Annotated in this window: 48 protein-coding genes and 2 pseudogenes; 15 read left to right on the top strand and 35 right to left on the bottom strand. The window is 50.3% G+C overall.

Annotated features, from left to right (window positions below; translation table 11 throughout):
- The 4 genes and pseudogenes from H6F67_RS16915 to H6F67_RS16900 all read right to left on the bottom strand — a co-directional run.
- Positions 1-696: pseudogene (locus H6F67_RS16915) on the bottom strand (IS21 family transposase); the annotation flags it as partial.
- 46 nt (positions 697-742) lie between these two features.
- Positions 743-1,831: a hypothetical protein gene (locus H6F67_RS16910; RefSeq protein WP_190767792.1), complete on the bottom strand. Its 1,089-nt coding sequence runs from the start codon at positions 1,829-1,831 to the stop codon at positions 743-745.
- Between the two features lie 216 nt (positions 1,832-2,047).
- Positions 2,048-2,731: a hypothetical protein gene (locus H6F67_RS16905; RefSeq protein ID WP_190767791.1), complete on the bottom strand. Its 684-nt coding sequence runs from the start codon at positions 2,729-2,731 to the stop codon at positions 2,048-2,050.
- On the bottom strand, positions 2,724-3,845 hold the full coding sequence (locus tag H6F67_RS16900; protein WP_190767790.1) for a tyrosine-type recombinase/integrase: 1,122 nt from the start codon (positions 3,843-3,845) through the stop codon (positions 2,724-2,726). Before H6F67_RS16900 ends, H6F67_RS16905 begins: the two co-directional genes overlap by 8 nt.
- A gap of 438 nt (positions 3,846-4,283) precedes the next feature.
- On the opposite strand from H6F67_RS16900, the gene H6F67_RS16895 reads away from it, so the two are divergent.
- Entirely contained in the window at positions 4,284-4,613 is a 330-nt protein-coding gene (locus H6F67_RS16895; RefSeq protein ID WP_190767789.1) for a hypothetical protein, read from the top strand.
- A gap of 190 nt (positions 4,614-4,803) precedes the next feature.
- On the opposite strand, the gene H6F67_RS16890 is transcribed toward H6F67_RS16895, so the two are convergent.
- The 4 genes from H6F67_RS16890 to H6F67_RS28170 form a co-directional block, all read right to left on the bottom strand.
- Positions 4,804-5,196: a hypothetical protein gene (locus tag H6F67_RS16890; RefSeq protein WP_190767788.1), complete on the bottom strand. Its 393-nt coding sequence runs from the start codon at positions 5,194-5,196 to the stop codon at positions 4,804-4,806.
- Positions 5,197-5,444: 248 nt separating this feature from the next.
- Positions 5,445-5,987, bottom strand: coding sequence for a hypothetical protein (locus tag H6F67_RS16885; protein ID WP_190767787.1), 543 nt, complete (start codon positions 5,985-5,987; stop codon positions 5,445-5,447).
- Between the two features lie 145 nt (positions 5,988-6,132).
- Complete coding sequence (locus tag H6F67_RS16880; RefSeq protein ID WP_190767786.1) at positions 6,133-6,651, bottom strand: hypothetical protein; 519 nt, start codon at positions 6,649-6,651, stop codon at positions 6,133-6,135.
- A 23-nt stretch (positions 6,652-6,674) separates the two neighbouring features.
- On the bottom strand, positions 6,675-6,797 hold the full coding sequence (locus H6F67_RS28170; protein ID WP_277874603.1) for a hypothetical protein: 123 nt from the start codon (positions 6,795-6,797) through the stop codon (positions 6,675-6,677).
- Between the two features lie 507 nt (positions 6,798-7,304).
- Between H6F67_RS28170 and H6F67_RS16875 the strand changes: the two genes are divergently transcribed.
- The 5 genes from H6F67_RS16875 (at position 7,305) to H6F67_RS16855 (ending at position 11,509) form a co-directional block, all read left to right on the top strand.
- The gene (locus H6F67_RS16875) at positions 7,305-7,499 is read left to right on the top strand and encodes a heavy-metal-associated domain-containing protein (RefSeq protein ID WP_190767785.1); all 195 of its coding nucleotides are present in this window, start codon (positions 7,305-7,307) and stop codon (positions 7,497-7,499) included.
- A 15-nt stretch (positions 7,500-7,514) separates the two neighbouring features.
- A complete protein-coding gene (locus H6F67_RS16870) occupies positions 7,515-7,925 on the top strand; it encodes a heavy metal-responsive transcriptional regulator (RefSeq protein ID WP_190767784.1) in 411 nt (136 codons plus the stop codon).
- A gap of 179 nt (positions 7,926-8,104) precedes the next feature.
- Positions 8,105-10,411, top strand: coding sequence for a heavy metal translocating P-type ATPase (locus H6F67_RS16865; RefSeq protein WP_190767783.1), 2,307 nt, complete (start codon positions 8,105-8,107; stop codon positions 10,409-10,411).
- 85 nt (positions 10,412-10,496) lie between these two features.
- The gene (locus H6F67_RS16860) at positions 10,497-11,084 is read left to right on the top strand and encodes a cupredoxin domain-containing protein (protein ID WP_190767782.1); all 588 of its coding nucleotides are present in this window, start codon (positions 10,497-10,499) and stop codon (positions 11,082-11,084) included.
- 281 nt (positions 11,085-11,365) lie between these two features.
- Positions 11,366-11,509: a hypothetical protein gene (locus H6F67_RS16855; protein ID WP_190767797.1), complete on the top strand. Its 144-nt coding sequence runs from the start codon at positions 11,366-11,368 to the stop codon at positions 11,507-11,509.
- A gap of 92 nt (positions 11,510-11,601) precedes the next feature.
- Here H6F67_RS16855 and H6F67_RS16850 read toward each other — a convergent pair whose 3' ends face one another.
- The 8 genes from H6F67_RS16850 to H6F67_RS16815 all read right to left on the bottom strand — a co-directional run bounded on the left by H6F67_RS16850 (position 11,602) and on the right by H6F67_RS16815 (position 21,160).
- On the bottom strand, positions 11,602-12,588 hold the full coding sequence (locus H6F67_RS16850; RefSeq protein ID WP_242020677.1) for a phosphotransferase: 987 nt from the start codon (positions 12,586-12,588) through the stop codon (positions 11,602-11,604).
- 213 nt (positions 12,589-12,801) lie between these two features.
- Positions 12,802-14,628 carry an ABC transporter ATP-binding protein gene (locus tag H6F67_RS16845; RefSeq protein WP_190767780.1) on the bottom strand — a complete coding sequence of 609 codons (1,827 nt, stop codon included), beginning with the start codon at positions 14,626-14,628 and terminating at the stop codon, positions 12,802-12,804.
- Positions 14,625-15,791 (bottom strand): glycosyltransferase family 4 protein, encoded by a 1,167-nt coding sequence (locus tag H6F67_RS16840; RefSeq protein ID WP_190767779.1) that lies wholly within the window; start codon positions 15,789-15,791, stop codon positions 14,625-14,627. Before H6F67_RS16840 ends, H6F67_RS16845 begins: the two co-directional genes overlap by 4 nt.
- Positions 15,788-17,062: a glycosyltransferase gene (locus H6F67_RS16835; RefSeq protein ID WP_199304475.1), complete on the bottom strand. Its 1,275-nt coding sequence runs from the start codon at positions 17,060-17,062 to the stop codon at positions 15,788-15,790. Before H6F67_RS16835 ends, H6F67_RS16840 begins: the two co-directional genes overlap by 4 nt.
- Before the next feature lie 12 nt (positions 17,063-17,074).
- Positions 17,075-18,235: a glycosyltransferase family protein gene (locus tag H6F67_RS16830; protein ID WP_190767778.1), complete on the bottom strand. Its 1,161-nt coding sequence runs from the start codon at positions 18,233-18,235 to the stop codon at positions 17,075-17,077.
- Between the two features lie 216 nt (positions 18,236-18,451).
- The gene (locus H6F67_RS16825; protein ID WP_313926847.1) at positions 18,452-19,141 is read right to left on the bottom strand and encodes a response regulator transcription factor; all 690 of its coding nucleotides are present in this window, start codon (positions 19,139-19,141) and stop codon (positions 18,452-18,454) included.
- Positions 19,142-19,186: 45 nt separating this feature from the next.
- Positions 19,187-20,593 (bottom strand): cell wall metabolism sensor histidine kinase WalK, encoded by a 1,407-nt coding sequence (locus H6F67_RS16820; RefSeq protein WP_190767777.1) that lies wholly within the window; start codon positions 20,591-20,593, stop codon positions 19,187-19,189.
- 270 nt (positions 20,594-20,863) lie between these two features.
- Positions 20,864-21,160, bottom strand: a complete 297-nt coding sequence (locus tag H6F67_RS16815; RefSeq protein WP_199304473.1) for a hypothetical protein — start codon at positions 21,158-21,160, stop codon at positions 20,864-20,866.
- A gap of 71 nt (positions 21,161-21,231) precedes the next feature.
- Here H6F67_RS16815 and H6F67_RS16810 point away from each other — a divergent pair, with 71 nt between their 5' ends.
- The 3 genes from H6F67_RS16810 to H6F67_RS16800 are packed head-to-tail and all read left to right on the top strand — an operon-like array spanning position 21,232 to position 24,091.
- Positions 21,232-22,260 carry an iron ABC transporter permease gene (locus H6F67_RS16810; RefSeq protein WP_190767776.1) on the top strand — a complete coding sequence of 343 codons (1,029 nt, stop codon included), beginning with the start codon at positions 21,232-21,234 and terminating at the stop codon, positions 22,258-22,260.
- Entirely contained in the window at positions 22,257-23,288 is a 1,032-nt protein-coding gene (locus H6F67_RS16805) for an iron ABC transporter permease (RefSeq protein ID WP_190767775.1), read from the top strand. Before H6F67_RS16810 ends, H6F67_RS16805 begins: the two co-directional genes overlap by 4 nt.
- A gap of 5 nt (positions 23,289-23,293) precedes the next feature.
- The gene (locus H6F67_RS16800) at positions 23,294-24,091 is read left to right on the top strand and encodes an ABC transporter ATP-binding protein (RefSeq protein WP_190767774.1); all 798 of its coding nucleotides are present in this window, start codon (positions 23,294-23,296) and stop codon (positions 24,089-24,091) included.
- Here H6F67_RS16800 and H6F67_RS16795 read toward each other — a convergent pair.
- The 9 genes from H6F67_RS16795 to H6F67_RS16755 form a co-directional block, all read right to left on the bottom strand.
- Entirely contained in the window at positions 24,074-25,849 is a 1,776-nt protein-coding gene (locus H6F67_RS16795) for an ABC transporter ATP-binding protein (RefSeq protein WP_190767773.1), read from the bottom strand. The genes H6F67_RS16800 and H6F67_RS16795 overlap by 18 nt on opposite strands.
- 257 nt (positions 25,850-26,106) lie before the next feature.
- Positions 26,107-26,355, bottom strand: coding sequence for a DUF5615 family PIN-like protein (locus tag H6F67_RS27795; protein WP_348251977.1), 249 nt, complete (start codon positions 26,353-26,355; stop codon positions 26,107-26,109).
- A gap of 113 nt (positions 26,356-26,468) precedes the next feature.
- Complete coding sequence (locus H6F67_RS16785) at positions 26,469-26,771, bottom strand: DUF433 domain-containing protein (protein WP_190767772.1); 303 nt, start codon at positions 26,769-26,771, stop codon at positions 26,469-26,471.
- Positions 26,772-26,883: 112 nt separating this feature from the next.
- Positions 26,884-27,255: a DUF1636 domain-containing protein gene (locus H6F67_RS16780; protein WP_190767771.1), complete on the bottom strand. Its 372-nt coding sequence runs from the start codon at positions 27,253-27,255 to the stop codon at positions 26,884-26,886.
- A 3-nt stretch (positions 27,256-27,258) separates the two neighbouring features.
- Positions 27,259-28,080 carry an iron-siderophore ABC transporter substrate-binding protein gene (locus H6F67_RS16775; protein WP_199304472.1) on the bottom strand — a complete coding sequence of 274 codons (822 nt, stop codon included), beginning with the start codon at positions 28,078-28,080 and terminating at the stop codon, positions 27,259-27,261.
- A gap of 159 nt (positions 28,081-28,239) precedes the next feature.
- Positions 28,240-30,765: a TonB-dependent siderophore receptor gene (locus H6F67_RS16770; RefSeq protein WP_190767769.1), complete on the bottom strand. Its 2,526-nt coding sequence runs from the start codon at positions 30,763-30,765 to the stop codon at positions 28,240-28,242.
- Between the two features lie 102 nt (positions 30,766-30,867).
- Positions 30,868-31,857, bottom strand: a complete 990-nt coding sequence (locus H6F67_RS16765; RefSeq protein ID WP_190767768.1) for an AraC family transcriptional regulator — start codon at positions 31,855-31,857, stop codon at positions 30,868-30,870.
- Positions 31,858-31,909: 52 nt separating this feature from the next.
- The gene (locus H6F67_RS16760; protein ID WP_190767767.1) at positions 31,910-32,320 is read right to left on the bottom strand and encodes a biopolymer transporter ExbD; all 411 of its coding nucleotides are present in this window, start codon (positions 32,318-32,320) and stop codon (positions 31,910-31,912) included.
- A 32-nt stretch (positions 32,321-32,352) separates the two neighbouring features.
- Complete coding sequence (locus H6F67_RS16755; protein WP_190767766.1) at positions 32,353-33,012, bottom strand: MotA/TolQ/ExbB proton channel family protein; 660 nt, start codon at positions 33,010-33,012, stop codon at positions 32,353-32,355.
- 427 nt (positions 33,013-33,439) lie between these two features.
- Here H6F67_RS16755 and H6F67_RS16750 point away from each other — a divergent pair, with 427 nt between their 5' ends.
- Positions 33,440-35,245, top strand: a complete 1,806-nt coding sequence (locus H6F67_RS16750) for a TonB family protein (protein WP_190767765.1) — start codon at positions 33,440-33,442, stop codon at positions 35,243-35,245.
- A 71-nt stretch (positions 35,246-35,316) separates the two neighbouring features.
- Here the strand turns inward: H6F67_RS16750 and H6F67_RS16745 are convergent, their stop codons facing one another.
- Complete coding sequence (locus H6F67_RS16745) at positions 35,317-35,898, bottom strand: hypothetical protein (RefSeq protein WP_190767764.1); 582 nt, start codon at positions 35,896-35,898, stop codon at positions 35,317-35,319.
- A 222-nt stretch (positions 35,899-36,120) separates the two neighbouring features.
- Between H6F67_RS16745 and H6F67_RS16740 the strand changes: the two genes are divergently transcribed.
- Positions 36,121-36,822, top strand: coding sequence for a Uma2 family endonuclease (locus H6F67_RS16740; protein ID WP_190767763.1), 702 nt, complete (start codon positions 36,121-36,123; stop codon positions 36,820-36,822).
- A 59-nt stretch (positions 36,823-36,881) separates the two neighbouring features.
- Here the strand turns inward: H6F67_RS16740 and H6F67_RS16735 are convergent, their stop codons facing one another.
- The 9 genes from H6F67_RS16735 to H6F67_RS16695 form a co-directional block, all read right to left on the bottom strand.
- Entirely contained in the window at positions 36,882-38,693 is a 1,812-nt protein-coding gene (locus H6F67_RS16735) for an ABC transporter ATP-binding protein (protein ID WP_190767762.1), read from the bottom strand.
- Positions 38,694-38,708: 15 nt separating this feature from the next.
- Entirely contained in the window at positions 38,709-39,692 is a 984-nt protein-coding gene (locus H6F67_RS16730) for a sucrase ferredoxin (RefSeq protein ID WP_190767761.1), read from the bottom strand.
- A complete protein-coding gene (locus tag H6F67_RS16725; RefSeq protein ID WP_190767760.1) occupies positions 39,689-40,627 on the bottom strand; it encodes an ABC transporter substrate-binding protein in 939 nt (312 codons plus the stop codon). Before H6F67_RS16725 ends, H6F67_RS16730 begins: the two co-directional genes overlap by 4 nt.
- Before the next feature lie 134 nt (positions 40,628-40,761).
- Positions 40,762-43,254, bottom strand: a complete 2,493-nt coding sequence (locus H6F67_RS16720) for a TonB-dependent siderophore receptor (protein WP_190767759.1) — start codon at positions 43,252-43,254, stop codon at positions 40,762-40,764.
- A 98-nt stretch (positions 43,255-43,352) separates the two neighbouring features.
- Positions 43,353-44,339 carry a helix-turn-helix transcriptional regulator gene (locus H6F67_RS16715; protein ID WP_190767758.1) on the bottom strand — a complete coding sequence of 329 codons (987 nt, stop codon included), beginning with the start codon at positions 44,337-44,339 and terminating at the stop codon, positions 43,353-43,355.
- Between the two features lie 182 nt (positions 44,340-44,521).
- The gene (locus H6F67_RS16710; RefSeq protein WP_199304471.1) at positions 44,522-45,586 is read right to left on the bottom strand and encodes an ABC transporter substrate-binding protein; all 1,065 of its coding nucleotides are present in this window, start codon (positions 45,584-45,586) and stop codon (positions 44,522-44,524) included.
- 52 nt (positions 45,587-45,638) lie between these two features.
- Entirely contained in the window at positions 45,639-48,218 is a 2,580-nt protein-coding gene (locus H6F67_RS16705; RefSeq protein ID WP_190767757.1) for a TonB-dependent receptor domain-containing protein, read from the bottom strand.
- Positions 48,219-48,341: 123 nt separating this feature from the next.
- Positions 48,342-49,283: an AraC family transcriptional regulator gene (locus tag H6F67_RS28370; RefSeq protein ID WP_199304470.1), complete on the bottom strand. Its 942-nt coding sequence runs from the start codon at positions 49,281-49,283 to the stop codon at positions 48,342-48,344.
- Between the two features lie 44 nt (positions 49,284-49,327).
- Positions 49,328-51,103 (bottom strand): ABC transporter ATP-binding protein, encoded by a 1,776-nt coding sequence (locus H6F67_RS16695; RefSeq protein ID WP_190767756.1) that lies wholly within the window; start codon positions 51,101-51,103, stop codon positions 49,328-49,330.
- 167 nt (positions 51,104-51,270) lie between these two features.
- On the opposite strand from H6F67_RS16695, the pseudogene H6F67_RS16690 reads away from it, so the two are divergent.
- The 4 genes and pseudogenes from H6F67_RS16690 to H6F67_RS16675 form a co-directional block, all read left to right on the top strand.
- Positions 51,271-51,576 (top strand): annotated as a pseudogene (locus H6F67_RS16690) (Uma2 family endonuclease); the annotation flags it as partial.
- 87 nt (positions 51,577-51,663) lie between these two features.
- Positions 51,664-52,635: an AraC family transcriptional regulator gene (locus H6F67_RS16685; RefSeq protein WP_190767754.1), complete on the top strand. Its 972-nt coding sequence runs from the start codon at positions 51,664-51,666 to the stop codon at positions 52,633-52,635.
- Between the two features lie 147 nt (positions 52,636-52,782).
- On the top strand, positions 52,783-55,323 hold the full coding sequence (locus H6F67_RS16680) for a TonB-dependent siderophore receptor (RefSeq protein ID WP_190767753.1): 2,541 nt from the start codon (positions 52,783-52,785) through the stop codon (positions 55,321-55,323).
- Between the two features lie 74 nt (positions 55,324-55,397).
- Positions 55,398-56,339, top strand: a complete 942-nt coding sequence (locus H6F67_RS16675) for an ABC transporter substrate-binding protein (protein WP_190767752.1) — start codon at positions 55,398-55,400, stop codon at positions 56,337-56,339.
- Positions 56,340-56,530: the final 191 nt, after the last annotated feature.

The following is a 56,530-nucleotide window of genomic DNA, read 5'->3' as shown; positions in this document are numbered from 1 at the left end:
CCGGTAGTGGTCGCACAACTGCTCGTACAAGCGGGTGACAGGTTTATCACGTTTGCCGCCCAAGTTGCGGTAAGCGGCGCTCAAGCTGTCAGTGCGATGCTGCTCGGGCACACCGCCGCAGGCAAACAGGGCGTTTTGCAAGCCTTCGCACAAGGCGATAAAGCTTTCGCCGCCCTGAATAACTTGGGCGTACTGCCAGCCGCTGTAGGCGAGTCGGTAGTGGTAGAGCAAATGCTCGAATGGCTTACCGCCGATGGTGACGCTGACGCCCTTAAGTTGGGTGAAGTCGGACAAGCCCAGGCGTCCAGCCTCGTGCCGTAGCTCGAACATCACAGGCGGCGATTCCCCGTGCAACGCCTTCCATGCTTGGACGCGACGCTGCAACGTCCGCAACACTTGCCCATACTGACCGGGATAGCGATCTTGCAAATACTCGAACAAGGTCATGGGCTTGAGCTTCGGTTCACGCCGCAGCATTGGCTCTAGCTCGCTGTTCCATACCTGAGCAAGCGGGTCAGCGCTGGCAGGTCTATTGGGTGGCTGGCCGCGCCTCGGTTGGTGAGTGCCAGCGTCAATCCGTTGGGCACTGCGCTCGGAGAATTCGGCCACAGAAGCGGCGTCGGCTTGGGTCAAGCCGAGATTGCGTGCGTTCATATACACTCGAATTTGATACGCTTGAATTGTTTGACCAGGCACTGTTGAGCGGCTCCATTTCACACATGGACTGCCCAAGAGTGTCTTTTTATTGCGGCTTGAACTTCAAGCTTTGGCGCAACGATGGGTGATTTGATGGACTAATGCTCAACCCGCCAAGGCATTGGCGTTGCCCGTCATCTGCATTGTCGTCTGACACACGATTGAAGAACGCTCCAGAATATTCACCTAATTGCTCTAACAGAATGGAAGTGCGACGTATTCCAGGCTGATAGGTACTACGATGCAAACTACGGTAAAAGGCTAGTTTTAGCGCAAGCCTATGATGGTAAGAGTCAATCTCAAGTAAGTCCTTACTCAAAGAAAGTATATTGTTAGAAGAGTTGACCAAAGCCTGACGAAATTCTTTTTGAAATGGCTTAACCCAATGTCCAGGTTGCACTCGAATCACAATTTCTTGAATTTCTTCTCCCACCAGGTTTTCCGATGAGATTTTTTTGATGTCTACACCCCAAATCGGCTGATTTAGGCACCGGTAGGAAAAATTTGTGTCCCACGGGCTAATAAAATGGAGCCAACCCAGAAGCAAAGTGTACTTGGCTAGTTGGTTTAAAAGCTCTGAACGATTTCTCTCCTTGTTTTTAGTCCAGCCAAGCGTCTGTATGAGATCGCTTCCCTTAAGACAAAAGCTTGTGTTCGTCGCATTTCTCGACGTGTAGGCGCAAAAGATGAGATGAATCTTGGCAACTTCCACTCCCAAGTGTTTAGGCGCATGAAAAATTGTGTTTAGTATAGTTTGTGCATCCCAAGCTTGCCCGTACAGCGGCAGCATTTGGTAGGAGAGAGCGTACCGCTTTTGCACGGCTTTTGGAGTAAATTGGGTTAAAACAAAGCCTTCATCTCGATCCAGAGTTTCCCATTCGCCTGAGCGTATGAGTGGTCGTAAAATCGATTGCCAGAATCGTTCAAACAGAATTAGTCTAATGCCAAGACTTTTAGAATAGGGTGATACCAAAGATACATCAAGTGGGCTTAAAAGAACTGCGACCATCTCCATGATTAGTTGAGCGGCAAGAGATTGATTTTCTCCTAAGTCTTTTGTCTTCCACTTAGCAGGATCAAGTAAGGCAAGGACAATACTGGTTGGCAGCAAACCTGTAAAAACTGGTTCTGTCACTCCACTCTTGAAGAGAGGAGGCTCTACCGCCTTAAGCAAATTTTCAAGTTCAGCTTGTCTTTGATAAAGGCTTTCAGGTTGATTCTCAAAGCTGTTAAACCCACTTGTTCGCCGGAAGAGTGCTATGGCTTTATCGAAATTCTGAATCTGCTCCCCTAGAGTAAAACCAAGATCCTGAAGAATTTGCCTTAGACGACGATAGAGCCAAAGTTCTGATTAAAATCCTAAAAAGTATTCCAGTTCTTCTACAGAAAGCTTTTCTATCCCAATCTGCTCAAAGTTTTCATGTACTAGCCCTATAATATGATTCCCATACCATTCTTGTAACTGGTGTTTTATTTCCTGATGGTTAAAATATTGATTGAACAAGTTTTTGATTTGACCTGAAGACATACTCCCTATGAAATCCAATCCCTGAGCATCCTCCATGCTAGCCAGCGTTAAAGCAGCCATTATCTCCCCTACTTCTTGTTCTAAATCATTGTGCAACTGGATCTTCCAGACCCGACATAACTTGTCTAAGTGATTTGTTACTCGAACAACGAGTTTTGGTTTATCTCTCAGTGCAATTATGTGTTTATTGTCTTCAGAAATGAAGATTTCAAAGCACGTCCGTCTCTGAATCACTTTGTAGTCTAATTCCTGTAACTGAATTTTTGCTTGTATTTTTTCTAAATAAACCTCAAGTGCATAGTCGGCAATCTCAAGTAGAACCTGTTCAAAAATGGGTTGATACACATTACGTCTGAGTGCCTGAATCTGCTGATTGACGGCTTTTCTATCAATCAAACCCAGTAGGGTCAAATGAAGCTTTGCTCGTCGGCTGGCAGGTGTTGAGCAAGAGACGAAGCTGCTGGTTACAGCATTCGTATCATCTATATCAGTCCAGTCATCACTCATGATCAAGTTCCTCGCCTCGCATTTGTCGGAATGCCTTTTCTGCTTGCTTTTCGCGAGCTTTGTTGCTGTACCGCTTAAAAACCGATACGGATCGATGTCGAGTCAGTGCCATTGCAAGGTAAGCATCCATGCCGCCCGTCACCAAGTTTGAGGCAAAGGTATGGCGCAGTTGATGTGGATGGACTTCCGCTAAGGCAGCAATCTCCCAACCTACCAAATCCGCTACTGAATGTGCTTCGGGTTCATCTTGAATCTGTTCAAGTGCGAGGTCGATCGCCATTTTCCCCAGTTGCTTTATCACCAAATACACCCCATCGTAGCTAAGCCGCTTCCCCTTTACTCTGGGATCACGAGAGTAGTTCACAAACAGTGGAATATCTGCGATCAGTGATTCGCCCTGCGCTTTTCGCGCCTCCAAATAAACATTCAGTGCAGCACACGCAGCCGTGTCCAATGGTACTCGCCCAGTTGATCCCTGCTTCGCCTCCCGGATATGGAGCCGCCTGCCGTCATAATCTTCAACGTTTAAGTGACTTGTCTCCTCTGCTCGTAGCCCATGACTCAGGACCGCCAGCAGTGCAGTATCACGAAGCCGTGAATGCCCTCGTCGTTCCAAAGCAGCATAGAGTGTTTTAACCTGCATCTGGGTGAGTTCTTTGGATTCCGGTTCTGGTTCATTAGGCACGCTTACCGCTAGTGTCGGGTTCTCAGCAATGTAATGCGCCTGCTGCATCCAGCGGAAAAAGCTTTTGAGCGATCGTACTGTCAACGCTACAGAATTAGATGAAAGCTGCCGCTTCGGTGAATTTGTCTTTGAATCTTGAATCGCCGCTTTTTCTAAATGGTCTTTATAGCGTGTAACGTCCCAGGTAGTCACTTGATCCCAAGGCTTGTCTGTCCAGTTCCAAAACCGCTTTAATTCTTTGATGTAGGAGCGCTTGGTATTTGCTGATAAGGATTTGGCAGCCAGCCACTGTCCGACTCGCATCCATCGCAAATCATCAAGTGCAGGCTCTCTAAGATTAGGCGGATGCGGTTGGAGACGGTTCAGGGCAGGAGAAACTGAAGTAGGCAACTGGGGAGACTCAAAGAAGTTCAGTTTAGGGGTAGTCATGTTGCGGCTCCAGGGCTTCTGGATAAAGTTATGACCGATGTTAGTACAATTGCCCAGCTTCTTTAAGCTAAAGATAATCGCTTGGTATCTGTATCTAATTAAACTCTGACTAAATTAGCTGGAGTCTACCTACGAAAGTCAGTAAGCCAGAATACGTCGCCCCTCGGTCGCCTCAGATGCTCAGTTTGCATAGACTGTAGAGACGTACCTCGTTTTAATGGAAGCTAACAGTTAATGGCGCGACCCGCAAATCGCAATTGTATTGAATGTGCTCGGCTCTCTATTACAGAGGCGCGGCAGCGCCCATGCTGGACAGATGAACGAGAGCGGTGTCATAAACGCCGATCGCACTATTTGAAGCGGGGCGATCGCAACACTTCGCGTCGGGTTAAGTATCGATCAAGCCGAGCACTACAAGAAAGCTTTTCCCTGCCAACGATGCCTACTGCCAGCGTGATTTTGGTGATCTACAGCGAACAGCCTGATCACTTCAAATCCAACGAAACTCCTGTTCATGCACTTGGGGCTGAATTGTGGGTGGGCAGAGAATTCAAAGAGCAAATGATTCCTGAATTTTGCTACGGCAAGCGGGGTGACGAAGTGGCAGTACTTCCATCACTCATTCTCGAAGAGTTTTCTAAACGATTCGCCGAGTTGTACAACCAGGGCAAACGATTTCAAAGATTTGCGGCAAAAGTGCATCGCCATATTGAAGACTGTCCTGTTGCAAACCCGTTTCAGCCTACGACTAATAGTGCTGCAAAGTAGCAATGGCAATCCAGCAGATGGCAATTGACCTTCGGCAAGAACTCAAAGCATGGGTCGGCAGCGCCTCAGTCTGTCACTCTAAAGCGGTTGTGTGAATTGCTGGACTGGGCAGTTGCTTGCAGATACCTCAAGGGTTTTTACATCTGGCTGAATCAACCAGAAGCTAGGGCATTTATTGTCATCGCTAAAGTCAGAAGAACGTTTTATTTTCGCCAGCATAATCATCTGGGAAAACAGTGGGATTGTCTGTACTATCGGCGTTTGGCGGTTTCATAATTTCAATTTTTACTTGCTGTTGCAGTCTCAGAAGGGCTTGCTCGAATGCTTCTAAGTTCCCTGCCTGACATTGCTCCAGTAACTTTTGTGCCGACTCTGGCGGATGGGTGCGATCGATCAATTCCTGGCACAATTCGATCGCAGCCGTATCTTCCCAAGACGCTTCGATCAAACACTGCCGACAGGCAGCTTTCACGAGCAATTCGACCGTATCCTCGTGCGGCGACGGCAGCAATGGGCAATTTTCCATTAACCAGTGCAGGGCGCTCATTTCACGGCTCTCACCGAAATAAAAATAGTGTGTCATGCTGCTCCTCAATCTCAGATACAGGGAAGCGCTAGTGGGTCATTGAGCGGAGCAGGACGGATTTGACACACCACTGCCCATCTGTCTCCAACGTGATCAAAAGCTGAGCTGTCTTTAACCAGTAAAGAACGTCATCATTAACGCCTACCCCGGAGAATGACTTGAGCAGGATTCGACCAATGTTCGTAAAAATTGCGAACTTTCCAGGCGATCGGCTCAAGCAAAATCAGCGGTCGAGATTGAGTCGCTTAGTCCTCTCGGTTCAGTTCTGCTTGCTGAGTGGACAAGTATTGTTCGAGCGTCTCGACCGCTGCTTGCGTCAAAGCTTGCCAATCGCCTGAGGTCAACGTTCTCGCGATCAGCGCCCGCACTTGGGTTCGAGCGTCGTTGGCACGAGGGAGTGCCGCGCTGGAGTGATCCAATTGCGTCGCCTGCGATTGCTCAAACAGGTGCCAAAGCAGTTCCTGAGTTTCCGGCGGCGGTTGGCGAAAGCGTTCAATCAACAGTTGCTGCCCGATCAAAAGGAGCGTGTCGGTGATCCTGCCCAACTTCCACTCGCTCAGCAGCAAGCGGAATTCACTCAGCAGCCAATCGCGCAGTTGCGCTAAACGCTCCATTTCTATGGGATCTTGCAGGAACATCCCCATCTGTATGCCCCAGTTCCGTCCTGCGCCAATGTCGCAGCCGCACTCTTCTTCAATGCGAAGCAATTCTCGCACACGCGCTTCGGACAGAAACCTGTTGAACGGCGCTGAGGACGGCTCTTCAGGCGGGGAGTTGTTTGGGTTCATGCGGTTCTCCAAATTCATCAAGCGGGCAAAGCTGCAATCATCCAGTTGATACTCAAGCGGTTGAGGGACGGTTTCAAGGTAGAGGACTTACGGCACTCGATCGATCACGTTGGCAGTTGTCATCGCTCCTGCTGAACAGTCACGATTAGGCGAATATCGAGTCATAGCCGTCTTCAGGTTCCGGTAAATCCGACGGCACTACGTTTTGATATGCCACGACGGGATGCGAAACGAACAGCAGGGCGGCAGAATCAAACGTTGCCCGCAGCAATCGAGGGGTCATCTCTAAGGAGCGAACGTGATAAAACGATCGCCAAAAGAAAGATCGCTCTGCGGGTGTAATCATGCCCTCGAACCGGATTGCTGTAATCCGTACCCACTCTTGGCAAGCAGGTGGGCTGCCCAAGACTTCAACCCAACCGGACAAGCTAGGACGGTTGAAACATCGGGCAACCTCAACCAGTTCAAGCGCATCCGGATCGCTGAGAGGCTGCTCAGAAGCTTGCACAAACCCTTCCTGGATCAACTGTTCCAGTGTGCAAAGGGGCAGTTTATCAAAGCTAACTCGTCGCTGTTGTGCAGCTTGACTCTGCCAGTCGAGGGGTTGACCAAAGATGAGACGATCGCGCCGATCGCCGTCGAGATTTAAGGGGAGTGATGTCATAGCGTGTCGGGAATAAAAATAGGCTATTCTGCGGTTGGCGGCGGGGAGGATCGCGGTTGCGGCATCCCGTGCGCCGTAGACAGGAGTGACCACAGGCGATCGGCAACGGTGTAGGAATGAAACAATTCCCCGACAAACATCAGCACACAAGCCAACTCTTGGGTGACTCCGCGTTGCGAAGGAACCGCTTTTTGCCGAGTAGACCGCTTGCTTTCTTGAGTTGCTTGAGTGCCAAAGCCGAGCGGCGACTGCTACAGTGCCCCTTTCAACTGCTCAGTCAGCTTCACCCACTGTTTGAACCCTGAGAGCGGCAAGTCGAACTCAGCAGCGGTCTCCATCAGCGGTGGGGGGGCAAGGTTTAGCTACGAAGTCAGCGACAACCCGGCTCAGGGCGTTCAAGATGGTAATCATGTAGAAGTAATGATTGATCTTGCAAACTCGCCTTGTAGTGGTGGATGGTCGCCTCCACTTCCTCGCGGAGATTGCCGAAATGCAATAGCTACTCGCACAAGTCGATCGATAACCCGCAGCTCAGTCGAGTGTGGCGATCGCGATTGAGCCAGTTGAAAAATTGCTCCTCTAACCCCCTTGACTATCTAGCCCACTGGAGACTTCACAATGAAACTAATTCAATTAATTAGGGGAAATCTCCGATGACGCTTCAACTGAAAGTTCCCAACATGGCTTGCTCCGCTTGCGCTACCACGATTACCAAAGCTGTGATTGCCATTGATCCAGCCGCAACAGTGGATGCCGATCCCAAAACTAAGCAGGTCAAGATTGAAACGCAGGCCAACGCAGCCGATATCAAGCAGGCGATCGTCGCAGCGGGTTACTCACCAGAATAAGCCAGGAGATAGGTGATGTTAGCTCAGGAAACCCCACAACTGATCGGTGCGGTTGCCAAAGCCAGCGGTTTGCCGATCAAGACCATTCGCTATTACGAAGAACTCGGTTTGTTGCCGACTTTGGGTAGAACGGAAGGTGGCTATCGACTGTTTGATGTCGATGTGTTTACTCGTTTACATTTCATCAAACGCGCTCAACGGTTGGGCTTGAGTTTGGCAGAAATCAAAGAATTACTCGAAGTTCACGATCGCGGCCAGTTGCCTTGCGATGAAGTCAAGCTCAAGCTATCAGAAAAACTCCGAGAAGTCGATGAGCAAATTCATCAGCTACTCCTACTCAAGAAAGAACTTGAAAGCTTACTAGCGAGCGGAGAAACCGCTGCAACTCCTGAAGAGGCAATTTGTCCAATGATTGAGCAAAGCTAGGACAGCATTTCAACTGAGTATCCAAGCGCTTCATTTGCTCAAGACTGCTTGATTCTGAGCAGTTCTTTCTTGTTTTCGCTGCGTGCTTTAACGCAAAGAATAACGCGATCGCTCAGCATTCCCCAGCAATCGACTGACACACAATCCAGTTTGTGAATCTTTTAAAACGCGAGGTGCATATGGAGAAAACCACATTGAAGTTACAAGGCATGAGTTGTGCCTCCTGTGCCAACAATATTGAGCAGGCGATTCGATCGATTCCGGGCGTGAACGAATGCAGCGTCAACTTTGGTGCAGAGCAGGCGGCGATCGCCTTTGACCCTCAGCAAACCAATATTGCCCAAATCCAAGCAACAGTTGATGCCGCAGGCTACTCGGCGGTGCCGATGCAAGAGGATGTGCTGGCCCCCGAAGACGATCAAGAACGGCGCGATCGCCAAACTGAAAACCGCAAATTAAGCCGCAAGGTTTGGATATCCGGCCTGATCAGTGCCGTGATTGTGATTGGGTCGCTGCCGATGATGACCGGATTGCCCATCCCGTTCATTCCCATGTGGCTGCATCATCCGCTGCTTCAACTGGTGTTGACGACACCCGTGATGTTTTGGTGCGGTGGGTCATTCTTCGTCAATGCCTGGAAAGCACTTAAGCGCCACGCGGCAACGATGGATACCTTGGTGGCGATCGGTACAGGGGCAGCCTACCTCTACTCGCTCTTTCCCACCTTTGCCCCCGAATGGTTCATTCAACAGGAACTCAGACCCGACGTTTATTTTGAAGCTGCCGCCGTGATCATCGCGCTGCTGTTGCTGGGGCGACTGCTGGAAAATCGCGCCAAAGGGCAAACCTCCGAAGCGATTCGCAAGCTGATGGGCTTGCAGGCAAAGACGGCGCGGGTGATTCGACGCGGGCAGGAAATTGATTTGCCGATCGCCCAAGTCGTAGTCGGCGATGTGATTTTGGTGCGTCCGGGTGAAACCATTCCGGTGGATGGCGAAATCATCGAGGGCAGTTCAACGATCGATGAAGCGATGGTGACAGGCGAAAGCGTTCCGGTGAAGAAGCGATCGGGCGATGAAGTGATTGGCGCAACGCTCAACAAAACCGGAAGCTTCAAATTCCGCGCCACCCGCATCGGCAAAGATACGTTTCTGGCACAAATCGTCAAACTCGTGCAGCAGGCGCAAGGCTCAAAAGCCCCGATTCAGCGTCTAGCCGATCAGGTGACGGGCTGGTTTGTGCCTGCTGTAATTGCGATCGCGATCTTGACGTTCATCATTTGGTACAACGTCATGGGCAACGTGACGATGGCGCTCATCACCACAGTAGGTGTACTGATCATCGCCTGCCCTTGTGCCTTGGGTTTAGCGACGCCGACCTCGATCATGGTTGGAACCGGAAAAGGCGCGGAAAACGGCATCCTCATCAAAGGGGCGGAAAGTCTGGAACTGGCGCATAAGCTGCAAACGATCGTCCTCGACAAAACTGGAACTTTAACGCAGGGCAAACCCACCGTCACGGATTTCATCACGGTGAACGGAACCGCGAACGGCAATGAACTCAAGCTGTTGCGGCTGGCAGCTTCGATCGAGCGTAACTCCGAGCATCCGCTGGCGGAAGCTGTTGTGCAGTACGCGCAGTCTCAGCAAGTTGAACTGACTGACGTTCAAGAGTTTGAGGCGACAGTGGGCAGCGGGGTTCAAGGTTGGGTGAGCGATACCGTTCTGGGAGCGCTTCGCGATCGGCTCGTGCAAATTGGCACACAGCGCTGGTTGAATGAACTCGGCATTGACACCCAAGCTCTGCAAGCACAGCGAGACAAGCTGGAATATTTGGGCAAAACGGTGATTTGGCTGGCCGTCGATGGCAAAGTGCAGGCCATCATGGGCATCGCGGATGCACTCAAGCCGTCGTCTGTGCAGGCCGTTCGCGCCCTGCAACGATTGGGGCTAGAAGTCGTGATGCTCACCGGAGACAACTGGGGCACGGCGAAAGTGATTGCGCGGGAAGCTAACATCGATCGCGTGATTGCAGAAGTTCGCCCTGACCAAAAAGCCGCGACGATCGAAACGCTTCAGGCAGAAGGCAAGATTGTCGCGATGGTCGGCGATGGCATTAACGACGCGCCCGCACTCGCACAGGCTGATGTCGGCATGGCGATCGGGACGGGAACCGATGTGGCGATCGCCGCCAGCGATATCACGCTCATCTCCGGCGATTTGCAAAGCATCGTTACGGCCATTCAACTGAGCCGCGCCACGATTCGCAATATTCAGCAAAATCTGTTTTTTGCCTTTATCTACAACGTGGCTGGAATTCCGATCGCCGCAGGCATTCTTTACCCGATTTTCGGTTGGCTACTCAGCCCGATTATTGCAGGTGCAGCAATGGCTTTCAGTTCAGTTTCGGTCGTCACGAATGCGCTACGGCTCCGCAACTTTCAGCCCAAATTAAATGAATCAGGCAGAGGCTATCACCATGCTTAAACCAGCCGTATTCTTCTCAACATTAGCCGGATTTGGCTTTTTGATTGGCTCACTTTCAGGGGCAATTCTATAGGAGGTTTGGAGGATGAAAAAGCGAATGATTAGTGGTGTAGCAAGTTTTGGATTGGCGTTTGGCGTCGTCTCATTGCCAGCAATTGCCCAAATGCGGCACAACATGGAAAACATGAATTCTGCTCAACCTGAACAGGCTGAGTTTCGCCGGATTGAGCAGCCGATCGCCAACAAGGTTGCAGTGACACTGGGCGGTTTGGGCTTAATTGGCCTGGAGCTTTGGTGGTTCTTGCTGAGCAAACCTAAGTCACGGAAAGCAACGGCTGAGAGTGGCGTTCAAGAAGTCACGGTGACGGTAGACGGTGGCTATGAGCCGAGTCAAATTGTCGTTCAGGCGGGACAACTTGTGCGATTGAAGTTCGATCGCAAAGACCCCAGCAGTTGCCTTGAAGAAGTGCAATTGCCTGACTTTCACATCGCCAAACCGCTACCGCTCAACCAAACAACGGCGATCGAATTTACGCCGGAAAAACCTGGCAAGTATGAATTCACCTGCGGCATGAATATGTTTCGGGGCGCGATCGAAGTGCAGGCTGCCCAATCTACTGCAACGTCTCGATCGATTGCGGCGATGGCTGAATCTGCTCAAGCCCCAAAATAGTCCGAAACAATCGAAATCTTCACTCAAGCACTAGTCTGCTCGAATTCTTGCCTCTAGCGATCTTCTCCTAAATTCTTCAACAGCCCTTTGAGATTGGAAAGCCTATTTTCCTTACACTCAGTAGGGCTGTTTTCGATAAGAATCAGCGATCATTTCAGCTTCATTACAACTCCAATTTCAAATTTCATTCTGATTTCATTTTCACGTGAGACGCTATGGAAGAAATCTTGAATTGCAATTTGTAAAGTTCTGCCCTGAGTCATTTTGCCAAGATGTGCTTTATGCCTAATCGCTTTTCGCGCCGCGATCGCTTTCCTTCCGTAGGAAGGCAAATTTGGCAGGCCAGCCGATCGAAGCAGTCCGAAGACCAGCGCGAGACGAGTCTGGGCAGTCGGCTGATGGCAGCAGAATGCAGATGGTCGTGACGATGGGCTATTCGGTCACGGTTTCGGCAGCCAAGCTAATGATGGCGCAGATAAATCGTTAACTGTTCGATCAGTAGGGCATGACTGAGGCACTACGGCTCGGCAAATAGCAACTGCTCAGCGTACTGTAGCAAAATCTCGGTAGACGATCGACGTTCTGCAAACTGAGTACTTAAATAGATGTGTCGTACCAGAGTGAGGGCAGTATAGGCTTGTACTGATGCTTGAACAGCACTGCCAGAAAGCTGTACAAACGCTTTTTCTAGGGCAATTTCTCGATCGCGCAGTGCATGAACATCTCCAAGGGTTCTGAGTCCTTGCTCGGTCATGTGTCCAATAAAGTTACCGATATCGAGACCCGGATCGCCTTGGCAATACAAATCTAAATCTAATAAATACAATCGGGAGCCATCAACCAGGACTTGATCTGCATAGAAGTCTCGATGAATTCCGCAGAATTTGATTTCGGGCGTAGCTGCTCCTAAGCGATCGCAAAGATTGAGAATTCGCTGTAATCGCGTTTCCCAATGGGGATATTGCTGCATGACTTGAGAGAGGCGATCGCGCAAAATATTGAGTTCGTCTGTCATGGTGTGACGACGATGAGGTGGAATGTTGGCTTGGTGCAGTTTGTGTGCTGCTTCAGCAATGCGTTGAGCGAGAGCAATGCCGTTTGACTGAGGCAGAAGTTCGGTGGCGATCGTGCCTGGAACTTTGCGCTGAAGATGCATTTGCAAGTTAGGAATGAGGGCGATCGGTTCTGGAACAGAGATGCCGTCTTCGCTATCATCTGCAAATCCGGCGTTCCACAAAGCTTGCTGAAGCTGATAGCAGTGAACATCCGTGCCTTTGGCGCGAATTTTCCCGATCAGCGTGATTTTTTGAATGGGCAATCTGTTGACTTCCAGGTCATATTCGATCAGGCAGCGGCGACCTGGTTTATGACGCATAACTCGAATGGCGCAGAGTTGAGCGGTCTTCAAGGCAGGTGGTAGACATTGAGTAAACTGCTGCTGCACGAACAGGGGATCGATTGCCCGAATGAGCCAGGGCATTTTGACATCGGTTGTGATGTTCAAAGGGTCAGTAATTGAAATGCTCAAGGGTGCTTGTTTAATCGGATGAAGGAGTAGGACAGAGGCCGTGAAATCAATTTCCGGCTGAAAGCGAAAACCTATTGAAATGGGTTGATCCTCGCGATCGATCGTCCGTTTTGGGACTTCAACGATGAAGCTCTGGGAATTGATTTCCTAGTGGACAGTGCGTCAGTCCTGAGGAGTTGAGGTGCTGAGTTAGGACATTAACTTGGGTGCGGATTGCTCCTGCATGGCCGCTTGCATCTGATAGAGTGCGGCATATTGGCCTTGAAGCCGTAGCAGTTCTTTGTGCGTTCCTTGTTCTAAAATTCGTCCATTTTCGAGGTAAAGAATCAAATCCGATCGCGTTGCCAGATGAAGGTTGTGGGTAATTAAGAAGGTGGTGCGATTTTCGGCAAGCTGATCGAGGGCAGCCGCGATCGCCTGTTCGTTTGCCTGATCGAGTCCGGTTGTGGGTTCATCCAGAATCAAAATTGGTGCTTCGCGAATGGCCGCACGAGCGATCGCCAGTCGTTGCCGTTGTCCGCCGGAGAGCGTTGCGCCTCGTTCGCCCAAGATCGTGTCATAGCCTTGGGGAAGTGCTTCGATGAAGGATTGCGCGTTTGCTAAGCGCACGGCAGCTTCGATTTCTGCGCGGGTGGCGTTGGGAACGCCGTAGGCGATGTTTCCCCGGACGGTTGCGGCAAACATGAGGCTATCTTGCAGGACGACGCTGATTTGCGGGCGAAAGGTTTCGAGGGTGTAATCGCGGATATCCTGTCCGTCAATCAGAATGCGTCCCTGCGTGGGATCGTAAAGCCGCAGCAGTAAGCTCATCAAGGTGGATTTGCCGCTGCCGGACGTGCCGACGATCGCCACTCGCTGTCCTGGGTCTACGGTGAAGCTGATTTGCTTGAGCAATTCTTGTCCTGGCTCGTAGCCGAAACTGACGCGATCGAAGCGCACTGCTCCTCGAAATGCTGGAGCCGCCGTTGCGCTTGGGAGATTGGTTACATCTGGAACTTCATCGAGAATATCGAGGATGCGATCGCCTGATGCGGCAGCTTTTGCGATGCGTCCGGTGTACTTGGCAAAGTTTTGGACGGGCTTAAACGCATTCTTGAGATAGGTGAGGAAGACGAGGACATCACCGGGCGTCAGGGCATCGCGCAAAACCAAACGCGCCCCTTTCCAGAGGACGATCGCCGTTCCCAGTGCAATAATCACGTCCACACTGCGCTCTAAACTGGCGGCTAAGCGCTGAGTTTTCACGCTTTCGCGCAAACTTCTTTCGTTCTCGCGAAAGAAAACGTTCTCAAACGCATCTTCGAGCGAAAGCGCCTGCACCAGCTTGATCGCGCTCATCGACTCGGCAACAGTGGCGGCAACGGCTCCTTCTTCCTGCCGCTGGGCGACCGAAGCTTTGCGAATCCGCTGACTGAGATGCTGGGTGGCGATCGCAAACAAAGGAAAGGTGAGGAGGGCAAGCAAAGATAAATCGCGGTGCATCCACAGCATCACGCCCACCATCCCGAACAGCGTGAAGATGCTGACAACGAGCGGCACAAGCGCAGTCAGCAAAATCTCCTGCAAACGGCTGGCATCGCTGCTGACGCGAACGACGAGATCGCCGCTTCTGGCTTTGGTGTGGTAGGCGATCGATAAATGCTGCAAGTGGTGATAAAGCTGATTTCGCACCTGCGCCATGACGCGACTGCTGACGATCGCCAGTCCGAACGTACTCCAATAAGCGGCCAGTGCCCGCAGCGCAGTGATCGCAATGACGGCGATCGCAGCTAGCGCTAAAAGTTTGCTGGGATCAAGCTGATTGATTAGCGGAATTGCCGCCAGCTTTTGATTGGCCGAGGGAATCAAAACATAGTCAAAGACAAACTTCAGCGGCCAAGGTTCTAATAGTTGCAGGGCGACATTCGCAAGCAGGGCAAGACCAGACAAAATCAGCAAAGTCTGCTGCTGCCGAATGTACGGAGAAAAACGGCGCAGCAGCCGCCAAAGCTTCGACAGGGAAGAACGACGCTTCATCGCTGTCCTCCTGCGATCGCGGGAGAAAACGCCAGTTGCAGCAGTTTTTGCGCGATCGCATTCCAGCTATGCTGCATCACTTTCTGTCGGGCAGCTTGTCCCATCGATCGATTGTGATCTGGCGATCGCAAGACTTGTTCGAGGGCAGTGGCGAGATCGATCGGATCGCCCGCCGTGCAAAGTAAGCCTGTCACTTGATCTTCAATGAGATCGGCTAGCTGCCCGATGCGGCTTGCCACAGTCGGGAGTCCGGCGGCCATGTATTCGTACACTTTCAGCGGTGAAAAGTAAAAATCGGACTGAGCCGGATAAGGTGCAACGGCCACCTGCATTGAGGCGAGCCAGCCTGGAATTCGATCGGGCGCGATCGCTCCAGTGAAGTGAACAACAGCAGCTAAGCCGCGCTGAGCTACATCCATTTCTAAATTTTCCCGCTCAGGCCCATCCCCCACGATTAGCAGTTGCGTTTTGGGATGACGCTGGTGTAGTCGATCGAACGCTTCGATCAAAACGGGCAGTCCGTGCCAAGGCTTGAGCGTTCCGACAAAGCCGATCGTGAAGGCATCGGTTGGAAAAGCAGGTTCAAGCTTGGCCGGAAAGCGATCGAGATTGACGCCGTTGGGAATGACGTGAATTGATCGATCGCTTCTCACATAGCCTTCCAGATAGGTTTTGACTTCGGCTGAAACGGCGATCAGATGCGTCGCCGCCTGAAAGACTCGTTCCGCGATTTGTTCTGCTGCCGAGCGATCGATCAGTCCTCGGTGCTTAGCCTGTTCTTCAATCAGCGGTGCATTCACCTCCAGCAGGGCGGGAACGCCAATCGATCGAGCGTGTTCGATCGCGCCAAAGCTCCACAGCGAATAGCGCTCATAGATCAAGTCAAATGCGCCTGCCCTTTCAAGCTGAAGCCGTAACTCCGCATTGGCAGACAGCGCGATTTGTTCTCGCAGGGCGCGATCGCCTTTGGGAATTTGCGGCAGATGATGCAGTTTAACCGCTGCTAAATCTGCCGATGGTTCTCCACCCCAACGGCTCGCAAACAGTTCCACCTCGGCTCCTTGCTGTTGCAGTGCCCGGATGATTTCCTGCACGTGAATTGAGCAGCCTTTTTGTCCAAAGACGGGAACGCCCGGATCGGCGCAGACGTAAGCAATTCTCATCCGCCCACCTCCTGCAAAGCCTTCTGATGAAGTGTCGGATCGGCAGGCTGAAACCGCGATCGCAGCACCGCCGCATTGCGGTGGATGTCAAACTCGGCTTCGATTAAACCTCGCGCCTGTTTAGAGAGCGTGACGCGCAGAGCGTCATCGCTGAACAGGCGTTGCAGGGCGATCGCAAGCTGCTGGGGATCGTGTTGAGGCACAATCAATCCGGTTTGCTCATGCCGTACCAGTTCTGGAATTCCCGTCACATCCGTCGCGATGCAGGGAGTTCCCAATGCCATTGCTTCGAGCAGTACGGTCGGCAGTCCATCGCGGTTGCCGTCCGAGCCAATCACACAGGGCGCAGCAAAAATCGTCGCCTGCTGAACAAGCTCAAACACTTCATTTTGAGGACGGGGGCCAACGATTTCAACCACAGACTGTAAGCCCAGTCGATCGATCTGCTGGCGAAGAGATGCTTCCAGCGGCCCCGTTCCCACAAGCTGACAGCAAAACTCCCAGCCCTGCTGCTGAAGAATCGCACAGGCATCAATCAGGTCAGACAGCCCTTTCTTCTCGACCAAGCGACTGACTGAGATGATTCGCAGCGGATGATTGTGAGGCGATCGATAGGTAAGCTGGCTGAGATCGAGTCCGTTGTAGATGCGCTGGACGCGATCGGCTTTGTAGGTTTGCTGCAAATAGCGCAGGTTGTAATCGCTCACCGTCACCACAAAAGCCGCATCTGCAAGCTTGCGCTGCATCTCTTGGGGTTGAACGCTTTCGTGAAAAATATCTTTGGCGTGGGCGGTGAAGCTGTAGGGAACTCCGGTGAAGTGCGAGGCAAGGCGGGCGACACTTGTGGCGATCGAGCCAAAGTGAGCATGAATGTGATCGATGCGCCTGAGTTGAACTTCGCGGGCTAACCAGGCAGCTTGATAAACCGTACCGTCTAGTTCTCCTTGAGCAACTGCCAGCTTGCTCCAAAATCCCGGAATCACCTGACTGGCTTCCTGTAGCTCTGCCCAAAAGTAGCTGGCCGCAGTTGGCGTAGGACTGGTGAGCGATGCACTATTGCGTCCCTGATCAGGCTGCTGAATGTAGGTGACGGGCGCACGTACCTGAGAAATAATGTTTTGAAAATGAGTATCACAAGGCGGACGCAGCGCAAAAATTTCGATTTCTAATCCTGCGGCTTCGTGAGCCAAAATTTCATTGACAATAAAGGTTTCTGAATAGCGGGGATAGCGCTTTAGGACATAGGCAACCCGCATCGACTGCTGCAACATTTTAGGCTCCTTTTATGAGGCGTAGCGGCTGCAATAAGCGGGCGTCGTCAGCACCTTTTCGATGCGCTCCGCGATGCGCGTAAGTCCATTCAAATCGAGGCGATCGCGCACACGAGGAGCCGATTTGGACTGCGCCATCCATCCTGTCAAAGCAGCAGGATGAATCTGGTCAGGATGTAGCAGATCAACAATGTTCATTTGCTGCAATCGCTCGGCGCGAATGATCTGTTCCTGACGTGGCTTCACGCGAGGCACAACCAGCGATCGCTTCTCAAACGAAAGAATTTCGCAGGTGGTATTGTATCCGCCCATGCTCACAACCCAATCCGCCTGAGCGAGCAGCAAAGTCGGTTCCGGCAAATAGTCCAGCACCTTTAAGCGATCGGACTGGTTGGCGTAAGCCTGGAGTTCCTGACGCACCGACAGCGGCATAAATGGCCCTGTTACGATTACGCCGCTGGCTTCAGGCGGTAAGGTAGCTTGAGCAAACGCCGTAGCGAGATTAGCGCCATCTTGTCCACCGCCGACGAAGCAGACGGCAAGCTGCTCCTGCGGAAGTTGAAGATCAACAACGGCTTGAACGCTTTCTTTGTCAACAAATTTGAGGCGCGATCGCTGATCGAGATAGCCCAAATAGCGAAATTTGGCGACGATATCGCTGGAGAATTGATATTCCTGCGCGGCATCATAAACGGCTCGATCGCCGTACACCCAAACCTCATGATAGTAACGACGAATAGCGTCTTCATTCGCCGCCCGATTCCAGTCTCGCTGCACAACCGCAGGCTCATCTAAAATGTCGCGCAGGCCAAGAATGCAGCGCGTTTGAGTGTGTTTGTGCAAATACTTGAGAGACAAATCAAGCTCTTTGACTGCACCTCTGGGCACATTATCAACAATGAACACGTCCGGCTTAAAGCTGGCTAAAGCCGTTCGGAGCAGTTGCGATCGCAGTGAAATAATCTCCTGAAGCGACAGATCGAGCCGTCGCGCCTGATATTGTCCGTCTGTATCTTTATGCAGCGCAGGCAGCGTTAAATAATCAACGCCAGCGATCGCAGGACAGCGACTTGCATCCTGCATTCCACTAATCAGCAAAACATCAACAGGTAAGCCAGAATCTACCAAAGTTTGAGCAATCAGTAGGTTACGGCGTTTGTGTCCTAGTCCCATTGTGTCATGAGAGTAGAGCGCAACTCGCCACCTATGAGAAGAATTGTTCAGCACCTTTACCTTCTCCCTTCCAGGCAATCGCTATTGTTTCTTGCTGGAATCTTAGCTTCGCTCGAATCGAGTGTGAGCAGAAGGTAAGAAAACTCTCATCTCTCCGGTTGAGAGAAGAAGTTTCTCTACCGAAACTACCGATCGAAAGATGCCAAATTAAATCACTTACTTGTATGCGAGCCGATAGCCGATTCCACGCACGGTTTCGATCGAACCATGCCCTAATTTTTTTCGCAAGTAGCCAATATAAACCTCAACAATATTAGTATTGGGATCATAATCGTATCCCCAGACCTGCTTGAGCAAATCTTCACGGCTACAGGTCTGTCCGGGCTGACGAGCAAGCATTTCTAATAAAACAAATTCGCGGGTTGAAAGCTCAATCGATCGCCCTTTCACTTCAACTCGTCGCCGCCGCAAATCGATCGTCAAACTGCCCACCTTTAGCACTATTTCTTCTGGGAGAGTAGGCGATCGCTGCTGGCGAATCTGGACTCGAATTCGCGCAATCAGTTCAGCTAGCGAAAAGGGTTTTGTCACATAGTCATTTGCTCCTGCTTCCAATGCACGTACTTTGTCTCGTACATCTTGGAACACGGTGAGAACAATAATTGGAAGCTGTTCACCTCGCTGGCGCAACGCTTCAATAACGGCAATTCCATTTTTTCCAGGCAGTCCTAGATCAAGAATGAGTACGTCGAACTCTTCCGTTTTGCCCCAGGTAATTGCAGCATCGCCATCCTCCACTACTTTTGTAACAAAGCCTTTTCGTTCTAATCCTTCTTGCAAAAATGCCGCAATTCGAGGCTCATCTTCAGCAATTAAAATTCGATTCATGCTGCGATCGTTTTCCATAAAATTTAGTTAAACTAACATTAATTAAGAGGTGGAAAGACTGACTCAAAAAGCATCAACCGGAATAATGGCAGTAAATTGAGACCCCTTTCCGGGCTGACTTTGCAACAGCAGTTCTCCGCCATGCGCCTCTGCGATCGCTTTGACGATCGCCAATCCCAACCCTGCTCCTTTGCTTCTGCGGCGACCCTGCCCCCGCGCAAAACGCTGGAGAATGCGAGCTTGATCTTGCAGTAAAATCCCAGTTCCCGTATCTCTCACCCAGAAATGAACGGAATCTGCGACGAGACGGCTACCAATTTCGATGGTATCTGTTTCGATCGTATGCTCGATGGCATTTTGCACCAGATTCATCATCAGTTGCGTCAACCGCTGACGATCGCCTACAACGCGAACCGATGCTTTTGAAATAAGCTGCCACTGTCGAGGAGCCAAAGCGGTTGATTTGGCAAAAATTTCTTCCGTTAACTGATCCACAGCCAGTATATCTAGGTCTAAAAAATCGGGACGTTCTGCCTTTGCCAACAGCAGCAAATCATCTACCAGTCGGCTCATCCGATTTAGCTCATCAATCATCAGATCGATCGCTCCCAAATGACTTTTTTCCTGGCGATCGCCCAAAGTTTGGCTCAAGATTTCCAAATGTCCGCGAATGACGGTAATCGGCGTTTGAAATTCATGGCTAGCATCATTAATAAATTCACGCTGGCTGGCAAAAGAAGCCTGAAGTCGATCGAGCATTTCATTAAAAGTCATAGTAAGTTCGGCGATTTCCTTTGCACCCTGCACAGCCAACGGTTTTGCGATCGTTTCCATGCCCCGCACCGATCGAGCCGTTTCTGTTAGCGTTCGCAACGGAAATAGAACTTGTCCAATAATGCACCAGGCCAAAAAGAGAGCAACCAGCATCACTGCCACAAATACATACGCAGCAACCCAAACCGCCCGATCAATCTCTTGCTGTTCGCCGCTAAGAGAATGGATCACCACAAATACGCCTCGCTGATTACCATCATTTTGAAGCGGATAGGCGATGTAGCGAAAGGTTGCGGTGGCGGTTTGATGCTGTCCCTGAGCAGGGCGATCGAATTGGGTAAAAGCATTCAACCACTGTTGATTTAAGTTTATATTTGGAGGAAGGGGATTTGGACTCGTTTTATAAATTTCTCCGTTAATCAGGGTGATAAAACTCTCATGATCAACTGGAATATTGCGAGACAAAAACACCTTAAAAATTGAGGAAGAATCTTGATTAAAGGGTTGTCCTGTTGCCGGATTGACCCCGCGCTCTAGTCGCTGCATTTCCTCAACTTCCTGCTGTAAGGATTGCTGTACTCGTTGCTGAAGCTGAGTAAAAAGAATTTGCCGAATCAGCGCGATAGAGAGAACGATCGACAGGGTAATGAGAACTGCTAATCCTAGCAAAATACGAGTTCTTGCACTCCAAATCATACGTTGCCAGCTTGCACTTCGAGAAGAAATACTGTGAAATATCATGCCAACTTTTGCAGTTCGATTTATCATCCTTTACTTTATCGAAAATCAGCCCATCATAAGTAGCATAAAAGGTGAGAAAAATTTCAACCAAACTGAACACTAAGCTTGCAGTGTTCAGTTTAGATAAAAGGCAAAGATTATCGCGGTTTGGCGATCGCTTTTTGTAAAAGCAGCACAAATCAAGTCAGCAAAATGCTCAGCAGCTCAAAGGCTGCTTTGCGTGATTCAGCAGGAGTCGTGTCTGCAACCAAGGCGTTGCGCGGGGCAGCGCGAATGAATGCCTTTGCCAAAGCGATCGCCAAACCGCGCTACCAAGATCGAAGTTGGGCTGCTGGCAATGGCAAATAGCGGTGTGATGAGGGCAGAGAGTCCGTAGCCTGCGATCGCCAGTTGCTTGCGCCCTCCCCAGTAGTCACTGAGCGCCTTGGAAAAGATTTTGAGAATTTCTTGAAGTAGACGATCGCGTAATTTTACTGGAAAGACAGCTTTCGCTTGACTCATCTGCTTGACAGTCGGCAGCAATCAATCATACTCTCCTATTGAGAAAATTTCCTAAATTTGCGCGATCAAGCTCGATCGCGTTTTCGGCTTCTATGACTTCATCTACCCTTCGTTCAACCCCTGTCAGGCGATCGCCGCCTATTCTCCTGCTTGGTTTGGGTGTGGGTGCTGTGATTCTGTTTGGCTGCTTGGTTCTGAGTCTCACCTTGGGCGCGGCAGATATCCCCCCTGCCACCGTGATTTCTGCCTTGTTCGCGTTTGATGGCTCGACTGAGCATTTGATTATTCGCACAGTGCGACTGCCGCGATCGCTCATCGCCATTGCAGTCGGCGGAGCGCTCTCGGTCGCCGGAGCTTTAATGCAGGGCTTGACGCGCAATCCGCTTGCTGCGCCGGATATTCTGGGCGTCGATGCCGGAGCCGCCTTTGCGGTTGTTGTCGCCGTTTTCTTATTTGGCAGCGAGTCGATTCGCACTCAGATGGGCGTGGCGTTTTTGGGCGCGGGCATTGTGGCGATCGCCGTCTACGGAATTGGATCGCTCGGTCGTGGCGGTTTGACGCCGTTGAATCTGACGATCGCCGGAGCCGCCCTCACCGCTTTGATCGCCTCTTTGACAGCGGGAATTTTGATTGTCAGTCAGCGCACCTTAGAAGAAATTCGCTTTTGGCTAGCCGGATCGGTAGCGGGGCGGGATCTGGATTTGCTGTGGCAGGCGTTGCCGTTTTTGGCGATCGGGCTGGCTTTGGCTTTAGCACTCGGTCGTCCGATTACGGCAATGAGTTTGGGGGATGATGTGGCGCGAAGTTTGGGACAGCGGACGGGCTGGGTGAAAGGCATAAGCGCCCTGAGCGTCGTGCTGCTGGCGGGTGGAAGCGTGGCCGTTGCGGGACCGATCGGCTTTGTCGGCTTGATTATTCCGCATCTGGTGCGCTTTTTTGTCGGTGTGGATTACCGCTGGATTGTGCCTTATTCGGCAGTGTTTGGCGCGATCTTGCTGGTCGTGGCGGATATCTGTGCGCGATTGATTTTGCGTCCGATCGAACTTCCTGTCGGCCTCGTCATGCCGCTAATCGGTGCGCCGTTTTTTGTGTACTTGACGCATCAGAAGGTGAAGCAATGACGATTCGCGCTGCCGCTCCTCAACCGCAGGTGGCGATCGTGCTGCTTGCCTTGCTGTTCGTAATTGGCTTTGGCCTAATTGCCAGTACCAGCTTTGGCGAATATCCGATCGCGTGGCTGGATGTCGCCAAAACCATGATCGGCATCGACACAGGCAATCCCGATCATGCCTTTGTCGTGCGGACGCTGAGATTGCCGCGATCGATCGTCGCTGTCCTCGTTGGCATGGCCTTGTCGATGGCGGGCGCGATCATGCAGGGAATCACGCGCAATCCACTCGCCGCACCGGGAATTGTGGGTGTGAATGCGGGCGCATCTTTGGCCGCTGTCGTCCTGCTGATTGTGTTTCCGGCTGTGTCGCCCGAAGGAGGCGGAGCCATCGCCTACCTGCCCGCCGCTGCTTTCCTAGGTGGACTGGCAACTGCCCTGCTGATCTATGGGCTGGCATGGCAAGGCGGCAGCGCTCCTGTCCGACTGATTTTGATTGGCGTGGGCGTGAACTTGATTGTCAGTGCCGCAACTGAAGTGCTGACTACATTTGGCAATATCGATGCGGTTTCGCAAGCCTTGGTGTGGCTGGCGGGCAGCGTTTACGGACGCAGTTGGGAGCAGATTGCGGCTTTTTTGCCCTGGCTAATTGGCTTTGGCAGTTTGGCACTGTTGCAGGTGCGCGAACTGAATGTGCTGCAACTGGGCGATGAAGTGGCTCGCAGTTTGGGCAGTCGCATTGAGTGGCAGCGCGGCTTATTGCTCCTAACATCAGTTGCGCTGGCAGGGGCAAGCGTGGCAACGGCAGGATCGATCGGCTTTGTGGATTTGATGGCTCCGCATTTGGCGCGGCAACTCGTTGGCTCGGATCATAAAGCGCTGCTTCCGGCTTCTGCCCTGATTGGCGGCGCGATCGTCGTCTTAGCCGATTTGGTTGGACGCCTGCTGTTTGCCCCGATCGAAATTCCCTGCGGTCTGGTCACATCGGCGATCGGTGCGCCCTACTTCGTCTATCTACTTATTCGCAATCGTTCTCGATAACTGCTATGTCTCACTGCCTTGAAGCTGAAAATCTCACGCTCGGTTACGATCGCGGCTCGATCGTCGCACATCTCAACCTCACGATTCCGACTGGACAAATTACGGTTCTGGTTGGGCCAAACGGCTGCGGCAAATCTACCCTCCTACGCGGACTGGCGCGACTGCTTAAACCGAGGCGCGGTCGGATTGCGCTCGATGGAGCCGACATCTTTAAGCTTTCGACCCGCAGCGTTGCCAAACGCTTAGCGATGCTGCCGCAAAATCCGATCGCTCCCGAAGGCTTGACCGTCCGCGATCTGGTGGCGCAGGGACGCTATCCCTATCAAACCTGGTGGCAGCAGTGGTCAGAACTGGATGAAAAACGGGTGGAGGAAGCGATCGCCAAAACCGACCTGATGACCTTTGCTGCTCACCCCCTCGATCAGCTTTCGGGCGGACAGCGGCAGCGAGCTTGGATCGCGATGACGCTGGCGCAAGACACCGAGATTTTGCTCCTGGATGAACCAACCACGTTTCTTGATCTGGCGCATCAAATGGAAGTGCTAGACCTGTTGCACGACCTCAATCAGCAGGAAGGCCGCACGATTGTCATGGTGCTGCACGACCTCAATCAAGCCTGTCGCTATGCCGATTACCTGGTTGCGATGCGGCAGGGGACGATCTACGCGCAGGGCAAACCGAGCGAGGTAATGACGCCCGAACTGGTGCGCGATGTGTTTGAAGTGGACTGTCAAATTGTTCGCGATCCGGTGAAGGGAACGCCGATGTGTGTGCCGATTGCTCGCTCAAACTCCAGTCTGTAGCCCTGCTTGCACCTGCCACAATCCGGCATAAATTCCCTGCATGGCTAGCAGTTGATCGTGCTGACCCTGTTCAACAATTTCACCTTGCGCCATCACATAAATTCGATCGCAATGTCGAATCGTTGATAAACGGTGAGCAATGGCGATCGTCGTGCGGTTTTTCGTAATGGCCGCTAACGATTTTTGAATTGCCGCTTCCGTTTCATTATCAACAGCGGAAGTGGCCTCATCGAGAATCAAAATCGGCGGGTCTTTGAGCAGCGCACGAGCGATCGCAATTCGCTGTCGTTGTCCACCCGAAAGTTTTTGACCCCGCTCCCCAACGATCGTGTCGTAATCTTGCGGCAAGCGATCGATAAATTCATGCGCTTCTGCCAATTTTGCCGCCTGCATAATTTGCGCTGGAGTCGCATCAATTCGCCCGTAAGCAATATTTTCAGCGACGGTTCCCTGAAACAAAAATAAGTCCTGACTCACCCAACCGATGCAGCGTCGTAACTCTTGCAGTTGCAGCGATCGAATCTCCATTCTATTAATCAAAATATTGCCCGTTTGCACCTCATAAAACCGCAGCAATAGCTTCGCCAACGTACTTTTTCCTGACCCCGTAACGCCAACAATCCCAACATTTGCACCCGCTGGAATATGCAGCGAAATATTCTTCAAAACCGGAGTAATTCCATCATAAGTAAAGCTGACGCGATCGATCGTCACTTCGCCGCGCACCTGTTTAATAGTTTGCGCTCCGGTGCGAATGGCGATCGGGGTTTCTAACAGTCCCATAACGCGCCGAATGGATGCCATCGCTCGCTGATAGCTATCCATAATCTCGCTCAGTTCCGTGAACGGCCAGAGTAAACTTTGGACGATGAACACCATAAAGCCATAGGTTCCGATCGACAGGTGCTCATTAATGACTGCGATTCCACCTAAATACAACGTCGTCACAAAACCCGCCAACACCAAAAACCGAATCAGCGGTACAAAGGCACTGCTAAGCGCGATTGCACGGCGGTTACTACGGCGGTAGGCATCACTTTCTTGACGGACGCGATCGCGCTCATACGCTTCAGCCGTAAAGCTCTTAACTGTAGCAATGCCAGAGAGATTGTTGGCAAGGCGATCGCTAATTAATCCGGCCTGATCGCGCACGGCATCATAGCGAACCGCCAGCCGATTTTGAAAGGCGATCGTGCCCCACAAAATGAAGGGAATCGGTAACATTGCCAGCCAGGAAATGCCCGGAGCCAGCAGAATAAAGCTAGTGCCGATCGCAATAATCGTTGTAAAAAACCAGAGGATATTGTGAGCGCCCGTATTGAGAAATTGCTCTAGCTGATTGATATCGTCATTGAGAACAGAAAGCAAAATTCCGGTACTGCGGTCTTCAAAAAAACTCAGTTCCAACTCCTGCAAATGGCTGTAGGCATCGACGCGAAATTCGTGCTGCATTGTCTGCGCCAAGTTGCGCCAAAGGCGATCGTACAAATATTGCGTCAGCGATTCTAAACCCCAAGTGGCGATCGTGAGCAGCGACAAAACCATCAACTGATTCACTACATTTTGAATTCCAAATCGAGCAATTAGCGAATTCTCTCGTTCGACAACGACATCAACGGCAACGCCAATTAGGTAGGGCGGAGCGAGATCCAAGAGCGTGTTGAAAATAGAGCAGGCAATCGCCCCCACAATTTGAATTCGATAGGGTTTTGCGTAGTGAAATAGATGCAGCAAAGAATGAGTAGAGCGAATCGCCATTGTTGATTAGAAGTTACGTGCAGTAGAATTATCGATCGCTTGGTTCATTTACTCTCAATCAATGAAAATAAATAATAGAACAATCGCTCGCAAGCTAATATTTTGACTGCGATCGCCCAACCTGCACAATCCAATCACTTCTCAATTCCCATCTTTTGTAAAGCATTGATTTTTCTTTCCACCGATCGCCCTTCCAATCAACCTGCGATCGCTTCTCAAACTCGATCGCCTCGCTTAATGTTTGTTTTATCGAATCTTTAGATTCTCAGATATTTGCTGAGAAATTCTAATTGATTTTCCATTTCTTCAGCGGTTTTATTTGCAATCAGTTCTAAAATGGCTCGAACTTGTTCTCCAACCGAATAATTTTGAGCGAGGAAAGCAATTCCTGAGTGATTTTCTGAGCTTACAATGAACTCGATATGAAGCTGGTAGAAATCGCTGATGTTGTGGCTATAGATGACTTGTTGTTGCTGTGCTGCTAGACGCAATTGCTCGACATCGATCGAGCCTTCAGTTTAGGTTTCTTGGACTGTAATCACATCAACACTGCGGGCGCGTAGCGCTCTCAAAAGTGCTTGATCCTGAGAATCTTCGTCGAGGTAGAGACGAATTTGGCTCATGCGATCGAGTCTGTGGAGGATTGATGTAGCATTTCTAGACGGTTTGCTTCTGCGGCTTGATGGGCAATATCGGCTTCGATCGCGGCAACGTTGGCGTGGTAGTAGGTGAGTGCGGCATAAACTTCGGCAAGGGTGATGTGTCCGATGCGATCGCCAATCTCTTCGGGGGCTAGGCCGCGCTTGTACCAGGAAACGATGCGGCGAAGGGTGATACCTTTGCCGGAAATATGGGGAGCGCCGCCGTGAAGTCCGGGGGTGCTGCTGATGAAAGTGCCAATATCAATGGTGGTTGCTGTCATTTGCTGCGATTTTACAAGTGAAGATTACAAACATTCTAGAGGCCAGCGCTTTGAGAAGGACGATCGATCGTGAAAGTCATTTCTGAAGAGTGCGATCGCCCTCAATCTGCTTTCATTTGAGAGTGGGAATCTTGGCGACACTCACTGCTTGCAATACTTCAGAAAATTGTTTCCAGGGAACATCGCCTGTTTTGCTGTTGAAATAGCGATCGCCAAATTGCAGGAGGGCAGTGGCGGTTTCCTCAGTGGGTAGGTTGGTGAAGAGATAGGTGGGTTTGTGAGGAGCGGAAAAGGCAACGGCGCAGGGTCGATCGCATGTCCACAAACAATCAACAGGTTGAATTTCAAGCTCAGCGGAGTGCGATCGATTAGCGTTTAATTGGTTGAGTCGATCGAGTAAGCAAGTGCCATCAGTTGGTTGGTCTTCGGGTTGCGCTTCGGAGAGGTGACAGGATTTGCAAACAAATAAATTGTGTTTTGACATAGTTTAAGGAGTATCGACGAGATATTTGAATAGGTCATCTAGGATGGCGTTGATAGCGAAAATATCTGAATTATGCCAATGTGCGCCCACAAGATGCACCTGATCGCGTTGAACAACATTAAGTCTCGCCCATAGAGGGCTTTGTTTGAGTTTTTCTAACGTCTTTTGATCATTTTCTCTTTCCCACGACACGAAGAAAAGAACATCTCCATCGAGATCGGATGTTTTTTCTTTAGATATGTTTTCAATGTAGAAGAAATCTCCTCTTTGGGATTCGGGACGCTGTAGGCCGATGTCTTGCAAAATTTCTCCAGCGTGGTGTTTTTCTCCATAAGACCAAATGCCATATTCTGAAGATGTATTGGCAATGGACACTTTTAGATGATGGCGGCGATCGCCCAAAGCCTGCTTCAGTTCTTCCACTCGTCTCCAATATTCATTGATGAGTTGTTTGCCCGCTGCTTCCTTGTCTAATACGTAAGCAAGCTCCTTCAATTGGTCTTCCCAGGGAGGAGAGGGAAAGGACATGTTTAATACAACAGTGGGCGCAATCTGAGATAGTTGTTTGTAGAGGTTTTCTGAGTAAGAGGACTCAGCCAAAACGAGATCGGGATGAAGAGACAGAATCTTTTCCAGGTTTGGAGAACCGTATCCGCCAACGGATTCTATCGGGTCTACTTTGCCTTCAAGATATTTAGCGAAAGGAAATCCTGGAACAGAAACGGTTGCTATAGACTGAACACCTAATTTCAAACTATTGATCCAATAATCTTCTCGGAGCATCACAATCCGTTGAGGATTTCGAGGAATGCAGGTGCTACCCATAACATGCTGCACAGTTCGACAATCTGTAATAGCTTGTTGGATATGGGTGTTGTTAGGAATACTTACTACACTGCAAGCTGAGATGGACGCATTTGTGAAAATGCTAAAAAGTAGTAAGCAGAAAAAGCGGCACACAGCATTCCTCATCAATCCTACCCCTCAGAATCGCCAAGCAAGAGTGCCTTGGACAGTAAATGGCGCACCGACATCAACCCGATTAATGGAATCGGCTGTAGGGTAGTATTCGATGTCAAAGAGATTCCGAATGTTGATTGCAGCGCGGAATCGATCGCGCTCATAAAAAATAGCGGCATCGGTGCGGAAATAGCTGGGTAGCTTAAAACTGTTAGCAAGATCGCCTGGACGATCGCCCACAAAGTAAAAGCCTAAACCAAACCCAAGCCCCTCTAAATCACCTGCTTGAATTCTGTAGGTTGTCCACAGATTAAACGAATGTTCAGGCGCATTTCGCAGTCGATTTCCTTCGGGAATGGAGTTGTCTTCGGTGACTCTGGCATCGTTGTAGGCATATCCAGCAATCACGTTCCAGCCTGGTAAGATTTCGCCGTTGATATCAACTTCAATTCCCTGGCTTCTTTGCTCTCCAGTTTGAATGGAAAAGTTCGGGTTGTCGGGATCGGCTGTTGTGACGTTCGTACGGGTCAAATCATAAAGCGCCAAGTTTGCCGAAAGCTGATCGTTAATGTCTACTTTGGCTCCAATCTCATATTGCGTTCCTCGCTCTGGTCGAAAGGTTTCCCCATCTGCCGCAAGTCCGATCGTGGGAGCAAAGGAGCGAGAATAACTAGCATAGAGCGAAACTGCTGGAATTGGCTGGTAGACAACGCCGATGCGCGGGCTGAATGCGGTATCTGACTGGTTGGTTTCTGTGTCAGCTAATCGATCGTCAGTGCGCTCTTCAAAGAAGTCAAGCCGACCTCCCAACAAAAATCTCAAATTCTCCGCCAATGTAACTTGATCTTGCAGGTAAAGACCAAGCGTATCTCTAGTCGTGAAGTTGCTAAAAGTTGGGCCTGTCAAATTTACGTTTTGGTCATAGACGGGATTGAAGATGTCGATAGGAGGCGCATCTCCAACTTCACCAGTAACGTCGCTCTCATCTCGGCTCAAGCTAAAGCCAAATAGAAGCTGATGATCAATTGTGCCTGTGCGAAATTCACCGAGTAAATTAGTGTCCAAATAATAGCTATCGTAAAACTGGCTGCCGCTAAAATAACGTCGATTCAACGTGCGGTTATCAGGCGCTAGACTACCATTGAAAATCTGTGGCGCTCCATCTCGATCGTCGTCGTCATAAATGGTGTAGAGAAATGCATTGCGAATTCGCCAATCTTCGCTAAATCGATGCTCAAAGCGATAGCCCGCTCTAGCATTCACAGTGAAGTTATCAACTTGTGGTCCACCAGGGTTAAAGCTGCGGTCAATTGTGCCATTTGGGTTTGGCAGCACAGTTCCTACCGCAGGTTGTCCTTCAGGCTGCTGTCCATTGCGCTCCTGAATATTGACATCTCCTTCGATAGTGAGGTCGGTATTTTCTCCTAATTCAAGAGCGAGGCTGGGTGCAACAGAAATTTCGATTCCTTCTTCAAAATCGAGAAAACTGTCAAAATCCTGATAGCCAGCAATGAAACGATAGCGAACGGTTCTTGCATCGTTTAAGGGACCAGAAAAATCGATCGCCCCCTGATAATCATTGAAGCTCGCAGCAGTGGCACTGACTTCATAAAATGGATTTCTCAGCGGTTGCCGAGTCACTACATTGATTGTGCCTCCCAAGCCACTAAATCGAGTTTGACCATATAGAACAGAGGCAGGTCCTCTCAACACCTCTAGCCGTTCCACATTGATAAAGGTTGCATCTGAAGAAATTTGTGGGTCAGGAATACCGTTGACAAGAAAGTTGCCAAAGTTCTCAAAGCCTCGAATTGTGAAATAGGTTCGTGATGATGATGGATTGGCTAATGCAGTCAGGCCAACGGCATTTTGCAATCCATCGATAATGCTTCTAGCTTGCTGATCTTCAAGCACCTGTTGCGGGATCACTTGAATCGCTTGCGGAACATCACGTAGCGGCGTGTCGGTTCGCGTTCCCACAGAGGTCGTGTCTACCTGATAGTCATCATCCTGATCGCCTGTGACAACAATCTCGATCGCCTCCTCATCCTGTGCCGCAACTGTCCCGATTGCCACACCCAACACAAGATTTTGCCCATCCGATCGCACCTCAGCCACAGGTGGCGCATCCGTCCCCGTAATCGCCACCCGGACGCGATCCCCTGGCAACTGTGTCACCTCCACCAGCGCGATCCCCGCGATCGGCTCTGGTTCAAAAATTTCTTCTGCGATCGTCGCGTTGGGAATATCCGCAATCAGCGCATTGCCGATCGCATTCGTCGCAGGCACTTCGATCGATCCGCCCTCGGTTTCCAGCACGATCGCCAAACCCGTCTCCGTCGGCTCCACGCGCACAGCCGTAATTTTCACCACAGCCGCCTGCGCCACCTGCGCCATCCACTCATCGATCGAGGTTGCAGGCTGGTCAAGCTCGCTCAGCATCGGCACTTCATTGGCCGGAATTGCCGCAGGTTCTTCCTGTGCTTCCGCAGGCAGCGTCATCGCCACACAGCCCAGCATCGCCACCAGCAACTTGATCGATCGCAGCATCACCCTCACTCCAGCAAGCTCTAATTGCAAATAATTCCCGTTTAGCGGAATAGAGCTACTGTAAAGAGTGCGGGGCGATCGCGTCTATCCAAAAACCGCCATTTATGATCCAAAAACCGCCAGTTTTCCCGCCAAACACTGACTCGGCGTGATCCCAAACTGCCGCTTAAATGCTGCCGCAAAATTTCCCAAATGGCTAAATCCAACCAGATTGGCAACTTCCGCAACCGATCGATCTCCTTGCCGCAAAAGCTGCTCTGCCCGCTCCATCCGCCGCTGAGCTAAATAGCCGACGACCGTTGAATCAAATAGCAGTTTGAAGCCGCGCTGGAGGGTGCGATCGCTCAGCCCTACCTGTTGCGCTAGTTCCAACAAAGCAGGTGGATTTTCAAGCTGAGCCGTCAAAATTTCTTTGGCATGATGCAGCCGTGCAATCGTATCTGCTTTAAGTTTTACAGATGGCAAAGCTTGAGTGCGATCGCTCAAAACCGCGTCAAGCTGCAACGTCAATAGCTCAAACACTTTCGCCTGAAGATACAGCCGCTTCATTCCACCTCGAAACGGCGCATCAATGATCTGCTGGGCGATCGAGCGAATTGCAGGTGTCACTTTCGGGAAGAAAGATGCTTTCCACTCGTTCGATCGAATTAGCAATTTCTCACTCACCAAATCTTGCTCACCATCCGCAAAAAAGGCCTGTAGCTGCTCTGGCTCAATGTGAACATCCACCATTCGCAATCGCTCACCTTGCGGGTGGCAATTGATATAGCCGTGTGAAATCCCGCTACCCGATAAATAGCAGTGTTCGCTATCAATAGCTGGATAAATGTTGGTAATGACCCTGCCTGATAGCGCAACCGAAAACTGAATCAAATGCTCATGATCAAATTCTTTGTGGCGGCAATCCTCAAAATACTCATGATCAGAAATATCTAAGTCAATTCCCGTCGCCAATTCAACCCAGCGAACATAGCCCCGTCCTTCATCAGCGGGCACAATTTCCAGCGATTCATACGGTTCGATCGAGCTTGGGCAAACCGAAAATTCCTGATGCAGGCGATCGCCCTCCACGCTAGAGATAACCTGCTGCATGAGCGTTTAGATTGAGAATATTTTCAATAGTGAGAGGCGGCTGTTGCCTGCGCTACTCGCGCTTTGCAGCGATCCCCAGCTTCACGCCCGGAATCGTCCGAAGCTGATCCATGACGGTGATGACTGTACCGTGATCAACCGCGCGATCGGCATTGATCACCACGAGAATTTCAGGTTGATTTCCCTTTTGCGATCGCACTTGCGCGGCGAGGTTTTCCACAGTGACTGGTTGGCGATCGAGCAGCACTTCGCCTTGTTCGTTGACAGTAACGGTGAGCCGCTGTTCACGTGAGTTGGTGAGCGTAGCGGTTTGGGCATTGGGTAGATTGACGGGTAAGCCTTCCGATCGGGTTAGAAACAACGTTGCCATGATGAAAAAGGTCAAAATCGCGAAGATCACATCAATCATCGGCACGATATTGATCTGAGGAGGAATGTCGAGATCGTCGTCACGAATTGCCATGAGCAGTAAGAAGTAGAGGATTGAAAAGGTTTTTACAGGCGTTCCAGTCGCACTGGCTCTCCGGTTCGATTGGCCTCAAACCGACAGAAATGCAGCGCTTCAAGCTGATTGGTATATTCCTGAATCAAAGCCAACTGGCGACGGTAGAAGCCTCGGAAAATATTGGCAAACAGCAGCACCAAGAGAGCCACGACCAAACCCGATGCGGTCGAAACCAGCGCTTCACTGATCCCGCCTGTCACTCTCGCCGTCCCTTCCTGTCCGACGCTGCCTAGATCGAGGCTGGCAAACGATCGAATCAGTCCCAGCACTGTCCCTAGCAGTCCCAGCAGCGGAGCAGCGGCCACGATCGTATCAAAGATGGTGTTAAACCGACGCAGTAACGGGAGTTCTGCCTGAATTGCGCCCTCAATGAAGTTGTGAAACGCCTGCGGAGGTGCATATTCCATTTCCATTGCCTCGATCAGGATGCGGGCGATCGGCAAGTCGCCATGCTTTTTGAGCTTCGGCAAAACCGTGTCCGAACCTGCTTCGTAACCCGCTAACGCCTCACGCACGACGCGCTTTTGCTGACGATTCACCTTTGACCAAAAGATGCAGCGCTCAATAATCAGGGCGATCGCCAAAATCGAAAATATCAGCAGCGGATACATCACAATTCCGCCTGCCGCAAACAAATCGGTAATTAGCATGACAAACTCGTTCCTCCCTTTCTCGCCTCAGCGCATCCTTGCAAAATCGCATCTGCCGCAATTCGCAGGCAAATTCTGATTGACAACAAAAATCTTTCTCAAAGAACAGTATGCTTAATGAGAACTCTTGTCAAGCCTGAATGCTTAGCAAAACTCGCAATACTGCTGCAAAGTGTTCCTATGCTTGCTGTTTAGGCTGTTTGCCAGTAGACAAAATAACTGGCGTGAAGTGTTGTAAGGTGATCTGGAGCAGACATCTTGGTAATTGCTTGCAATAAGCTGCCTTTGACCTAGAATTCTGAAAGCGAGTTCTAAGCGATCGCCTTTCACAAGATTTTCGATCGCTGCTCGCTCAGTTCAGCAATCAGTTTTCATCAAAAAATTAGTCAAAAACTTCTGACTTTTCATCAGCCCTGACTCGACAAACATGATTTCTTCAGAATTTGTTGCTCAACAGCGAGAATCGCAAAAGAAAACGCTCAAGACACTATTGCTGCGGGCGTTGGGCGGATCGATCGCATTCCACGCTGCCCTGCTGCTGGCAAACGTCAAGCCATTTTTTCAGCCTGATTTAGCTCAACAAGAAGAAATCATCATTGTCACCGACAGCATCGATGAACCGGAAGTTGAAGAAGTGGAACCGGAACCCGAATCCGATGCGGAAGTGCTGACGGGCAGCGGTGGCAGTGAAGGCGGCAGTGCTGCACGATCTCCCCAAGCTCCTCCTCAAGTTGCTCCTCCGATCGAAGCCGCCGCGCCGATCGAACCCGTCGAACCGCCGCCAGAGCTTGTACCCGAACCAGAACCCACGCCCGAAGCTGCGATCGTCCCCAGTCCAGAAGCCAGTCCGACACCTGAACCAAGCCCTTCCCCCGAAGCGACCGCTACACCTACACCGATCGCTTCCGCCACACCTCAGCCCACGCCGTCTGTCTCGCCCACCGCTACGCCTGAAACTCAAACGGCGGCTTCTAACTTCAGAGATTTGCTAGAACAACTGCGGCGCGATCGCGATGCTGAACGTGAAGCGGCTCGTCAAGCCGAAGCTGGAAGCAGCGACCAAACGGAAACAGCAGTTGCTCCGGGTGCGGGCGCAGGCTTAGGAACAGGCACAGGCTTGGGAACGGGAACGGGTATAGGTGAAGGCAACGGTTCGGGTGAAGGGACAGGAACGGGGACAGGGACAGGAACAGGCGAAGGAACCGGAACAGGTGAGGAGGGCGATCGCGGCAATGCAACTCCTCCAGAGGAGAATCGCCCTAGACGAGACAGTAGCTCTCGTGAGATTACCTGCCGTAATTGTGAACCGGAATATCCAGAAGACGCAGACGGAGCAGAAGGAACCGCTTTGGTAACGTTTGAAATCGACGCTCAGGGGCAACCTTTCCCTGTCCTTGCTCGATCGAGCGGTAATGCAGCTTTGGATCGCACGGCACTCCGGCAGGCTCGCCAAGCAAGATTGCAGGGAGCTAGACCTGGAGATCGAATCTCGGTTGAATTCAACTTTGTTCAACCAGGTTCAGAAGCAGAAGAACAAGCTCGTGAACGAGGTGAGCGTCGCAGTATTGTAATTTCTGATCCTGAACCAGAGGCCGCAGAAGCCCCAACCCGATCGCCCGAAGCTGCCGCCAGTCCTAGCGAAGATCGATCGCCCCAACCCGCCGCAGTCGATCGCGAAGCACAGCCGGAACCGGATCGCGATGCCCCAGAACCCGATCGCACCCCCGATCGCGAAACGCCTCCAGCCTCGTCTCCTGACACGCCCTCGGCAGACACACCAGAAACGCCGACCGCACCCGCGAACGAAGCGCCAGCAGAACGGCCTGAACCTTCTCCTGATCCCGCTCCAGCGCGAGAGCCAGCCTCTCGTCCTGATCCTGAACCCGATCGCCGTCCTGATCCCGCGCCTGCCCGTCGCCCAACTCCGGCAGATGAACAGCCCGATCGCACTCCAGAACCCAGACCCGAACGACCCGTCGATCGCACTCCAGAACCTAGACCCGAACCCGCGCCCGAACCACGCCCAGAACGCCGACCCGAACCTAGACCTGAACCACGCCCAGAGCGCAGACCCGAACGCCGTCCAGAAAATCGCCCAGAGCGCAGACCCGAACGGAGACCGGAAAATCGGCCAGAGCGCAGACCTGATCCTGCGCCTGCGCGTGAGCCTGCACCCCGCCCCGATCCAGTGCCAGAAGCACCACCTGCCGAAGCCGCGCCCACCACTCCTTAAGCGATGAGTTCGCTTGGGGTGAGCCTAAGCAATCTTCCCAAGCTGATTCGGCCTGGAGCGATCCCCAGCGGTCAGTAAATCGATCGCCAAGCGGCTACCGTTCCTTTACCAATTTCGCTGTCGATCGTTTCACCGCCTTCAAGTACCAGACGAATCGCAATGTTTTGCTCTGGTGCATTTCGCAGAGCCGCTGCCACCGCCTCATTCACGGCAAAGCGGCTGTTTTCACCGGGAATTTCGAGGACGGAATCGCCCACACGCACGAACAGCGTTCTCACCACTCGCGGCACTTCCACGCGATCGCAAACCGCACCTGAAAAATAAGGACTAAAAAATGTGTGGTCACACCCTTGTTCGCTCAGCAGCAGAACGCGAATCGAATTGCGACTCCACAGACTGACGAATCGACTGGGACCACCGCCGTCTCGGAACCGCTGGCTGATGTCGTTGCGATCGAACACAGCCAAAAATTCGCCTTCAAACGGATCGACCACTTGAACCGGACGCGACCAAGGCACATTTAGATCGGCAGTGAGGCCAGCCGACTCAACAACAGGCGCATCAGAGGCGGCGATCGTCTGGGCAAAGGCTGCGGAACTGGCGATCGACAAGGCAGCAACTGAAAAGATTGAAATCCAGGTGAGTAGCTTCATGGCAACGAGTCAAGCACTACTCTCATGCTAGCGATCGCCAACCGCAATTGCCCTGGAATCACATCTTCTCTAGACTGATAACAATTGTTTCTATTTACTCGTTTAGAAACGAGCATGATAATTTCAATAGATCGTTTGCTTAAGCCTTGGACGCAGCAGCATTCATGATGCCGCAACTCCCATGCTAAATTGAAGCTGTCACCATGCTGGAGAACGGCGATTATGACGAGCGCAACTTCTCTAACCGCAGACGTTGACTATCCCGATTCTGATGGCAAGCCGATGGCTGAAAGCGATTACCAGCGTCCGTATGTGGCGTATGGTACTGAAGTTTTGAATATCTTCTTTGCCGATCGGTCAAATATTTATGTCTCTGGAAACCTGCTGATTTATTACGAAGAAGGCAACCCAAAAGCCAGCGTTTCTCCAGATGTATTTGTTGTCTTCGATCGCCCCAAAGGAAAACGCACCTCCTACAAAGTTTGGCAGGAAAACAACCAGTATCCAAGCTTCATTCTAGAAATTACGTCCAAATCAACTGTCAGCGAAGATCAAGGAACAAAGCGCGGCCTGTATGCCTTCTGGGGCGTACCTGAATATTTTCAGTATGACCCCAGTGCCGACTATCTAACTCCTCCCCTGCAAGGCTATCAACTGATTGACGGCAACTACTTTCCACTTCCCACAGCCAACTTAGTTAATGGTGGACTGTCGATCGCCAGTCGAGTTTTAGGTTTAGAACTCCGCTTGGAACAAGGAGAACTTCGTTTTTATAATCCAGCAACGGGTGAAAAACTTTTAACTCATGCTGAGGCCGAGAATGCTAGGCAAGCCGCAGAAAATGCGAGGCAAGCCGCAGAAGATAAAGCAGAACGGCTAGCGGCCAAGTTACGAGAACTGGGCATTGATCCCGACTCGGTGTAGCCACTCGTACTCCGTTTGAGATTGTCCAAATTCGATCGAAAAGAATGATTAAAATGAGTTCACCAAAATTGTCGTAGTTCCGGTTGAGTAATCAGTTGGACATAGCTGCCTGCTGCAATAACCTGACCGCGATCGAGAACGAGAATGCGATCGGCACGTTTCAAAATCGGGCGGCGATGGGAAACAACCAGGTAAGTCGGCTGCCAGTGCGATCGCTTTGCCACATCAAACAATCGTGCCCACAGCTTCAGTTCCGTCTGAATATCAAGCGCACTGGATAAATCATCAAAAACGAGCAGTTCCGGCTGACGGACAAACATTCGAGCCGCTGCCGCCCGCTGCAACTGTCCGCCCGACAAGCGCATTCCTTTTGCCCCCACGATCGTCTGCAAGCCTTTTGGCATTGCGGCGACATCGGCTTCAAATACGGCCAGATCGATCGCTTCCGTCAGGGCATCATCCGGCCAGCCCAGCAGCAAATTTTGCAGTAAAGAATCGCTGAAAAGCTGCGGCGTTTGCGGCGTGTAGGCACTTTGCGGCGGCACAAAAAATTCCGCAGGGTTAGCAATGGGGCGATCGTTCCAATAGATCGCGCCCGATTCAAGCGGCAGCAGTCCCAGCAGGACGCGCAGCAGCGTTGTTTTCCCCGCGCCCACTCGTCCGGTGATGACCGTGAGACTGCCGCGATCGAGTTGCAAACTAACATTAGTAATGCCTTGCCCCGTTTTGGGATAGCGGTAGGTTAAGTTTTCGGCTCGCAGTTCGCTCAAGGGAATCCGGTCTTGCGGAGTTCGATCGGGCAAGCGGGGCGGCTGATCTCCTAAGGGTTGCAGGTAGAGCGGCTGGTGGGCGACGATCGCCAGCGCATCCGAGTCAGCGGGAACGAGTGCGGCCATGCGCTCAAAGGAAACTTCGGTTTGTTTGTAGAGCGCGATCGATTCGCCTAAAAAGGTGAGAAATGAAGTGATGAAGCCGAGGTAGTAGATGAACATCGCCAGTTCGCCGACGGTGAGCGTCGATCGCCCCGATCGCATCGCTTGAGCCGCCACCAGCAGAATCAAACTTGTCCCGAAGCTGACGAGATTTTGAAAGCTGGAGTCGAGCAGAGCCGTGAGCAGGCGATCGCGAATCATCACGCGCCGCCGCTGGTCGTTGATCTGCCGAAAGTGCGCCAAAACGTGATCTTCGGCTCCCGCCACTTTGATCGCCTGCACCGAGTTAAACATTTCGCCCGCCATGCCCGTCACCTGTTCGGTGGCGTGACGACTGGCACGACGATAGCGCTTGATTCGCGTTTGCACTTGCTGCACGAGGAGGACGATTACGGCAAGCGGAACGAAGACGAGCAGCGTAATTTGCGGATCGATCGCCAGCAAAATCACGAACGATCCCAGCGCAAACAATCCCGATCCGGCAATCTCAGACACGCCCGCCACCGCATCTTCAATTTGATCGACATCTTCCCGAAAATAGCTGATCGCCTCACCCGTCGAGACCGTGCGATTGCCCACTGCCAGCGGTGCGGCTCCGGGTCGGTGCAGCAATCGATCGAGCAAATTCCGCCTGACTAAAGCGCTAACGGTAAAACGGTGCTGTGTTTTGGTGAATCGCCCTGCCAAAATCACCGCAATATGCGCGATCGTTGCTATTAATAAGAGTGCGATCGCTTGCCCTGTAGACAGCCACGATTCCCCCGTCAGCGCGTCGAAAAATGCACCGATCAGCAAGCCATCGATCGCGGGAATGCCTTCGATCGCAACCCAAAACAGGCTATCGATGCTGTAAAGTTTGGGCGCGTAAAGGATTAGCTGCCAGAGCGATCGTGGCGTCCCGGAACGGTATCGCCAGCCTGGAATTTTGGCATCTGTCATTCGTGCATCCCCGATCTATGCAGAAGCATTGAAGCGGATAGACTCAACCAGCGTCAAGTTTCTAACGATATATTGCTCGACTCTAGAAGCAGATTCGCTGCTGCACGATCCCTTGAGATAAATAATTTTACTGTCATCTAGAACAACAGTTGCAGTGTAGGTTTGGCGAGCGCCCTCCGGCGTTTCAACGATTAATTCAACCTGGTTAAAACTCTCATCGTCGTTGTGTTCAAGAACGCGACCGTCGATCGCCCAATCAAACCATTTCCACCCTGCTTGAAACATTAGTTCGCGCTCAACAAACTGCACTGCCCAAGGCAATATTCCGCAGCCGCGATACAGATTTTGCAAAGACTGAAAATCCCCAGTTCTCGTCAAGATTGAGGTAAGCGAATCAGCATCAAGATAGCCGTAATACCGCACATCCGGAAAGGTAATTGCGGTGGGAGCCATGCGGTGTCCGCCGATGTGACTCGCCTGCCAAATGCGAACATCCAGCGATCGATCATTCACAATCTTAACCGCCTGACGATAAAGCGGATTGCCAAAGCGGGAACAGCAGCGATCGCGACTTCCATGCGTACAAATCAAAACATCTTTAGATGAGTTTTCGATCGAGGTTTTATCAATCGAACCGTTCATCAGGTAGTTTTTCACCAGTGGCGCAACTTCCTCAATACTAGCAAGCTCAAACTCCAGCTTCTTGAATGCAATTGCGGGTTCTGACTGCTTCTGAAAAATCAGCAGCCGCGTACAGTTTTCCTGCTTGAGTTCGCTATAGATGAACAAAAAGCGAGTGAGAAAGCGATCGTATTCCTCATCAACTTCTTCGATGAGTTCACGCAAATTATCGGGAACCGATCGCGATTCAATTTCATCAGCTTCCCAAGGCGGAGGACATTCGATCGCAATATAAATCTCATGATCGGAAGCAGTGCCAACAATATCAACACCAGATTCACGTGAGCTTTCTGCACAAAAAAATGGGTTTGTCGTCATACTTTGCTTTCCTGGCGATCGGTTAGAGGCAGTAGAAGCTGAAAAATTTGCTCAAGGATTAATTCATCTGTAATTGGACCGCGAATTTGACTGATCCAAAGATGCTGATCGACAAAAAATATGCGACCTGCTTGTGAACTGGGTAAGGAAGCGAGAAGCGGTTGGTCTTTCCATTTGGATCTGAGTTGCGCTTCTGGATTATAAAACTCTGGTGTCGTTCCCATCACAAAAATGAGATCGGCATTAATTTCAGGTAGAACTTCGATCGATAGCGAAACCCATTCACCAAAATTCGTTGTTGAAGTATTGACTAGCTCAAATCCGATCGCCTCTAATAGTCTTCCGGCTGAGGTTGGTCCAATGCTAATCGTACTCGTTAATGAATCCCAACTGGCTACCAAAACGTGAGGATAAGCAGCAACAACGGAAGCTAACTTGTTTCGTACCGTTGCTATTTTTTGAGGAAATTTTTCTAGAAGTTGCTGGGCTTCAGATTCTCGATTCACTGCTTTCGCAATTTCTTTAATATCGTTCTTCCAATGTTGCTCGCTATTTTCACCGATATCGCTAAATAGTAGCGTTGGAGCAATTTTTGAGTATCGATCATAATGGCCTTCATGCAGCCATCTTTCCCCCAAGATTAAATCTGGCTTTACTTGAAGAATCCTTTCGATCGATGGATTGCGACGATCGCCCAAATTCAGCGGCTTCGTTGTAATGCGATCGCCTAGATAAGGAATTTGCTCGGCTGGAAGGTTAAACTGTTCAAAGTCTAGCAGTCTGCTTTCGGCATAGGCGATCGGCTGAACACCCAAGGCCAAGATACTATCAAGAATATGCGGATCAAGCGCAACAATTCTTTGAGGTTGGCCGCATACCGTTGTTTCTCCCATTTCATGTTGAATCACGCGACAATCGCCGGAGCGATCGGCCATTGGGGTGATGGAAATGGAAGGCAATCGATCGCTACAGCCTCCCACCAAAAGGGAAGCAGCAATCCCTAAGATCAACTGAAAAATAATCCGTTTCCAGTGGATATTTCGATGCTGCTTACTCCTCATTCGTTGCCTTAAAACTGCCACCCTAGCGTGAATTGTACAGTAAAGGGAAAGCCCGCAAGCAAAGACAGATCATCGCTATTGAGCGGAGTTTCAAAGTACTCTACATCAAAGAGATTTCTGACATTTAGCGCAGCGCGAAAATCATTGCGGCGGTAGTACAGTGCAGCATCGGTACGAAGATAGTCAGGCAAGGTAAATGAGTTTTCCAAAGTTCCCTGTCGTTCACCCACATAGAACAACCCTAAACCAAATCCTAAGCCTTCTAAAGAACCCGATCGAATTTCATAAGTTGTCCACAAGCTAACAGCGTGTTCTGGAATTCCAGCCAGGGAATTTCCAACTTCAAACACATTGTCTTCAGTAATTTCAGCATCGGTATAGGCATAGCCGCCAATCACATTCCATCCCGGCAAAATTTCTCCTGTAACATTAAGCTCAACGCCTCGGCTGCGCTGTTCGCCCGTTTGAATTGAAAAACCGGGATTCTCTGGGTCATCAGTTAAGACATTGGTGCGGGTGATTTCATACAGCGCTAAAGTGGTGGATAGATCTTCTAACCAGTCTACCTTGACGCCAATTTCGTATTGAGTACCGCGAATCGGTTCAAACAGTTCGCGATCGAATGTTGTCCCCGCTGTCTGCTCAAAAGAGCGGCTGTAGCTGCCGTAAAGTGAAACCGTTTCACTGGGCTGATAAACAATGCCAAATCGAGGACTAAACGCTTCATCCTGCTGAAAATCGACATCACCCGCAAATTCTGCTTCCTGGCTGATGATGTCGAAGCGTCCGCCTAGCAGAACTCTTAAATTAGGCAGAAGCGTGATTTGATCTTGCAGGAAAATTCCCAAGCGATCGATCGTTTGAGCAAATGGATTTTCATCTCGCCGCGATTCGCCCACCGTTTCAGATCCATAAACCGGATCAAACAAATCTAGGGGAGCGATTTCAGCTTCTCCAAATGTGACTTCAAAAAAGTCAGTCGATAGATCAAATCCAAAGAGTAGCTGATGAGCGATGCTGCCTGTTTCAAAGTTGCCAACAACATTTGTATCAAGCAGGTAGACATTGCGATAAGCGTCGCTGAAGCCTGCGCTTCTGATTAATGTCCGATTATCTTCTAACAGTTCAATTCCAGAAACGACGTTTTCTTCAAACTGCTGAAAAGAAGCTCGAAATGAATTTTGCAACTGCCAATTCTCGCTGAAGCGGTGTTCAAAGTTGTAGCCAACTCGTCCAACTTGGCGATCGTTCTGGTCAAAAGAAGGTTCACCAATGTAGCGATCGCGAGGAATATCACCGTTGGGATTCTCAAAGATTGTGCCGATCGCCGGAAGCCCAAATCCATTCGGACTCCAGCCCGCAAAATACTGACCTTCAAAGGTAATTTGAGTATCATCACTCATCTGCCAGGTGAGAACAGGCGCAATGAAATATCGCTCGGATTCTGGTGCAAATCCTTCATTTCCAAGCTGAGAAGCAGAGGCACTGAAGCGATAAAGCAGCGTGTCATCGGCGTTGAGTGAACCCGTGAAATCGATCGATCCTTCATAGGTGTTGAAACTGCCGATGCTGCCTTCAATTTCGTAAGCAGATTCGCTTTGAGGCTGGCGGGTTACAAGGTTAATCGTTCCGCCGGGTGCGCCCGATCCAAACAGTGCGCCTGCTGGCCCTCTTAACACTTCAATGCGCTCAAGATTGACCAGGGCTGAACCTGTTGTTCCCAGGGTTGTATCGCGCAGTCCGTTCAGCGTAACATCCGTTTCAAAACCTCGACTGAAGAAGAAATCTTCGGAGACAAATTGAGGCGGATTGACGATCGTAATTCCTGGAACATTGCGAATCACCTCGGTGATGCTGCGGGGCTGCTGGTCTTCTAAAACCTGCTCAGGAATGACTTGAATTGAAAAGGGAATATCGCGCAGCGGCGTATCGGTTCGAGTGCCAACTTCAACATCAGGAACAAAGTAATCTTCGTCTTGTTCTCCGGTGACGACAACCTCGATCGAATCCTCAATTTCTCCAGTTGTTTCTGTTCCGATCGCAACGCTCAAAAGCAATCCTTGTTCTGCCGTTTCCACTTCTGCGATCGGCGGCGCATCGAGTCCTGTAATCGCGACTCGAATTCCATCTCTTCTGGGTGAAACGGTAATCAGCGCAATTCCTTCAGCCGGATTTTCTAACAGAAACTCGTCGCCTTCCGGTAATGCCAAAACTGCATTGGGAATGTCGGCAATCAGCGCGTTACCGATTACCGAAGTAGTTGGGGTGGCGATCGCGCCCTCAGTTTCCAGCAGCACTTCCAAGCCTGTCTCGGTCGCGTTGGCCTGTACCCCAATTACCGAAGCTGCGGACTGCGCCAGGTAAATTGATTCTTGGGCAAGCCACGCTTCCACTGTGGTTGCTGGGCGATTTTGGGCTTGAGCGGGCAAGACTGCGGCGATCGCACCTGCCAAGCTGATTAGAACTTTGTACCCCAACTGCCTGTAATTCACGTTGCTCACACCAAAATCGCTTGCTAGCTGCAAATCATTTTCAAATAGCTAGGGGAACTATAGAGTAGATGGGGCGATCGCGTCTGCTGTGAGGCGGAATTTTTTAGTCACCAGACGGAACGAGAAAATGCTTTCGGACTGATGCCGAATTCTTGCTTAAACGCTGCCGCAAAATTGCCCGGATGAGAATAGCCAACGGCACAGGCAACTTCAGCCACATTCATCTCGGTTTCTAATAGCAACTGCTGCGCTTTTGCGAGTCGCTGCTGTCGAATATAGCCAAACACAGTTGTCCCAAATGTTTGACGAAAGCCGCGCTTGAGTGTGCAGTCATTAAGTCCGACTAGACGAGCTAATTCCAGCAGCGAGGGCGGGTTTTCGAGTCGATTTGTAACTAGCTCTTTTGCTTGGCGAATTCGCTCAACATCCGAAGATTTGAGCCGATGAGTTGGCTGATTTTTGCTCGTATTCAGAAATTGTGCGGTTTGTAGAGCAATTAGTTCGAGGGCTTTTCCCTCCAGATAGATTTGCTGAATTGAACCTTGATAGGGGCAGTTGAGAATTTGCTGAAGCACAACTTCAACCGCAGGCGTGATCGACCCAACAGGCTGATACCAGTCTTCATTGACTGGCGCGATCGCCTCTCGTAGTTCCAGCGGAATTAATGCCAACTGATCATCCTCAAACACTTCCTGATCGCGAGTCGTCAGGTGCAGATCAATTTTTAGAATTCTGCTTTGAGATTGCCATTCCTGAAAGCTATCCTCAGTTTTCGTTTGACCAAATTGCAAAAAGCTACAGGAATTTGAATCGCCCTCATCCATTGAGCGATCAGCGAATAAATTGAAGCCAAACTCTAGCTCTAGTCCAGACGCACGAGACAAGCTTTCTTCGACTAGGGCATCTTGCAGCCAATAATCTCGAATTAATAAATTCAGCCCGTGCCGCAAATTGATCGATCGCTTGTATCCTCGACTATTTGTTTCAGTCGATGCAATCGCGAGTTCATAGCTACCCGATCGATCGTGATTTGTCCGATCGCAAGTTTCGCATTCAGCAGGCTGTAACTCTTTTTCTGAAAGAAGCAACGTCATGTTAAGAAGATATTCACGGCACTAGATGGAATATTTTCTCATTAATCTACTTGATTTGCTTAGGGCATCAAGAGGAATCGAAACAGATCATCGAGAATGACGTTAGCAGCGATCGGATTCCATCCAGCGATCCAAGCTTCGCTATCGACGGCGTAAACGCGATCACCCTGCACGGTTGGGGTTTAATTGGAGGGGGCAAGCAGTTTGAGAAGATCTTGAAGAATGAGTTCTTCTGCGATCGGTTCGCGCAGCGTCGTTAAATGAGCATCCATAAAGTACACTCGGCCTGCTTGAGAAACTTTTAGTGCATTTAAGACGGGAATTTGATTCCATTCTTGCTGCCGCCGCTGCCAAGCAGAAGGATTTGCATTATCTGCTTCATCCCAAGAGATAACAATGATTGAATCCGTATCAATTTTAGAGAGCCTTTCAACAGAAATTGGAGCATCGAAACTGTCAACTCGAACCAGTTGAAACCCCAATTTTTCGATCAGTGTCGAGTATAAATCTGGCTCTTGACCAAACATATAAAAACCAGCCGCCAAACTGCCAGAACTTAACAGCAGCATTCGAGGATGAATTGCAACAACGGGTGATAATGCTTGTCGAGCATTGATAATCCGCTGTTCTTGAGCCGCGAGAATGAACGACACTCGATCTTGGCGATCGATCGCTTTTGCAATTCCCTCGATACTGCGTCGCCAACCGCCCACTGGTTGATCTTCAAAGAGGGCAGTTGGAGCAATTTTCGAGAGCAGATCATATTGACCTTGAGACCCCTGCCAAGCTTCGCCCAAAATTAAATTGGGCTTCAAAAAAGCAAGCGTTTCTAAAGCTGGACTATGGCGATCGCCTAAGTTAATTGGCTGCTTGGTCATACGGCTACCCAAATAGCGAATTTGTTTTGCTGGCTGATCAAATCGACGCTGATTAAGTACAGAAACATCGGCATAAGCATCAGGCTCAACGCCAAGCGCCAACATTATATCCAGGACATGAGGACTAAGAGCGGCGATCGATTGGAGTGGTTTGCAGAGGTGAGTTTGTCCTACATCATGTTCAATAATTCGACAGTTTTGAGCGGATTGCTCTAGTTTGGGTGAGTGAAGTTCTCCACAGGCTGCAATCTGCAAGAGCATCAAAATCGCAAGAAAGCTAAGCTGCACAATGCGATCGATCGATCGCGTCTTTGGCAATCGATCGAAATGACGGCGAAGCTTACAAATCGACTGAAGCAAAACTTTCAAAATTTAACAGCCTGCGTTTTCATAGAACCTTTCTCGATTTTTTTGCTGAAAATTAGAACGAAATTCGATAGGTCAAACTGACAGTTCTACCTTGACCGGGACGATTAAGGCTGTCAGCAAATGGCGAAAGATACTGAGAGAAAACTGGGAAGTATTCTTCATTCAAGAGATTCTGAATGCCGATCAGAAGTTCTCCTTCTCCAACCTGAATACTGCTTAAGAAATCTAAGGTGACGTAGCTCTCGATTGGTACGCCGTCCACTGCATCTTCAAAAGCTCGATCGCGGGAACCTGAAAAAAGAAGTTGAAGGCGATTTCGCCATCCGGAAAGCGTTTCATTCTCAACATAAGTTGTCAATTTGAATGGCGGAATCGTAATGCTGTTGAGGGCAAGATAATCGCCATCGCGGTCTTCATCATTTTCGCCTTCTAGCCAGATTGCCGTGCCACCCAAAGCCCATCCATTGCTCGGTTGCCAGTCGATCGCGGCTTCAATTCCATACACTCGCTGGGGAGCGCGAATTGTTCTCAATGGTCCTCTAGGCACGGCTGCAAAATCAGTTCCCAAAGCAGAATAGTTGTAGAATCCGGCGATCGATGCTTGCAGCGAATTCCAACTGCCGCGCACCCCAATTTCATAGTTATCTACCCGTTGAGGTTCGGTTAAATCTACGTCTGCTTCGACTGCAAATCCAGGAGGCGCAGACCGCAACACTCGACCAATATCTGGCAAAGAAAAGCCCTGCGAAAAACTTGCAAATGCGCTAATTTCGTCGGTAAATTCAAATACAACTCCAGCATTGAAAACAAACGCATCAGCATTAATTGTGCCGCCTTCAATGTCGTTGCCGTCAAAGGTTGTGTAGTCGTTGGTGCTGATGTTGAGATTGACATAGCGTGTGCCGCCGCTGAGAATGAGTCGATCGGAAAGTTCCCACTGAAGCTGAGCAAACAGGCCTAGATCGCTCAATGTGTAAGGTGGAACGAAATCAATTTCATCGATTTTGCGGAAAATTAAGCCGCCGCTTTCATCAAATTCTTCCGGGTCAAACAGATTGAATCGCTGTGAACTATTTTCGTTCACATAGTCAACACCCCAAAGCAAACTAACCGTGTCTTCTGAGTCCAAAGGCGTATCAATTTGTAAGCGACCACCCCACTGCTCAGTTTCGCCGGGAGACTGAGAAATCACGCCGAAAAACTCGCGATTGTCAGTTGGTCTACCACCGACAAAAGCATAGTTGCGGTAGTAAATTTGTCCCTGCACTTCGCTATTAAGCAAGTCATCATTGAGGTATTGCAGGGTCAAGTTTGTTGTTGTTAAAGACGCATCTTCTGGTGCGCCAATCACTCGTGATTCGTCAGGAATTAGGATTGCTCGCGCTTCTTGAATTCCTGGAAGCAAGTCGATCGCGGGATCGCTGAAAACATCAGTATCTTGAAGCTGACGAAAATGATTGAACGTGAACTGTAAGCGTTCTGCTTCACTCAAATCCAGACCCAATCGAATTAGCCCATTTAATTCTTCAGTATCAGCATTGACCAGATCGCTTGGAATTCGATCGCCCTCGGCATCAAAAAATGCACCCGTTGGAACATACGATAAGCTGCCCAACCAGTCAAAATTGCCTGTTGTTCCTGATAGCGAATAGCGCAGGTTATAGCCGAAACTGTCGCCCAGCAGAAAACTGTCACCTCCACCCGCAGCAGCGTTCACGCCCACCTCGATCGTGTTGGTCACGCCTGCTTCAGGGCGGCGCGTAATGATGTTAATTAAACCGCCTGTTGCCTGGCCGCCATAAACCGCATTGGGACCACGCAAAACTTCAATTCGCTCGATCGATTGCGGATCGATCGTTGTCAGTGCAGCAGGAATTGAGCCGAGGTTTGTATTTTGGGGAATGCCATCAATCAGAACGGAAAATTCACGTCCTCGCAGCGTTTGACCAAAAGTATTTGTGCGTCCGGTTGGCGCACTAAACCCTGGTAACAGTTGGGACAAAATATCACCAAAGTTGCGAGTTAAACGGCTTTGCTCATCAATTTCTTCACGAGTAATCACCGTCACCGATCGCGGCACATCTTGCAGTTCTTCTTCCGTCCGAGTTGCCGTTGTGATCACATTAATTGTGTTTTCTTCAGCGATCGCATCACCTTCAGATCCAGCAATCGCGCTAACAATAAGCTGCTGTGTGTTCGTGCTGATGTTCACTGTTGGCGGTGCATCCGATCCAGTGATGGCAATGCGGACTCGTCCCGGTAAGCCAATCACCTCCACAAAAGCAATTCCCTCTGTCGGTTCTACCTGTTCAAAAGGTTCAGCGATCGAAGCGTTGGGAATATCTGCAATCAGCGCATTTCCTAACACCTGAGTCGCGGGTATTGACAATTCGCCGCCTGCTGTTTCGAGAACGATTTCGACACCCGTTTCTGTTGGGTTAACTAAGACATTCGTAATCTCAATGACCGCTTGATTGGTAGATTCATCTTGCTGAATTTGGCTGACCCATTCCTCTACGGTGGTTGCAGGTTGATCCGCGCTGGATTGCGAACCTGTACCGGACGCGATCGCCGGAGCAGCCAGCGCTGAGAAAGCAACGCTCCAAACCAAAAACCGGAACTGAGTTAACATCACACCACACCTTCAGCAAACCGTTTAGTTGATAATCCTTAGCAAAAAGATTACAGGCTAGCGTTGGACTATTGGCGATCGCTTTGGCTCGCAAACGGATCTTTTTGCGCTGCTGAGGGATTTCTATCTGTAGGATTTCGGATTCACGCCAAACTGCTGCCGAAACGCTGCCGCAAACCGACTTTGATTCGCATATCCGACCGATCGCGCCACTTCTTTCACGTTGAGCCGACCTTCCGAAAGAAGCTGACTCGCTCGCTCCATCCGGTGCTGGCGCAGATAGCCAAATGCCGTTGTGCCAAACACTTCCCGAAAGCCAACTTTCAGCTTGTAGTCATTTAGCCCGACCTGTCTGGCGAGTTCGATTAACGAAGGAGGATTGTCAAGGCGATCGCTCAAAATATCTTTTGCCTGATGAATGCGATCGACGTCGTCTGGTTTTAATTTCGATTCGAGCTTGCGATCGGATAGCTGCTCCAACTTCAAGGCAATTAATTCCAAACAGCGACTTTCCAGATAAAGCTGTCGCGTAATTCCGACATAAGGACAGTTCAACAGTTGCTCTAGCGCAGTTCTCATCGCAGGCGTAATTGCGGCTACATCGCCGTATTCCAAACTGCGATCGTCTGCTAATAGCTGCTGAAGATCTTCAGGCAAACCATCTAAGCCCTGTGACGCGAAGCGGCAAAGCTGCTGAATTGAGTTTAAGTGAATATCTACCTGCAAAATTCGATCGCTTAAAAATTCTGCGATCGCTTCTCCGTCTTCGCTGAAGCCGCCGTATAAAAAGTTTTGACCTGACTGTCGATCGCAGCGATTTCCCAATAGCTGAAATCCAAACTCTAATCCGATTTCGCCTGCCTCTTCGCTGGAATACTCAACGAATAAATCTTCTGATAGCTCGTAATCATGAATCAAAAGCGTCATGTCTCGAAGCTGAATCCAGCGCTTATAGCCTCTTCCCACTTTGGTAGAGCAAACCCGCACTGATTCGATCGAAGAAGCTGCTGAACGATCGTCCTGCCACAGTTCCGCATAGTCCACACTTGAAAGGCAAATCGCCACAATCGTCTCCGCTCACGTTTCCTCTTAATGCAGATTATTCTCAGTTAGATGTCTCCACCCGTCAAGCCTAGCGGATCGATCGAACCTGCCTTGAGCAACTGAGCAAACCGCGACTGCGGATGCTTCGCCAGCGTAATGCGATCGCCAAACTCCACGCGCTGACCTGCTTCCAAGATCAAGATGCGATCGGCTCTTTGCACCGTTGAAAGGCGATGCGCGATGATGATGCCCGTGCGGTTGTGTAGCAGGCGATCGATCGCGCCTTCGACAAGCTTTTCAGTCAGCGGATCGAGCCGCGATGACGCCTCATCGAGAATCACCAAGCCCGGATTTTTTAGAAACACACGCACAAACGCCAACAATTGCGCCTGTCCTGCCGACAAGCCGCCATTGTCTGCGCCGAGTGGCGTGTCCAATCCCTGCGGCAGCGACTCCAGCCAGGGCAGCAGTTCCAGCCAAGCCAATGCCCGCAGAATTTCCGCATCGTGAATTTGCGGATTGAAGAAGGTCAAGTTGTTGCGAATCGTCGTTTGAAAAAGCTGTACGTCCTGCGTCACCAGTCCAATCTGCTGCGGTAGCTGGGCGATCGCCACTTGATCAATGTCAACGCCGCCCAAGCGCAAATGCCCCGATTCCACGTCGTACAGGCGCAACAGCAAGCGGGCGATCGTGGTTTTGCCGCTGCCCGTGCGTCCCAACAGCCCCAACACCTGACCCGCAGGCAGTTCAAACGACAGATCGCGCAGGCTGTAGAAGTTGGACTCGATCGCTTCGGGATAGCGAAACGAGATGCGATCGAACGTGACGGACAACGCGCCCGCAGGTAAGGTGCGATCGCCCCCCGCTGTCAACCGCGATCGCACGTTAAACAATTCCTGAATCCGGTGGATGCTCGCCTCGGCCTGCTGAAAATCTTCAAGCTGAGCGCGAATTTGCTCGATCGGGTCTTGCAGCAAACTGGTGTAGGAAAAAATTAGGTAAACCGTGCCGATCGAAATTTCCTGACGACTCCACAGATACGCCCCGATGCTCAGCGCGATCGCATTGCCAATCGCAAACAATCCCACCGTCGCACTCCACAGCAGCGTCCCGCCCCACCGCGCTCGATGAAACAAGGGGAGCCAGCGTTGCAGCAAATGATAGAAACGCCGCATCACATATTCGATCGCGCCATTTGCCCGTAAATCTTCGGTTGCGGCCAGATGTTCACTCAAAAAACCGAAGAAATTTGCGTTGATTTGCCGATATTCAATCCAAGAAGTAAGCGCGATCGATTGCAGTCGCAATAAGAGGGCGATCGCCAGCAGCGTAAAGGCAGTTAAGCCAAATCCGGCTCGCCAATCGGTGAACCACAACACGATTAAAATACCGAGCAGCAAAATTAAATTGCTAATCACATACAAAATAAATTCCGAAAAAAAGCGCGAGAGCGTATTCACATCGCCATCGACGCGCTCCACCAGTTCGCCCGATGTCGAGTTTTTGTGAAACGACAAATCAAGGCGCAAACAGTGATCGGCTAAATCTAATCGCAAAGCATTGGTTGCCGTCCAAGCGACCAGTTCACTGAAATAGGTTGCTGCTAGCGTTGTGCCCTGAGTGAGCAGGGCGATCGCCAAAAATAACAGCGCAGTTTGCAGCAATGTTTGAGTCGATTCCCCTGCGACTGCTGCATCAATAAAGTTTGCTAAAACTTGTGGATTGATCAACTGAAGCGCAATGCTGCCCAGTAAGGTTACTGCTAGCCAGAAGACACGCGATCGCTGAAAATGCAGATAGGTTGCAAAGAGCTTCCAATACTGACGCACCCGAATGTTCATTTATAAACTTTTCTGCCTGGTTAATTCATCAAGAAATGCTTTATTCCTCAGAACTTAAACCCAATTAGCGTAGCGTGAATGCAACGATTTTGAAAGATTAATTTGATTCCCAGCGGGATTTTTTTGATTCCTAAACGGAATCTTTTTCGGTTCATTCGCGATCGCCCGATGCGGCTTGGGTGAAACGAGACCGACTCAAAGCCTTACGGCCTGACCCCAACAAATTTCTGCCGCTGTGTCCTGATTTTGCGATCGAACTGCGCTCAGCTAGCGATGCACTGAAAGATGTGCAAGCCAAAATGCAGGAATATCTGGAAAACGGAATGCAGCTAGGCTGGCTGATCAATCTGCAAGACCAGCAGGTGGAAATTTATCGGAGCGATCGAACTGTTGAAGTTTTGCACTCTTCAACTGAAATTTCAGGCGAGGAAGTATTACCTGGATTTGTCTTAACGCTAAACGGAATTCTGTAAGCTCTTCTTCGCGCCAAATCCAAGTTATTGACAGCAATTCTCAAAAGCTTCAGAATCAAAGTTTACTGCTGTTAACACGAGGAAGCAATGGCGATCGCCCTTTCACATCACGACTACTGGGCACTGTTTGAGGAAAGTGCGGAGGATGAGCGAAATATTTCCGGCTTAAAAGATGAGATGATCTGGAACTATCCATCGCAATTGGGGCAGGGCTTTGTACGACAAATTCAATTGCGAGACGGGTTAGAATTGGCGATCGCTGACTATCAAGTGCATGACGACATCATCACGGCATTTCCTGATAGTGAGCATCCCTTAGAATATACGTTTCATCTGTCAGAACAGCAGCGCACTACATCCAACATTCCTTACTATCTTTACGGCAGTGGCACTTGTCCCGCCGAGCTTTGGAAACTAGCCTCTCAAGAGCGGAGTGCCTGGGTCAGCGTTCACATTCAGCCAGAAGTATTTCGATCGTTTGCGAGTCGTGAATCTGAAGCGATTCCTTTAGAATTTGAGCATTTAGTTAGAAACCCAAGTCAGGAATACTATGTTCGTTCGGGGCGATCGACCCCAGCAATGCAAGCTATCCTTCAGCAAATTTTGCACTGTCCCTATCAGGGATTTACGAAACGGATGTTTCTTGAAAGTAAAGTTTGGGAACTGATGGTGCTGCTGTTGGAAGATGAGACAGAAGCTCAGGGCAAGCGATCGCTTGTCAAATTGAATCGAGATGATGTCGATCGCATTTACCAGGCCAAAGCAATTCTGCTGCAAAACCTGAATAATCCACCGTCTTTGATGCAGCTTGCCCGACAGGTGGGACTGAATGAATGCACTCTCAAGCGTGGCTTTCGCGAAGTGTTCAACACCACCGTATTCGGCTGTTTGCGCCAGCACCGGATGGAGCAAGCAAAGCTGCTGCTGATGGAAGGACGCATGAACGTTCACGAAGCCGCGCAAGCAGTGGGGTACGCCAGCCAGAGCCGCTTTGCCGCCGTCTTCCGCAAATCGTTTGGCGTGAATCCCAAGGCGTTCTCAAAGCAAAATCAGCAGTAATTCCGATTTGGGCGCAAATTGTTCCGGTTCGGGCGCAAATTGAACGGCTGATTCCCGCTATCTTCTTGAGAAGGTTTCTCAGTGTAGAAATTTGGCTGTAGATGCAGCCGAACTTTTGCTTTCTCGCTTTTGATGGTGGTGTGAGTGATGAATCAGGTACGACGGTTGGCGTTTGTTGCGAGTGTGTTGTCTGTCCTGGCGGCTTTTCCTGCTCAAGCAGAAGGAATTGAGGAAGCGATTATCCCATCGATCGCACCTACGCCATCTGCCGAAATTCCCCGACTGAGCGAGCTTGAACAGCCTGCCGCCTCGATCGACGCTTGGGTGGCTCAGATTGCTCAATCGCTGGTGCAGGTGACGGGCGTTGAGGTGAATGTGACGGAAGCAGGGCTGGCGATCGCGCTGGAAACCAGCGAACCCTTGCAGACTCCTTCTACCTCTGTCGTCGGCAACGCTTTGATTGTGGATATCCCAAATGCGGTACTGACATTGGCGGACGGCGACCAGTTTGAAGCGGCGAATCCGGCTGAAGGCATTGCGCTGGTGAGCGTTACGGATTTGGTAGGAGACCGAGTGCGAGTGGCGATCACCGGAGTTGATGCACCGCCGACTGCCAGTTTCAACATCGATCGCGGCTTGGTGCTGGCCGTTACGCCCGGAACAGAAACGGCAGGAGCAGAGGAGGATGCAATCGAAGTCGTGGTGACGGGCACTCAGGAAGAAGGCTATGTTGTCGATAACGCCACAACCGCAACCCGAACGGATACGCCGCTGCGCGACATTCCCCAATCGATTTCGATTATTCCCCAGCAGGTGATTGAAGACCAGCAGATTCTTCGCAGTCGAGATGCGCTTCGCAACGTCAGCGGCGTGGGTGAGGGAAATGCGTTTGGTGGTTCACGCGAAAGCTATGTGATTCGCGGTTTCTTTACGATTGATACGTTACGCAACGGCTTTTTAGAGCGCGGCAACTTTCGGACGTTTCGAGAACTGGCAAACGTTGAGCGGATCGAAGTTCTTAGAGGGCCAGCATCCGTTCTGTTTGGCAATTTGGAACCGGGCGGTATCGTCAATTTTGTCACCGAGTTACCTTTAGAAAATCCGCAGTATGTGGTGGAATTGCAGGGAGGCAGTTTCAGCACAATTCGCCCTAGCATTGATTTCACAGGCCCGCTAAATGACGATCGCTCCTTGCGCTATCGCCTCAATGCTGTTTATGAGCGCTCGGATGACTTTCGTGACTTTGATCAGGGAATTGAACGACTGTTTATTGCTCCGGTTGTAAGCTGGGAAATTGGCGATCGCACCGATCTCATTTTGGAACTTGAATATCTGCGAGATGAGCGTCCGTTCGATCGCGGCATCATTGCCTTTGGTGATGGACTTGCAGATATTCCGTTCGATCGAATTTTGGGTGAACCTGATGATGTCACTAGCGTTGAAGAATTTAGTGCGGCTTTACGACTGAATCATCAACTCAGCGATGATTGGACGCTCCGAAATGGAGTGCGATTTTTTACGACCGACAATTCCTTCCAATTTGCTAGAGTCGGAGCGCTCAATGAAGCAACAGGTGAACTGACGCGATCGGACTGGAGCGACAACGAATCGACCTTCTGGAACTATTCGATTCAAAGTAGCATTCAAGGCGAATTTTCAACGGGATCGATCAATCACACGCTGCTCGTTGGGGTTGATTTGCTTCGCATCACCGATGCATTTGATAATCGCTCCTCCGCCACTCCACCACCACCGATTAACATTTTTGATCCAGAATATAGATTGGCCGATCGACCCGATCGCAGCGATCTCACCGAACGATTTGTCTTCCGAGATGAAATTGACAATATCGGATTTTATGTGCAAGATCAAATCGACCTTCTTGATAACTTAATCCTGCTTGTGGGTGGACGATTTGACATCATCGAGCAAGATTCAAGGTTTAATGGCGTTGATTCCAGTCAAACAGATGAGGCATTTACGCCGCGTGTGGGAATCGTCTATCAGCCGATCGAACCGCTATCACTATACGCAAGCTTCAGCCAATCTTTCACACCAAACTCCGGCACAACCGTAGACGGTGATTTGCTAGAACCCGAACGCGGAACGCAATTTGAAATTGGCGCAAGAGGCGAATTGTTTGACGGCAGAGTGATCGCAAATCTAGCCGCTTACGATCTAACCAAACGCAATATTGCCGTAACTGATCCCAACAATACTGACTTCAGCATTGCGATCGGTGAGCAGCGTAGCCGAGGCATCGAATTTGACGTGATTGGCGAGATTGCTTCCGGCTGGAACATCATTGCCTCCTATGCCCATACGGATGCTGAAGTCACTGATGATGGCGGCAGTTTATTAGAGGGAAATCGCCTCGCTGATGTTCCTCAAAATTCTGGTAGCCTGTGGACAAGCTATGAACTTCAAAGCGGCAATCTAGAAGGTTTAGGATTCGGAATCGGTCTATTTTTTGCCAGCGATCGCCCTGGAAACCTCGACAATAACTATGAAATTCCTGGCTATGTCCGCACAGACGCCAGCATTTTCTACCGCCGAAATAATTTTCGAGCCGCTATCAATATCAAGAATCTTTTTGATATTGATTACATTCAAAATGCAAGTTTTGGTAGAACTGCAAATCCTGGTACTCCCTTGACAATCTTGGGGTCAGTATCGATCGAGTTTTAGCCAGTACAGCGAGAAGATGAACTGAAAGCAGCATGATTCAAGTCCAGCATCTTAAAGCGATTATTCAACAAATCATGCTAGCAATGCTCACATTTCTACTGGTTGCATCCTGCGGCACGAATTCAATTCAGCCGAATCAAATCAGCGCCATCTATTCATCTTCTCCTGCATCAGAATGTCGGCTAATTCAGCACGCAATGGGGGAAACTTGTGTGCCGTTGAATCCCCAGCGCGTGATCACGATCGATCCTTTCTCGCTTGAAAATGTGTTCGCCCTTGGCATACAGCCTGTAGGCGTCGCAGTGTCTTCAGCCTGGTTAGAGGAACGAACTTTCTTGCGCGATCGCCTGTCTGGTGTCGAAATTGTAGGCAACCTAAACCAGCCCAACTTAGAAAAGGTTCTTTCCCTCAAACCCGACCTGATTTTAGGACTAGTTGAAGATGAAACAATTTATTCACAGTTAACGCGAATTGCACCTACTGTTTCGTTTGATTTTCAAAGTAGCGAACAGTGGAAAGAAATTTTGATGCACAATGCAATGTCTCTGGGTAAAACCGAGGTGGCAAATCAACTGATTGAAGCGTATGGCGATCGCCTAAAAAATTTCAAAGCTCAAATCAGCCTTCGCGAAAACTTCCGATTAATGACAGTCTCAGTGCTGCGCGTCACCAATGCTGGGGTTTCTCCTTATCTTTCAGACACTTTTTGTAGCAACATCTTACAAGATGCTGGACTCAACCTAATTTCTGAACCGGAAGATTGGCTTGTTTCACTGGAGCGGATCAGCGATTTAGATGCAGATGTAATTTTTGTTTGGTCTTATGGCTACCAAGCGGCGATCGCTCAAACAGCACAACCCATCTTGCAACTAATCAGAACTAATCCCCTATGGCAGCAGTTAAAAGCAGTTCAAAAAGAACAAATTTATGTTGTGCCGAGCTACTGGATTGGCAGCGGTATTCTATCTGCAAATGCCGTAATTGATGACCTGTTTGAACATCTCGTAAAAGGATAGTAACGCTCATGACGAAGCATATTTTATTTGTTTGTAAATCCTGTGATCCTGAATCACAAACCGAGGAACCCTATGATGACGTGAGTTCTGGATAAGGCAATTAAGCAAACTCCAGTTTGAGGGATGGCTTTTTGGGTTGGTGAGAGTAAGCAATCAAGCCGCACACCAGATTGACGCAGAAATTCATCGGG

Origin of the sequence: Microcoleus sp. FACHB-1515, from assembly GCF_014696105.1 — a bacterium.
Classification (GTDB): Bacteria; Cyanobacteriota; Cyanobacteriia; order Elainellales; family Elainellaceae; genus JAAUTJ01.
This window is presented reverse-complemented; position numbering and strand designations above follow the sequence as displayed.

Excerpts from the sequence above, each read along its gene's own strand:
- H6F67_RS16750 (WP_190767765.1), top strand. The coding sequence starts at position 33,440 with ATGATTTCTTCAGAATTTGTTGCTCAACAGCGAGAATCGCAAAAGAAA.
- H6F67_RS16765 (WP_190767768.1), bottom strand. The coding sequence starts at position 31,857 with ATGCAGCAGGTTATCTCTAGCGTGGAGGGCGATCGCCTGCATCAGGAA.
- H6F67_RS16825 (WP_313926847.1), bottom strand. The coding sequence starts at position 19,141 with ATGGAAAACGATCGCAGCATGAATCGAATTTTAATTGCTGAAGATGAG.
- H6F67_RS16725 (WP_190767760.1), bottom strand. The coding sequence starts at position 40,627 with ATGGCCGATCGCTCCGGCGATTGTCGCGTGATTCAACATGAAATGGGA.
- H6F67_RS16685 (WP_190767754.1), top strand. The coding sequence starts at position 51,664 with ATGGCGATCGCCCTTTCACATCACGACTACTGGGCACTGTTTGAGGAA.
- H6F67_RS16795 (WP_190767773.1), bottom strand. The coding sequence starts at position 25,849 with ATGGCGATTCGCTCTACTCATTCTTTGCTGCATCTATTTCACTACGCA.
- H6F67_RS16895 (WP_190767789.1), top strand. The coding sequence starts at position 4,284 with ATGCCTACTGCCAGCGTGATTTTGGTGATCTACAGCGAACAGCCTGAT.
- H6F67_RS16770 (WP_190767769.1), bottom strand. The coding sequence starts at position 30,765 with ATGCTGCGATCGATCAAGTTGCTGGTGGCGATGCTGGGCTGTGTGGCG.
- H6F67_RS16900 (WP_190767790.1), bottom strand. The coding sequence starts at position 3,845 with ATGACTACCCCTAAACTGAACTTCTTTGAGTCTCCCCAGTTGCCTACT.
- H6F67_RS16905 (WP_190767791.1), bottom strand. The coding sequence starts at position 2,731 with ATGAGTGATGACTGGACTGATATAGATGATACGAATGCTGTAACCAGC.
- H6F67_RS16780 (WP_190767771.1), bottom strand. The coding sequence starts at position 27,255 with ATGTCAAAACACAATTTATTTGTTTGCAAATCCTGTCACCTCTCCGAA.
- H6F67_RS16805 (WP_190767775.1), top strand. The coding sequence starts at position 22,257 with ATGACGATTCGCGCTGCCGCTCCTCAACCGCAGGTGGCGATCGTGCTG.
- H6F67_RS16855 (WP_190767797.1), top strand. The coding sequence starts at position 11,366 with ATGCCTAATCGCTTTTCGCGCCGCGATCGCTTTCCTTCCGTAGGAAGG.
- H6F67_RS16785 (WP_190767772.1), bottom strand. The coding sequence starts at position 26,771 with ATGACAGCAACCACCATTGATATTGGCACTTTCATCAGCAGCACCCCC.
- H6F67_RS16860 (WP_190767782.1), top strand. The coding sequence starts at position 10,497 with ATGAAAAAGCGAATGATTAGTGGTGTAGCAAGTTTTGGATTGGCGTTT.
- H6F67_RS16820 (WP_190767777.1), bottom strand. The coding sequence starts at position 20,593 with ATGATTTGGAGTGCAAGAACTCGTATTTTGCTAGGATTAGCAGTTCTC.
- H6F67_RS16680 (WP_190767753.1), top strand. The coding sequence starts at position 52,783 with ATGAATCAGGTACGACGGTTGGCGTTTGTTGCGAGTGTGTTGTCTGTC.
- H6F67_RS16675 (WP_190767752.1), top strand. The coding sequence starts at position 55,398 with ATGCTAGCAATGCTCACATTTCTACTGGTTGCATCCTGCGGCACGAAT.
- H6F67_RS16830 (WP_190767778.1), bottom strand. The coding sequence starts at position 18,235 with ATGGGACTAGGACACAAACGCCGTAACCTACTGATTGCTCAAACTTTG.
- H6F67_RS16705 (WP_190767757.1), bottom strand. The coding sequence starts at position 48,218 with ATGTTAACTCAGTTCCGGTTTTTGGTTTGGAGCGTTGCTTTCTCAGCG.
- H6F67_RS16745 (WP_190767764.1), bottom strand. The coding sequence starts at position 35,898 with ATGAAGCTACTCACCTGGATTTCAATCTTTTCAGTTGCTGCCTTGTCG.
- H6F67_RS16835 (WP_199304475.1), bottom strand. The coding sequence starts at position 17,062 with ATGTTGCAGCAGTCGATGCGGGTTGCCTATGTCCTAAAGCGCTATCCC.
- H6F67_RS16865 (WP_190767783.1), top strand. The coding sequence starts at position 8,105 with ATGGAGAAAACCACATTGAAGTTACAAGGCATGAGTTGTGCCTCCTGT.
- H6F67_RS16885 (WP_190767787.1), bottom strand. The coding sequence starts at position 5,987 with ATGAACCCAAACAACTCCCCGCCTGAAGAGCCGTCCTCAGCGCCGTTC.
- H6F67_RS16870 (WP_190767784.1), top strand. The coding sequence starts at position 7,515 with ATGTTAGCTCAGGAAACCCCACAACTGATCGGTGCGGTTGCCAAAGCC.
- H6F67_RS16880 (WP_190767786.1), bottom strand. The coding sequence starts at position 6,651 with ATGACATCACTCCCCTTAAATCTCGACGGCGATCGGCGCGATCGTCTC.
- H6F67_RS16760 (WP_190767767.1), bottom strand. The coding sequence starts at position 32,320 with ATGGCAATTCGTGACGACGATCTCGACATTCCTCCTCAGATCAATATC.
- H6F67_RS16755 (WP_190767766.1), bottom strand. The coding sequence starts at position 33,012 with ATGCTAATTACCGATTTGTTTGCGGCAGGCGGAATTGTGATGTATCCG.
- H6F67_RS16875 (WP_190767785.1), top strand. The coding sequence starts at position 7,305 with ATGACGCTTCAACTGAAAGTTCCCAACATGGCTTGCTCCGCTTGCGCT.
- H6F67_RS16735 (WP_190767762.1), bottom strand. The coding sequence starts at position 38,693 with ATGACAGATGCCAAAATTCCAGGCTGGCGATACCGTTCCGGGACGCCA.
- H6F67_RS16800 (WP_190767774.1), top strand. The coding sequence starts at position 23,294 with ATGTCTCACTGCCTTGAAGCTGAAAATCTCACGCTCGGTTACGATCGC.
- H6F67_RS16730 (WP_190767761.1), bottom strand. The coding sequence starts at position 39,692 with ATGACGACAAACCCATTTTTTTGTGCAGAAAGCTCACGTGAATCTGGT.
- H6F67_RS16740 (WP_190767763.1), top strand. The coding sequence starts at position 36,121 with ATGACGAGCGCAACTTCTCTAACCGCAGACGTTGACTATCCCGATTCT.
- H6F67_RS16695 (WP_190767756.1), bottom strand. The coding sequence starts at position 51,103 with ATGAACATTCGGGTGCGTCAGTATTGGAAGCTCTTTGCAACCTATCTG.
- H6F67_RS16775 (WP_199304472.1), bottom strand. The coding sequence starts at position 28,080 with ATGGGTAGCACCTGCATTCCTCGAAATCCTCAACGGATTGTGATGCTC.
- H6F67_RS16840 (WP_190767779.1), bottom strand. The coding sequence starts at position 15,791 with ATGAGAATTGCTTACGTCTGCGCCGATCCGGGCGTTCCCGTCTTTGGA.
- H6F67_RS16845 (WP_190767780.1), bottom strand. The coding sequence starts at position 14,628 with ATGAAGCGTCGTTCTTCCCTGTCGAAGCTTTGGCGGCTGCTGCGCCGT.
- H6F67_RS16810 (WP_190767776.1), top strand. The coding sequence starts at position 21,232 with ATGACTTCATCTACCCTTCGTTCAACCCCTGTCAGGCGATCGCCGCCT.
- H6F67_RS16890 (WP_190767788.1), bottom strand. The coding sequence starts at position 5,196 with ATGACACACTATTTTTATTTCGGTGAGAGCCGTGAAATGAGCGCCCTG.
- H6F67_RS16715 (WP_190767758.1), bottom strand. The coding sequence starts at position 44,339 with ATGACGTTGCTTCTTTCAGAAAAAGAGTTACAGCCTGCTGAATGCGAA.